Origin of the sequence: Thermomonas sp. HDW16, assembly GCF_011302915.1 — a bacterium.
Classification (GTDB): Bacteria; Pseudomonadota; Gammaproteobacteria; order Xanthomonadales; family Xanthomonadaceae; genus Thermomonas.
On sequence record NZ_CP049872.1, the window covers coordinates 229,264 to 285,901 of the forward strand.

At 65.7% G+C, this 56,638-nt stretch carries 49 protein-coding genes and 1 pseudogene (2 of these 50 running past the window's edge); 25 read left to right on the forward strand and 25 right to left on the reverse strand.

Annotation, left to right across the window (positions count from 1 at the left end; translation table 11 throughout):
* Positions 1-438, reverse strand: partial view of a YciI family protein gene (locus tag G7079_RS01000; protein WP_240906209.1) — the 5' portion only. 42 nt of this gene lie to the left of the window's left edge; only the first 438 of its 480 coding nucleotides appear in the window; the start codon lies at positions 436-438; the stop codon falls past the left edge of the window.
* A gap of 14 nt (positions 439-452) precedes the next feature.
* Between G7079_RS01000 and G7079_RS01005 the strand changes: the two genes are divergently transcribed.
* Complete coding sequence (locus G7079_RS01005) at positions 453-1,352, forward strand: dienelactone hydrolase family protein (RefSeq protein ID WP_166054703.1); 900 nt, start codon at positions 453-455, stop codon at positions 1,350-1,352.
* A gap of 32 nt (positions 1,353-1,384) precedes the next feature.
* Here G7079_RS01005 and G7079_RS01010 read toward each other — a convergent pair whose 3' ends face one another.
* The 4 genes from G7079_RS01010 to recC form a co-directional block, all read right to left on the reverse strand.
* Positions 1,385-3,070 carry a reverse transcriptase domain-containing protein gene (locus G7079_RS01010; RefSeq protein WP_166054705.1) on the reverse strand — a complete coding sequence of 562 codons (1,686 nt, stop codon included), beginning with the start codon at positions 3,068-3,070 and terminating at the stop codon, positions 1,385-1,387.
* A gap of 283 nt (positions 3,071-3,353) precedes the next feature.
* Positions 3,354-5,156, reverse strand: a complete 1,803-nt coding sequence (recD, locus tag G7079_RS01015) for an exodeoxyribonuclease V subunit alpha (protein ID WP_166054707.1) — start codon at positions 5,154-5,156, stop codon at positions 3,354-3,356.
* Entirely contained in the window at positions 5,153-8,746 is a 3,594-nt protein-coding gene (gene recB / locus G7079_RS01020; protein WP_166054709.1) for an exodeoxyribonuclease V subunit beta, read from the reverse strand. The genes recD and recB overlap by 4 nt, the downstream gene beginning before the upstream one ends.
* Positions 8,743-12,075 carry an exodeoxyribonuclease V subunit gamma gene (gene recC, locus G7079_RS01025; protein ID WP_166054711.1) on the reverse strand — a complete coding sequence of 1,111 codons (3,333 nt, stop codon included), beginning with the start codon at positions 12,073-12,075 and terminating at the stop codon, positions 8,743-8,745. Before recC ends, recB begins: the two co-directional genes overlap by 4 nt.
* A 215-nt stretch (positions 12,076-12,290) precedes the next feature.
* Here recC and G7079_RS01030 point away from each other — a divergent pair, with 215 nt between their 5' ends.
* The 6 genes from G7079_RS01030 to G7079_RS01055 are packed head-to-tail and all read left to right on the forward strand — an operon-like array spanning position 12,291 to position 16,392.
* Positions 12,291-13,088 (forward strand): ATP-binding cassette domain-containing protein, encoded by a 798-nt coding sequence (locus tag G7079_RS01030; protein WP_166054713.1) that lies wholly within the window; start codon positions 12,291-12,293, stop codon positions 13,086-13,088.
* Positions 13,088-13,837, forward strand: a complete 750-nt coding sequence (locus G7079_RS01035; RefSeq protein ID WP_166054715.1) for an MlaE family lipid ABC transporter permease subunit — start codon at positions 13,088-13,090, stop codon at positions 13,835-13,837. The genes G7079_RS01030 and G7079_RS01035 overlap by 1 nt, the downstream gene beginning before the upstream one ends.
* A 10-nt stretch (positions 13,838-13,847) precedes the next feature.
* A complete protein-coding gene (gene mlaD, locus G7079_RS01040; RefSeq protein ID WP_166054717.1) occupies positions 13,848-14,384 on the forward strand; it encodes an outer membrane lipid asymmetry maintenance protein MlaD in 537 nt (178 codons plus the stop codon).
* A complete protein-coding gene (locus G7079_RS01045; protein ID WP_166054720.1) occupies positions 14,381-15,037 on the forward strand; it encodes an ABC transporter substrate-binding protein in 657 nt (218 codons plus the stop codon). Before mlaD ends, G7079_RS01045 begins: the two co-directional genes overlap by 4 nt.
* Positions 15,034-15,321 (forward strand): STAS domain-containing protein, encoded by a 288-nt coding sequence (locus G7079_RS01050; RefSeq protein WP_166054722.1) that lies wholly within the window; start codon positions 15,034-15,036, stop codon positions 15,319-15,321. Before G7079_RS01045 ends, G7079_RS01050 begins: the two co-directional genes overlap by 4 nt.
* Positions 15,322-15,327: 6 nt before the next feature.
* A complete protein-coding gene (locus G7079_RS01055) occupies positions 15,328-16,392 on the forward strand; it encodes a VacJ family lipoprotein (RefSeq protein ID WP_166054724.1) in 1,065 nt (354 codons plus the stop codon).
* Positions 16,393-16,398: 6 nt separating this feature from the next.
* On the opposite strand, the gene rmuC is transcribed toward G7079_RS01055, so the two are convergent.
* Genes rmuC through G7079_RS01070 form a run of 3 tightly spaced genes read right to left on the reverse strand, consistent with a single transcriptional unit; the run spans position 16,399 to position 20,539 of the window.
* A complete protein-coding gene (gene rmuC, locus G7079_RS01060) occupies positions 16,399-17,952 on the reverse strand; it encodes a DNA recombination protein RmuC (protein ID WP_166054726.1) in 1,554 nt (517 codons plus the stop codon).
* Positions 17,953-17,992: 40 nt separating this feature from the next.
* Entirely contained in the window at positions 17,993-19,351 is a 1,359-nt protein-coding gene (locus G7079_RS01065) for a patatin-like phospholipase family protein (RefSeq protein WP_166054728.1), read from the reverse strand.
* Positions 19,352-19,354: 3 nt separating this feature from the next.
* A complete protein-coding gene (locus G7079_RS01070) occupies positions 19,355-20,539 on the reverse strand; it encodes a class I SAM-dependent rRNA methyltransferase (RefSeq protein WP_166054730.1) in 1,185 nt (394 codons plus the stop codon).
* 226 nt (positions 20,540-20,765) lie between these two features.
* Here G7079_RS01070 and G7079_RS01075 point away from each other — a divergent pair, with 226 nt between their 5' ends.
* Entirely contained in the window at positions 20,766-21,731 is a 966-nt protein-coding gene (locus G7079_RS01075) for a TerC family protein (protein ID WP_166054733.1), read from the forward strand.
* Positions 21,732-21,762: 31 nt separating this feature from the next.
* Positions 21,763-22,527, forward strand: a complete 765-nt coding sequence (locus G7079_RS01080; protein ID WP_166057787.1) for a rhomboid family intramembrane serine protease — start codon at positions 21,763-21,765, stop codon at positions 22,525-22,527.
* Between the two features lies 1 nt (position 22,528).
* On the opposite strand, the gene G7079_RS01085 is transcribed toward G7079_RS01080, so the two are convergent.
* A complete protein-coding gene (locus G7079_RS01085; protein WP_166054735.1) occupies positions 22,529-23,176 on the reverse strand; it encodes a DUF2238 domain-containing protein in 648 nt (215 codons plus the stop codon).
* A 73-nt stretch (positions 23,177-23,249) separates the two neighbouring features.
* Here G7079_RS01085 and G7079_RS01090 point away from each other — a divergent pair, with 73 nt between their 5' ends.
* The 3 genes from G7079_RS01090 to G7079_RS01100 all read left to right on the forward strand — a co-directional run bounded on the left by G7079_RS01090 (position 23,250) and on the right by G7079_RS01100 (position 27,465).
* Positions 23,250-24,272, forward strand: a complete 1,023-nt coding sequence (locus G7079_RS01090; RefSeq protein ID WP_166054737.1) for a patatin-like phospholipase family protein — start codon at positions 23,250-23,252, stop codon at positions 24,270-24,272.
* 62 nt (positions 24,273-24,334) lie between these two features.
* Positions 24,335-25,225: a phenylalanine 4-monooxygenase gene (phhA, locus tag G7079_RS01095; RefSeq protein ID WP_166054739.1), complete on the forward strand. Its 891-nt coding sequence runs from the start codon at positions 24,335-24,337 to the stop codon at positions 25,223-25,225.
* A 110-nt stretch (positions 25,226-25,335) separates the two neighbouring features.
* The gene (locus G7079_RS01100; protein ID WP_206203227.1) at positions 25,336-27,465 is read left to right on the forward strand and encodes a TonB-dependent receptor; all 2,130 of its coding nucleotides are present in this window, start codon (positions 25,336-25,338) and stop codon (positions 27,463-27,465) included.
* A gap of 7 nt (positions 27,466-27,472) precedes the next feature.
* Here the strand turns inward: G7079_RS01100 and G7079_RS01105 are convergent, their stop codons facing one another.
* Positions 27,473-28,186: a hypothetical protein gene (locus G7079_RS01105; protein WP_166054741.1), complete on the reverse strand. Its 714-nt coding sequence runs from the start codon at positions 28,184-28,186 to the stop codon at positions 27,473-27,475.
* A 154-nt stretch (positions 28,187-28,340) separates the two neighbouring features.
* On the opposite strand from G7079_RS01105, the gene G7079_RS01110 reads away from it, so the two are divergent.
* From G7079_RS01110 to G7079_RS01120, 3 genes are read left to right on the forward strand one after another with little or no spacing between them, the layout of a single operon-like run.
* Positions 28,341-29,435 (forward strand): sensor histidine kinase, encoded by a 1,095-nt coding sequence (locus G7079_RS01110; RefSeq protein WP_240906299.1) that lies wholly within the window; start codon positions 28,341-28,343, stop codon positions 29,433-29,435.
* On the forward strand, positions 29,432-30,073 hold the full coding sequence (locus tag G7079_RS01115) for a response regulator transcription factor (protein WP_166054746.1): 642 nt from the start codon (positions 29,432-29,434) through the stop codon (positions 30,071-30,073). Before G7079_RS01110 ends, G7079_RS01115 begins: the two co-directional genes overlap by 4 nt.
* A 43-nt stretch (positions 30,074-30,116) precedes the next feature.
* Positions 30,117-31,697, forward strand: a complete 1,581-nt coding sequence (locus tag G7079_RS01120) for a TIGR00341 family protein (protein WP_166054748.1) — start codon at positions 30,117-30,119, stop codon at positions 31,695-31,697.
* Between the two features lie 6 nt (positions 31,698-31,703).
* On the opposite strand, the gene G7079_RS01125 is transcribed toward G7079_RS01120, so the two are convergent.
* Entirely contained in the window at positions 31,704-32,237 is a 534-nt protein-coding gene (locus tag G7079_RS01125; RefSeq protein ID WP_166054750.1) for a hypothetical protein, read from the reverse strand.
* A gap of 67 nt (positions 32,238-32,304) precedes the next feature.
* Here G7079_RS01125 and G7079_RS01130 point away from each other — a divergent pair, with 67 nt between their 5' ends.
* Positions 32,305-33,336 carry a class 1 fructose-bisphosphatase gene (locus tag G7079_RS01130; protein WP_166054752.1) on the forward strand — a complete coding sequence of 344 codons (1,032 nt, stop codon included), beginning with the start codon at positions 32,305-32,307 and terminating at the stop codon, positions 33,334-33,336.
* Positions 33,337-33,343: 7 nt separating this feature from the next.
* Here G7079_RS01130 and G7079_RS01135 read toward each other — a convergent pair whose 3' ends face one another.
* Together G7079_RS01135 and G7079_RS01140 are read right to left on the reverse strand one after the other, a co-directional pair.
* Positions 33,344-33,781, reverse strand: coding sequence for a response regulator (locus G7079_RS01135; RefSeq protein WP_166054755.1), 438 nt, complete (start codon positions 33,779-33,781; stop codon positions 33,344-33,346).
* Complete coding sequence (locus G7079_RS01140; RefSeq protein WP_166054757.1) at positions 33,778-34,971, reverse strand: PAS domain S-box protein; 1,194 nt, start codon at positions 34,969-34,971, stop codon at positions 33,778-33,780. Before G7079_RS01140 ends, G7079_RS01135 begins: the two co-directional genes overlap by 4 nt.
* 125 nt (positions 34,972-35,096) lie before the next feature.
* On the opposite strand from G7079_RS01140, the gene G7079_RS01145 reads away from it, so the two are divergent.
* Positions 35,097-36,911: an SLC13 family permease gene (locus G7079_RS01145; RefSeq protein ID WP_166054759.1), complete on the forward strand. Its 1,815-nt coding sequence runs from the start codon at positions 35,097-35,099 to the stop codon at positions 36,909-36,911.
* Positions 36,912-36,928: 17 nt separating this feature from the next.
* Positions 36,929-37,792, forward strand: coding sequence for a pirin family protein (locus tag G7079_RS01150; protein ID WP_166054762.1), 864 nt, complete (start codon positions 36,929-36,931; stop codon positions 37,790-37,792).
* A gap of 7 nt (positions 37,793-37,799) precedes the next feature.
* Here the strand turns inward: G7079_RS01150 and G7079_RS01155 are convergent, their stop codons facing one another.
* Complete coding sequence (locus G7079_RS01155) at positions 37,800-38,906, reverse strand: PA0069 family radical SAM protein (RefSeq protein WP_166054764.1); 1,107 nt, start codon at positions 38,904-38,906, stop codon at positions 37,800-37,802.
* A 68-nt stretch (positions 38,907-38,974) separates the two neighbouring features.
* Between G7079_RS01155 and cls the strand changes: the two genes are divergently transcribed.
* From cls to G7079_RS01170, 3 genes and pseudogenes are all read left to right on the forward strand, one after another.
* Positions 38,975-40,414 (forward strand): cardiolipin synthase, encoded by a 1,440-nt coding sequence (gene cls, locus G7079_RS01160; RefSeq protein WP_166054766.1) that lies wholly within the window; start codon positions 38,975-38,977, stop codon positions 40,412-40,414.
* A 63-nt stretch (positions 40,415-40,477) separates the two neighbouring features.
* A complete protein-coding gene (locus tag G7079_RS01165; protein ID WP_166054768.1) occupies positions 40,478-40,735 on the forward strand; it encodes a hypothetical protein in 258 nt (85 codons plus the stop codon).
* Positions 40,732-41,495, forward strand: a pseudogene (locus G7079_RS01170) (pyridoxine 5'-phosphate synthase). The gene G7079_RS01165 and the pseudogene G7079_RS01170 overlap by 4 nt, the downstream one beginning before the upstream one ends.
* Before the next feature lie 3 nt (positions 41,496-41,498).
* Here the strand turns inward: G7079_RS01170 and G7079_RS01175 are convergent.
* The 11 genes from G7079_RS01175 to dnaA all read right to left on the reverse strand — a co-directional run bounded on the left by G7079_RS01175 (position 41,499) and on the right by dnaA (position 53,282).
* Complete coding sequence (locus tag G7079_RS01175; protein WP_166054770.1) at positions 41,499-41,918, reverse strand: biopolymer transporter ExbD; 420 nt, start codon at positions 41,916-41,918, stop codon at positions 41,499-41,501.
* 159 nt (positions 41,919-42,077) lie between these two features.
* Positions 42,078-42,491 carry a biopolymer transporter ExbD gene (locus tag G7079_RS01180; protein WP_166054772.1) on the reverse strand — a complete coding sequence of 138 codons (414 nt, stop codon included), beginning with the start codon at positions 42,489-42,491 and terminating at the stop codon, positions 42,078-42,080.
* Between the two features lie 11 nt (positions 42,492-42,502).
* Entirely contained in the window at positions 42,503-42,928 is a 426-nt protein-coding gene (locus G7079_RS01185; protein ID WP_166054774.1) for a biopolymer transporter ExbD, read from the reverse strand.
* A gap of 27 nt (positions 42,929-42,955) precedes the next feature.
* On the reverse strand, positions 42,956-43,714 hold the full coding sequence (locus tag G7079_RS01190; protein ID WP_166054776.1) for a MotA/TolQ/ExbB proton channel family protein: 759 nt from the start codon (positions 43,712-43,714) through the stop codon (positions 42,956-42,958).
* A gap of 81 nt (positions 43,715-43,795) precedes the next feature.
* Positions 43,796-44,488, reverse strand: a complete 693-nt coding sequence (locus G7079_RS01195) for an energy transducer TonB (RefSeq protein WP_166054778.1) — start codon at positions 44,486-44,488, stop codon at positions 43,796-43,798.
* A 151-nt stretch (positions 44,489-44,639) separates the two neighbouring features.
* A complete protein-coding gene (locus tag G7079_RS01200; RefSeq protein WP_166054780.1) occupies positions 44,640-45,776 on the reverse strand; it encodes a hypothetical protein in 1,137 nt (378 codons plus the stop codon).
* A 111-nt stretch (positions 45,777-45,887) separates the two neighbouring features.
* Positions 45,888-46,700 (reverse strand): M48 family metallopeptidase, encoded by an 813-nt coding sequence (locus G7079_RS01205; RefSeq protein WP_166054782.1) that lies wholly within the window; start codon positions 46,698-46,700, stop codon positions 45,888-45,890.
* A gap of 90 nt (positions 46,701-46,790) precedes the next feature.
* The gene (gene gyrB, locus G7079_RS01210; RefSeq protein ID WP_166054784.1) at positions 46,791-49,289 is read right to left on the reverse strand and encodes a DNA topoisomerase (ATP-hydrolyzing) subunit B; all 2,499 of its coding nucleotides are present in this window, start codon (positions 49,287-49,289) and stop codon (positions 46,791-46,793) included.
* Between the two features lie 111 nt (positions 49,290-49,400).
* Positions 49,401-50,504, reverse strand: a complete 1,104-nt coding sequence (gene recF / locus G7079_RS01215; protein ID WP_166054786.1) for a DNA replication/repair protein RecF — start codon at positions 50,502-50,504, stop codon at positions 49,401-49,403.
* A 79-nt stretch (positions 50,505-50,583) separates the two neighbouring features.
* A complete protein-coding gene (gene dnaN, locus G7079_RS01220; RefSeq protein WP_166054788.1) occupies positions 50,584-51,684 on the reverse strand; it encodes a DNA polymerase III subunit beta in 1,101 nt (366 codons plus the stop codon).
* Positions 51,685-51,953: 269 nt separating this feature from the next.
* Positions 51,954-53,282, reverse strand: a complete 1,329-nt coding sequence (gene dnaA, locus G7079_RS01225; protein ID WP_166054790.1) for a chromosomal replication initiator protein DnaA — start codon at positions 53,280-53,282, stop codon at positions 51,954-51,956.
* Between the two features lie 225 nt (positions 53,283-53,507).
* Between dnaA and rpmH the strand changes: the two genes are divergently transcribed.
* The 4 genes from rpmH to mnmE form a co-directional block, all read left to right on the forward strand.
* The gene (gene rpmH / locus G7079_RS01230; RefSeq protein WP_139716416.1) at positions 53,508-53,648 is read left to right on the forward strand and encodes a 50S ribosomal protein L34; all 141 of its coding nucleotides are present in this window, start codon (positions 53,508-53,510) and stop codon (positions 53,646-53,648) included.
* Between the two features lie 88 nt (positions 53,649-53,736).
* A complete protein-coding gene (rnpA, locus tag G7079_RS01235) occupies positions 53,737-54,132 on the forward strand; it encodes a ribonuclease P protein component (RefSeq protein ID WP_166057789.1) in 396 nt (131 codons plus the stop codon).
* 37 nt (positions 54,133-54,169) lie between these two features.
* The gene (gene yidC, locus G7079_RS01240) at positions 54,170-55,816 is read left to right on the forward strand and encodes a membrane protein insertase YidC (protein ID WP_166054792.1); all 1,647 of its coding nucleotides are present in this window, start codon (positions 54,170-54,172) and stop codon (positions 55,814-55,816) included.
* A gap of 64 nt (positions 55,817-55,880) precedes the next feature.
* Positions 55,881-56,638 carry the 5' portion of a tRNA uridine-5-carboxymethylaminomethyl(34) synthesis GTPase MnmE gene (gene mnmE, locus G7079_RS01245; RefSeq protein ID WP_166054794.1) on the forward strand. Its footprint extends 583 nt past the window's final position, so 758 of the gene's 1,341 nt are visible here — the first part of the coding sequence; the start codon lies at positions 55,881-55,883; the stop codon falls past the right edge of the window.

Consider the following 56,638-nt stretch of genomic DNA (forward strand, 5'->3'; position numbering starts at 1 on the left):
CCAGCCGCCTTGTTCGCCGATCTGCGCGGCCGGATGCATGGCGGCAATCCGCAACGCCTCGTCCTGGCTGTCCGCCTCGATGATGAACAAGCCACCCACCACTTCCTTCGACTCGGTGTAGGGCCCGTCGGTGATCCGCGTACTCCCGGCGCTCGGGCGCAGCGTTCGCCAGTGCTCCAGGTCACCCAACGAGGCCGACACCAGCAGCTTGCCGGTCGCGCGCATCTTCTCGTCCAGCGCAGGGCATTGGCTCACCAGCGCCTTGACCTCGTCCGGCGGCAGTTCGGCGAATCGTTCGGGGTGAAGTAGGCAAGGCCGAGGTATTTCATGGGCGTTCTCCGGAGGTGTATCCCTGACGACGATGGCGGGCGGTCGATATCGACACGGCGAGTTGTCGTTGACGCCTTTTCCAGAAAGGCGGCAAGGCAGCGCGGGCATTATCATCGCGGCCCATGGATGACATCGCCACGCGCCTTCGGCAGCGCCTCGGGCTCGCGCAGCCCGTCCCCGTGGATGTCCAGCGCGGCGCCATCGAGACCTTCGACGGCTTCGACCGCGAACGGATCGAATACCCGGGCCTCGAAGGCGACCGCATCCCGGCCCTCCTGTTCACGCCGAATGGGCGCGATGCGATCGGCGGCGTGGTCGTCTTCCACCAGCACAACGGCGAGTTCCACTTCGGAAAGAGCGAGGTGGCCGGCATCAAAGGCGATCCATTCCAGGCCTTCGCACCGGCACTCGCGCGCAGGGGGTTCGCCGTGCTGGCACCGGATGCGATCACCTTCGAGGACCGACGCGGCGCAGTGCAGGGGACGCAGCCCGACCATTACGACTGGCTGCAGCACTACAACGCCATGAGCTACCGGTTGCTGCAAGGCGACGTGCTGATGCGCAAGTGTCTGGACGACGCCCAACGCGCCCTGAGCGTCCTGCTGCAAACCACCGGGATCAATGAAGCGCGCGTGGGCGTGGCCGGCCACTCATACGGCGGCACCACGGCGCTGTACCACGCTGCCGTCGATGCGCGATGCCGGTTCGCGTGTATCAGCGGCGCCGTTTGCAGTTTCGAGACGCGCCTGCGGGAGGGCACCGGAATCCTGCTGTTTGAAGCCGTGCCCGGGCTTGCGCGCGAGATGGGCATGAATGAGGTGCTGTCCGCCATCGGTCCGCGACCGGCGATGATCGTGTCTGGCACGCAGGACAAGTATTCGCGGGATGCGGACCAGGTGGTGGCGCAGGTCGCGGGCGATTTCATCACCGAACTCCGCGTCGAGCGCGGGCATGCGCTGGAGCAGGAGCGGTTTGATGCGATGGTGGAGTGGATCGTGGGTCGCGCAGGCGATCAGGCGTAACCCTTGAAAAGGGGTCAGAGAACATTTCCCCGTCAGCGTCGCGAAGTTGCACCTTCGTAGACTGAGAGTAGGAAATCGATAACCGGACGAAATACTTCCCAGTCGAAGTCTTCAAAGGGAGGGGCGCGCTCACAAACAAGGTCGCAGAATTGGCTCTTACTCAGCGCGACACTTTCTGCACTCGTCATGGAAAACACGTCACTGTCCACGATGAGCGTGGCTTGCTTTGGATGAATACGATATAGAGACTCTGTTCGATGACGCCCGTTTGTAGAGTCAAATTCATCAACTGTGAATATACGACGCCCTTTCGAATCCCTTAGGGCACGAATGTGTGCGGGAATAAAATGCTCGATGCAGAATGCTGCATCGCTCACGTGGGCCGGCTGAGGCAAACAGGCTATCGCCAATGTTGGACTGAGTGGCACATAAGACGCTGCCGTCAAATTTAGATCAGCCATCAGCTTTGAATTGTCACAGTCGAACAGTGCAATGGTGAACACGGGCAGTTGAACGGTGGAAATTTCTTGCACATGCTTTCTTAGGGCAACATCCCCGAAGCCCTCCGATTTGTCGGGCAGATCCGAGAATTCAATTTTTACTCGCCTGTAACGGCTATCGTGCCCAGAGAGCGCCGAGAAAGCTTGCGCAATATATTTTTTGTCTGTCTTACCTTCGGCAACCACTCGAATATGAGCAACCTTTCGCCGTGACTCTAGGACGGAACGCTGTTCTGGGAATGCTCTAGCTAAGGATTCGACGAAATCAGTCTGAAATCGATCGTCAAGGTGCGAAGCGAAAGTAGCCCGGCCACGCACCAGTGCTTCGATTGACTTGACGTCGCTAAGTTTTCGCTTCGAACGGAAATCCTTCGCGATTGAGAGTGCGTTCTCATCCCCATGCACCCTCCTAAGATGCATCAGAACTCTCGTTTGGCGACGCCAAAATCTTGGCATGCGGGGTCTATCATTGACGATGAGACCGGTGACCTGCTGCCTTTCAGACGCATGCCTGACTCGAAACTTCTCTCCGTTTATAACGAATCCGGACTGAACCAACAGTTCCAGAATTTCGTTTCCTGGTGATCGATCCTCAAGCATCAAACCAACCGGGACAATTCGCGCATTGGTTGAGAAAGAAATATCGTCTGCGTACCGAGAAACAGACAACTTGTTCTTTCGTGCAAATTCAGCAAGCCTCCTATCAAGCTGCCTGGCGACAACGTTGGAGATGGCCGGTGAGCTTGGGGCTCCCTGTGGCAGCAGTCCCAGATAACAGCAGATCTGCGACAACGGGATTGCAACTGCGTCCGGGAACTCGAAAGGCCGAGATCTGAATACCCCCAGCACGCGCCCATAGTTAATTGAAGGAAAAAAATTCTTCAGGTCTAAACAAACCACCCAGCGCTTGTTTGCATGCAGAGCGGCATGATCGAGGACGCTTAGCCCTTTGACGAAACCCTTGGCCAAGCCGCGAGGGGGTGAGATCGCGGCTACGACCAGAGCAATCTTTCGCTGGAGCCTCGCGAGAAATTTTGATGGTGCGGTGATCTCTCTCGACCCTCCTCGCGCTTTTGGTATCACAAAAGTGCGGTAGCTTTGATCGAGTTTTTTGTACAGAAGAAATCTAAGTTGCTTGTCTGTAATTCCCAACCAACAAGCAAGCGCTTCCCTTGTTCGCAATGCTAAGAATTCAGCTTCGCGCTCTTCGAGGGGCACTTAATCCATCTTCCTTGATAGAAAGGGCGAGAGGTTCAATCAACTTATCGCAGCATCCAGCGCAACCTGGTGAGCATATACCGCGCACGCAGCGGCGCAATCACAGTGAAAGTCCTTAGAACGACGACGGATACATCGTCAAACAACATAGAACATCGCCCCTCGTCATTCTTACAACAGATGGAAGCGCCTGCGCAACTAAATCGCCTTATGGATCGCACGGAGTCAGACGAAAACAGTGGTTAGAGTCTGGGCGAAACGGGGCCAGGTTCACTTCTAAGGTTCACTTACCCAACCTCCACTCCAACCCCGACACCCTCCCCGCATGCCGCCCCAACGCCGCGGCAATCACCTCGGCATTTCCCGCCACATGCAACGTGGACCGCGCCCGCGTCAGCCCGGTGTACACCAACTCACGACTGAGCACGCGGCTGTCCACGCGCGGCAGCTGCAACCACACCTCGTCGAACTCGCTGCCCTGCGCCTTGTGCACGGTCATCGCGAACGCGGATTCGTGCGCGGGTAGCGCGGCGGGGTGGAAGGCGCGCACGGGTTCGCTGCCGCTGCCGGGGAACCAGGCCAGCGGGGTGCCGGCATCGTCCGCCAGACAAATGCCGACGTCGCCGTTGAACAGGCCGTGGCGGTAGCTGTTTTCGGTGATCAGCAGCAGGCGGCCGGGGAACCATGCGGGCGGGGTGCCGATCCGGCGGCCGGACAGCGCGGCTTCGATGCGGGCGTTGAGGCCGCGCGCGCCCTGTGGGCCTTCGCGCAATGCAGTGAGCAGGCGCAGGCGGTTGGCGTGTTGCAGCGCTTGCGCGGGATCGGTGTGGGTGGCCAGCGCGCGCCAGTGCGTCAGCAGGTCGGGGCGGGCTTGCAGTGGATCGTCCACGTTCTCGTGGAAGTGCACGTTGGCGAGTTCACCGCTGCGCAACAAGGCCAGCGTGGTGGCGGCATCGCCGTTGCGCACGGCATCGGCCAGTGGCGTCAGTTGCAGCGCGTCGCTTTGCCGCCAGCCGCGTTGCAGGTGGACGCGGTGGCCGTGCAGGCCGCCGGTATCGGCATCGATCAAGGTCTCGCCCAACACGTCGCGCAAGGCCTCGGCATCGACTGCTGATAGCGCATCGCCCGCGCCTGCCGACGCCAGGATCGCGGCCAGCACGTCGCCGGCTTCGACCGAGGGCAATTGATCCGGATCGCCCAATAAGATGAGTTGCGCGCCCTCGCCCACCGCTTCGGTGAGTTTGCACATCAGCGGCAGGTCGACCATCGAGGCCTCGTCCACCACCACGATATCGAACGGCAGCGGGTTGCCCGCGTGGTGGCGGAAGCGCGGCGAGTCCGGAAGGGTGCCGAGCAGGCGATGCAGGGTGCTGGCCTGCGTGGGCAATGCGGCCATCTGCGCGGCGGCGCGGCGCAGGCTTTCGGCCATGCGGTCGGCGGCGCGGCCGGTGGGCGCGGCCAGCGCGATGCGCGGCGTGGCGTGGCCGGTGTGGTGCGCCTGTGCAACGCGCAGGGCGAGCAAACGGGCAATGGTGGTGGTCTTGCCGGTGCCGGGGCCGCCGGTGACCAGCAGCAGCGCGCGGCGCAGGGCGAGTGCGGCGGCGCGGGCCTGGTGGTCGTCTGCGCGCGCGTCCGGGAACAGCGTGGCGAACAACGGCGCGATGGCGGCGATGTCGCCTTCGATCGGCTGCGAGGCGATGCGTTGCAGCTGCAATGCGAGCCGGCGTTCGTATTCACGATACCGGCGCAGGTAGAGCAGGCCCGTCCCTTCAGAAGGTCGTTCGAGGACGAGCGGTGCGGCTTCGGCTTCCTCGCTGGGCGACCGCGGGGTGGCGACGAAGCGCGATGCGGCCAGTTGTTGCAGCCATGTTTCGGCATCGGGCCAGGCGATCTCGGCATCGATCAGTTGCCGTGGCGATGCGGGATCGAAGCCGGCATGGCCTTGTGCGACGGCGAGCGAGGCCAGTGCAGCGGCGGCCAAGACTTCGTCCGGCGTGGAGGGATCGAGGCGGCGCAAGGTGTTCGCCAACGCATCGTCCAGTGTGCGCAACACTTTCGCTTCGCGCAGGGCGTGCAGCAGGCTCATGCCGCAGCTCCTTCGGCATCACCGTGGCCGAACAGTACATCCAATGCACCCACCAGTTCCGGCGTGAAGCGTTGCGCGTGGATACCGGGTGAATCGTTGCGGCTGGCGTCCAGACCACGACAGAACAGGTAGCGGATGCCGCCGAAATCGCGGGCGTAGTCGTATGCGCTGCCCAGGCGGAAGCGCAGCCAGCGATGCAGGGCCAGGGTGTAGATCAACGCCTGCAGGTCGTATTCGCTGTGCGCCATCGCGCGTTGCAGGCTGGCGGCGTCATAGGCGGGCAGGCGATTGGATTTGTAGTCGAGTACGTACCACCGGCCAGCGTGCCGGTAGGTGAGATCGATCAGGCCGGTCATCAGGCCTTCCAGTTTCTGGCGCAGGCCGAAGCCGTGGCGCTCGCGCACCACATCGTGTTTGTGCAGCAGTTGCAGCAGCGCATCCACTTGCGTGGGCCGCAGCGAGAACTGGAATTCGATTTCCGCGCGGCGTTCGCTGGCCGGCACATCGCACAGGCGCACGGCTTCCGGCAGTTCGACGGTCAGCGTCTGCCCAATGAGTTGCGTGGTCAGCGCGATGCCGTCGTCCAGCAGCTCCGCGCCGTAGCCTTCCTTGCCGAGCGCGTTGGCGATGACCGTCGCTTCCTCGTTCGGTGCGGCATCGCCCGGTTTCCATTCATGCCATGCGGCGAAGTCCGCGTTTTCCAGCGCGGCGTGCAGGGCTACGCCGTAGCGATTGCCGGCGAAGCGCGGATCGAATTCGGTGTCGATGGGCGCGTCTTCGCCGAGTTCGGGTTCGTCGTTGCCGCCGCTCGCCGGCAGGGTGGCGGCGCTGGCGGTTTCCGTGGCGGTCTCGGTGCCGGCATCGGCCTTGGCCAACTGGCTGAAGCTGTACACCCACCAGTCGTGCGTGAGCCGGCGGTTGACGTTGCGCGCGGGCGGGATGGCGGCATCGGATTCGGCGGGCAGGCGCGGCAGTGATGGCGGCGTGTTGTCGTCGAACACGATGCCGGCAGCAGCGAGTGCTTCGGCATCGCCCAGCATCGCGTGCAGCGGGGTCTTGTCGTGTGCGAAGAACAGGCCGCTGGCGAGCCACAGCGCATGTTCGGCGCGGGTCAGGCCGACGTAGAGCAGTCGCGCGTCTTCGGCACGTTGTTCGGCCTGCCATGCGGTCTTGGCGACCTCCCAATCATCCGCTGCACCCAGTTTCCACTGCAGGCGGCGGCCATCTTCTGCGTCGTGCACCACGCAGCTGCGACCGGGCGAAGCCTCGTTGCGGCCGATGCCGACAAAGGGCAGGAAAACCAGCGGATATTCCAGGCCCTTGCTCTTGTGCAGGGTGACGATCTGCACGCGACGCGCATCGGATTCCAGCCGCAGCAGTTGCGTTTCATCGTTGCTGTCGGCGCTGGCGATGTGTTGGCCCAGCCAGTCCACCAGCCCGTGCAGGCCAAGCGCATTCGCCTGCGCTTCCTGCAACAGTTCGGCCAGCTGCAGGTAATTGCTCATGCGGCGTTCGCCATCGAGCAGGCCGAGCAGGCGTTCGGCGTTGACCGCCGCGAGATCGCTCACCAGTGCGAGCGGGCCGCCGCGCAGCAGGCGTTCGCGCCAGGCCATCGCGCGTTGCTGCCAATCGCGGTGGGCGTCGGCATCGGTCTCCAATCGGTCGATGCCGAGCGCATCGACGCCGACCAATACGGTGGACAACGCCGCGCGCAGGCGGCCGTCATCGCCGCTGTGCAAGAGCGCCAGCAGCAGCGCGTGCAGGTCACGCGCTTCACCGGTGGCGAACAGGCTCTGCTTGCCGGCAGCGACGGCGGCGATGCCGACCAGCGCCAATGCCTGCTGGATCATCGTCGCCTCGCGATGCGAACGCACCAGCACGGCGATATCGCCGGGTTGCACCGGCTTGCCATCGATCTGCGCGTTGCCGGCGCGTGCATCGGACAGCACGGCGTGGATGGCGGCCACGCAGGCCTGCGTGGCGAGTTCGCGCGCACGCCCGGCGCTCCATGGCTTCAGCTTGCCCTTGTCGTCCGCTTTCGGCGCGGGTGCCTGCCACACGGTGGCCGCGGGTGCGGACACGCCATTGCGCTGGAAATCGGCATCGGCGCACTTGCCGCCGGCATCGACTTCTCGGAACTCGATGCGTTGGTCGATGAAGGCCGCATCGCCGGCCTGCTTGTACAGCGCCGCGATGGCCGTGAGCACAGCGGGCCGCGAACGGAAGTTGTGCGACAGCGGCGGTGCTCGTTCGGCGATGCCGGCGGCATGCAGATAGGTGTGCACATCGCCGCCACGGAAGCCGTAGATCGCCTGCTTGGGATCGCCGATCAGGAACAACGCGGGATCATCGCTGCCGCTGCCGAACACGCGGTCGAAGATCGCCCATTGGCGCGCATCGGTGTCCTGGAATTCGTCGACCAGCGCGACGCGGTATTGCTCGCGCAGGCGCTGCGCCAACACATCGCCCTCCGCGCCTTCCAGCGCATCGGCCACGCCATCGATCAGGTCGTCATAGGTTTGCAGGCGACGTTGCTGCTTGAGCACGGCCAGGCGATGGCGCGCGTCATCGCGGATACGATGCAGCAGGGCCGCGCGACGCAGGCGGGCGTACTCGTCCTGCGCGTGCACCGCTTCGATATACGCGTCGATCTGCGCGCTCATCGGCGAATTCGGCAGCTGCGCGTCCTTGCCCTTGTTGGCCTTGGCTTGCATCGCAGTGGCAGTGAGCCTGGCGATGCGTTCGTCCAACGGGGTGGCGAAGTCGCCGGCCTCGCTCCATGTGCTCAACTGCTGCCAGAGCGCATTGATCCATGCTGGGCGATAGCTGTTGCCGTTGAGCACCTTGCCTTGCACCGCCGCCAACAGATCGCCAAAGAAGACGTCGCCGTGTTCTTGGTAAACATCCGCCAGTGCAGCGCCTGCTGCGAGCAATGCCGGTTTTGGATCGGGCGGCAACGGCGCGTCTGCCGGCAGCAACAGCGGCTCGCGCAGCAGCACGCGCAGGTCATCGGCCAGCGCTTCGTGGTTGGGCCATAACGCGCCGAGGTCTTCTGCCGCAGTCGCATCCTGCGCATGGCTGCGCCACAGGTCGGCGGCGAGCTCGGCACGCAGGTCGTCATCATTCGCCAACAGTTCCGGCGCATCGAAACCGTGACCGGATTCCAGCGCGTGTTCGCGCAGCACACGCGCGCAGAAGCCGTGGATCGTGAAGATTGCGGCCAGGTCGATCTCCAGCGTGGCCTGTCGCAGGCGGCGACGCAGGGCGTCATCGCTTTCGTCGCTGCGTTGGCGATGCGTCTGCAGCAACTGCCGAGTGAGCACGGCTTCCGCGCTTTCGTTTTCGATGACCGGCGCATCGAGCAGGTCGAGCGTCAATTGCAGGCGCTCGCGGATGCGCTTGCGTAGTTCCTGCGTTGCCGCTTCGGTAAACGTGACGGCGAGGATCTGGCCGATGCGTAGCCCGCGTTCGACCACCAGGCGCGTGACCAGCGTGGCCAAGGTGTAGGTCTTGCCGGTGCCGGCGCTGGCTTCGATCAGGCGGATGCCGTGCAGCGGCAGGTCGAGATACGGATCGCGGGGCGCACTCATGCGGCGTCCTCTGCGTCTTCCGGCAAAGCGTCGGCATTAAGGATTGGCGGCGGTAGCGCTTCGCCCTGCGTCAGGGCGCCATAGATCACGAAAGCGAGTTCGGCGAAGGCCTCCATCGCGGCCGCATCCGCGAACGGATCGCGCCCGCGCAGTGCAAGCCGCAACGCCTCGCTATCGCCTTCGGCCCATTGTCGTTCGCCGCCACGCCAGCGATTGGCGGCATTGCGCAGGCCGCGCTCGGCATCGACCGCAGAAAACAGTTCCCATGCGCTGTACGGCGCGAAGGGCAATGGCTGCTGCAGGCCATCGCGGCGTAGTGCGATCAGCGCATGCAGCGCGTCGATGGCGGACTCGCGCGAGAGCGGCGGACGTACATGCGGGCCGATGCCATCGTCCGCGCTCTCATGGAATTCAACGAAGGGAAGGTCGATGCCGGCAGCGGTGGCCAGTAACCAATCCAGTCCGTTGCGAATCGAGGACGGGCCATTCGGTTTGCCGAAGCGCAGGCGCGCGATGCCGTGCGGCAACACATCGCCGATGCGACCATGCAGGCGCATGCCGGCGATATCGACTTCGAGTGGCAGCGATGTCACTTCGGCATCGCCACGCCAATCTGCATAGGCCTGCGCGTACGGTGCGACCTCCTGCATCACTTGCTTGAGCGCGCGTTCGCCGAGCGGGCCGGAGGGCAGCAGGCCGCGTGTGCGCAACGTGGGCTGCAGCGCATCGGCATCATGGCCTGCGAGCACGCCATCGAATACCGCGCGCTGCAGCGCGATGCGTTCCAGCCCGGCGCCCGCTGCCTGCAAGGGTTCAATGTCTTCTGCTGCGGCTTCCACTTCCGGCAAACGCAGGCCCAGGCGCTGGCGCAGGAACTGTTCGGCCGGTGCCATGAGGAAACGGCGCAGTGCATCGAGCGAGAGTTCGGTCTCGACTTCGATGGGCGGCGCCAACGCGTTCGCCGCATCCATCCACGGCATGAGTGCGTTGCGCGCGCCGGACAGACGACCGGCGGCGGGATGCCAATCGCGGCGATAGCTGAAACGACGCGCATCGCCCGCACCGAACGCGGCCGGCGAGAACGGTTGCAAGGAATGCCGCAGCACCAGCGCTTTCGCCGCTTCCTCAGGCGCGGCGTGATACGCGCCTGCGGCAGCGAGCAGCTCACTCACCAATGCGGAGGGTTCGCGCGTGCTGCCATCGCGCGGATCTGCGCCCAGCCAACTGAGATAGAACACGTCCTGCGCGGCGCTGAACAATTGCAGGAACAGGTAGCGGTCGTCCTCACGGGTCGAACGGTCGCCGTGGCGGCGTTTGTCGCTGCCGAGTTCGGCGGTGAGACGATTCAGGCCGGCGGCGGGATCGCGACGCGGGAAGTCGCCATCGTTCATGCCCAGCAGGCAGATCACGCGGAACGGCAACAGGCGCATCGGCACCATCCGCGCGAAGCTGACGCCACCGGTGAGCAACGGCGCGCGGGTGTCGGCTTCGGTGAGCTTGGCGGTGAAATGCGCGCGCACCACGTCGGCAGGCACCGGCGCATCGAAGCCGGCTTTCTCCGCCTGTTTCGCAAAGTCATCGATGAGCGTGCGCAGCCGATCCAGCGCGCGTTGCGTGCTGCTGGCCGAAGGCGGTGTCGGCAGCAACGCGTCGAGCAAGCCGATCAATCGTTCGCGCCATTGCGCGGGCGGCATCGCTTCGCCGAGCGCACGCTGGTAGCGCGCGAGCACGCGCAGCAGGCGCATGAGTGCATCCAGCGCGGACAGCGCGCCGCCTTCCAGTTCGCTCCAGGGCGCGACGCCGGCGATCTCGTCATCGCTGCCGCTGGCATGGCCCAGCAACAGGCGATCCAGCGCGAACTGCCAGGTGTAGGCATCGTCACGCGGTGCGCCGCTGCGTGCGCGATGCGCGGCATCGATGCCCCAGCGCGCGCCTGCCGCGTGCAGCCAGATCTGCAGGCGTTCGAAATCGGCGGCATCGAGATTCGCGGCTTCGGCCAGCGGCGGACTGGCGAGCAGATCCAGCATTTCCGCCAACCCGAAGCGCGAGACCGGCAACGCCAACAGGCGCAGGAACACATCCGCCAGAGGCTCGCCCGCCAATGGGCTGGCATCGGCCATCGCGTACGGGATCGCGTCCTGTGCATTGCCGCCGAACACGGCATCGAGGTACGGCACGTAGGGATCGATATCGGGCGCGAGCACCGCGATATCGCGCGGCTGCAGCGGCGGATCGAAACGCGGATCTTCGAGCAGGGCGCGCAGGCGGTCGTGCAGCACCTGCAGTTCGCGCAGGCGGGTGTGGCTGGCGTGGAACTGCAGGCTGGGATCGTCGGCATCAATGTTAGCGCGCTTGCTGCCGGACGGCTCGACACGACGATGGAACAGATCGGCCTGCATGCGTTGCAGCAGGCCATCGCCCTCGCCTTCCGCCGGATCGGCATAGGCGGCGATTTCGCCGGAAGGATGCACGACCTCGTAACTGCCGAGCAGGGCCATGAAGTCCTTGCCGGCCGCGCCCCAGTCGCGCAGCAGCGGATTTTCCTTCGCCTCGTCGCCGAAGGGATCCGCGCCTTCGCGCAGGCGCGCACCGAGCGATTGCAGATCGCCCCAGTATTTCGCGCTGGGCGTGGGCAGGTAGAAATGCAGGGTGCCGACGCGCGACTGCGTGGCCAGCACGCGCAGCACGTCCGGCGAGACATTCAAGGTGCCGAATGCGAACAAGCGCTTCGGCAAACCGAGCGGCAGCGCACCGCCGGCATCGAATCGCGTCAGGTACCGCTGGATACGGCGCACGCGGTGATCGCGGCCGCCGGCGACGGCGCGCCACAGGATGGCTTGCGGGTCATCGCGATCCGCGCCGTCTTCCCAGCGCAGCAGCCAGTCGCGACGCCAGGCCTGGTATTTGTTGAAGACGTTGGCCAGCTCACTAGCCAGCGACCAGGCCTTGAGCGGATCGTCGCCGGACAGATAAGCGGCCAGCTGGGCCATCGCCGGCTTCGCCATCAAGACCGGATCATTCAATGCCGCGTACAGCCGCCAGTGCAGGCTGTCGGCATCGAGATCATCGTTCGATGGACCGAGGTTCGCGTCCAGCGCGCGCGACACGAATTCGCCGGGGGTGAGGAATTCCAGGTTGGCGGCGATGCCGTGCCGCCGTGCCAGGGTGGCCTGCAACCAGCGGCGCATCGCCACCTGCGGGATCAGCACGATGTCCGGTTCCAGCGGCGATTGCCCGGGCACCGGCTTGCGCAGTTCGTCCGCCAGCAATTCCGCCAGCACGTCGAGTGCATTGGAGTGGTAGAGGCGGAAGTCGGGCGCGGCAGTCATCGGCCAGCACATTGTGCAGGAGGCGGTCGCGCCGGCTGCGACGCGCTGCCAGCGCACTCGATTCTGCGTGTATCGGCCACGCAGCGTTCCGCGATTGGCCGTCAGACGGGGCATCTATCGTGTACTATCTAGTTCAATATTAAAATTTGGTTCAGCCTTGCCCGGTAACGCTAGTGCGTTCCGTTGTCCTTCTGCATCGCGCACCCCTCGAACGCATGTCTTCTACCCCCGCCTCCACCGTGCAACTGCAGGCGGCCCGCCTGGATCGTGGCGGGCGCACGATCCTGTCTGCGCTGGATTTGACGGTACCCGCCGGCAGCATCACCGCCGTGCTGGGGCCTTCCGGTAGCGGCAAGTCCACTCTGCTGGCCGCGTTGACCGGCGAGCTGGTGCCGGCAGCGGGCAGCATCGAACTGTTCGGCGCGCCGATCCCGCACGGCAGCCGCGCGTTGCTGGAGATGCGCAAGAGCATGGGCGTGCTGCTGCAGGGCAATGGCCTGCTGACCGACCTCAGCGTGGCCGAGAACGTGGCGCTGCCGCTGCGCGCGCACACCAAGCTGCCGGAGCCGGTGCTGCAGGCGCTGGTGCGGATGAAGCTGCACGCGGTGGGCCTGCTGGCCGCCGCCGATGCCTGGCCGCGCGAACTCTCCGGTGGCATGGCCCGGCGCGTGGCGCTGGCCCGCGCGCTGGCGCTGGACCCGCCGCTGATGCTGTACGACGAACCGCTGACCGGCCTGGACCCCATCGCCTCCGGGGTGATCATGAGCCTGATCCAGCGGCTCAACCGCACCCTGGGCCTGACCAGCATCATCGTCAGCCACCATGTGCGCGAGACCCTGCCGATCTGCGACCAAGCGCTGGTGATCGCCGATGGCCGGCTGGTCTTCGCCGGCACGCCCGCCGAGCTTGAAGCCACGACCGATCCGCTGGTGCGGCAGTTCCTTGACGGCCAGCCGGATGGACCGATCCCGTTCGATGCGCCGCAGCGTGCCTACGGGCAGGAGACCGCCTGATGGCCTTCGCCGAAACCTTCCGTTCGATCGGCCGTGGCGGCCTATTCGGGCTGACCATGCTGCGCGGCTCCACGCCGACCCGCGACTTCCTGGCCGAACTCGTTCGCGAAATTTACAAGATCGGCGCACGTTCGCTGCCGATCATTGCTGTTGGCGGCGCTTTCGTCGGACTTGTGCTGACCCTGCAGGGCTACCGCACGTTGACCACGTATGGCGCAGTGGACGCGCTGTCCACCTTGCTGGGCCTGTCGCTGTACCGCGAACTGGCACCGGTGCTGACCGCATTGCTGTTCATCGGCCGCGCCGGCAGCTCGATCGCGGCGGAGTTGGGCCTGATGCGCGCCACCGACCAGATCAAGGCGCTGGAGCTGATGGCCATCGACCCCATCGCCAAGGCAGTGGCGCCGCGCTTCTGGGCGGCGGTGCTGACCGTGCCGCTGCTGACCGGGGTGTTCTGCTCGCTGGCGATCGCCGCCGGCTGGTTCGAGGCGGTGCAGGTACTCGGCATCGACAACGGTTCGTTCTGGTCCGGGCTGCGCAACAGCGTGGATTTCTGGGACGACTTTGGCGTATCGCTGCTGAAGTCCGGCGTGTTCGGTGGTACCGCGGCGCTGGTGGCGGCTTACGTGGGCTTCCACGCCGAGCCGACCATCGAAGGTACCTCGGTGGCGACCACCCGCGCGGTGGTGAACGCCTCGCTATTGGTGCTGATGTTCAATTTCATCCTTTCCGCCCTGCTGTTCCTGTGAGTAACTGACCATGGCCATTCGTGGACCACGACTCGAATTCGCCGTTGGCGCCTTCCTGGTGCTGACCCTGGCGTCCCTGCTGGTGCTGGCGCTGGCCTCCACCAACCGCCAGTTCGGCCTGGGCGGCGGGCAATACCCGCTCATCGCCAAGTTCACCCAGGTCGGCCAGCTGCGCGCGCAGGCGCCGGTGCGGATCGGCGGGGTGGCGGTGGGCCAGGTGAGCAAGATCGAACTGGATCCCAAGACCTTCCAGTCGGTGGTCACCCTGTCCATCGACAGCCGCTACAAAGACCTGTCCGCCGACACCTCGGCCGGCATCTTCACCAGCGGCCTGCTGGGCGAGAGCTACATCGGCCTGTCGCCGGGCGGCGATCCGGAAGCGCTCAAGCCTGGCGATGAAATCGCCTACACCCAACCTGCGGTCGACCTGATGCAGCTGGTCGGCAAATACATGTTCAGCGGTGGTGGCTCCGCCGACGCCAAGGCCACCGCCCCGGCCGCCGGCGAAGAGCCCGCACCACCCGCTTCCCCAGGAGAAACCCCATGACATCCCGCGTAACTACCGCCGTGCTGGCGGCCCTGTTCGCCACCGCCACGCCGATGCTTGCCCATGCGCAGGCGGCCGCAACGACAACCGCCGCGCAGGCGTCGGCCAGCAACGCAGTGAACCAGAGCGCCACCCGCGTGCTGTCCGCGCTGGAAGCCCGTCGCGCCGAGTTCAAGGCCAACCCGGCCGCACTCAACGCCTTCATCAAGGCGGAATTCACCCGCAGCTTCGATTCCAACTACGCCGCCCGCCTGGTGCTGGGCACCTATGGTCGCGGTGCCTCCGACGCCGACGTGGCCGACTTCGCCGCGGCCATGACGGATAGCCTGATCGCCCGCTACGGCGCCTCGTTGCTGGACTTCAACAGCAAGCTTCAGGTGAAGGTGAAATCCGAAACGCCATTGCCGGGCGGCCGCGGCGTGCGCGTCGGCACGATGATGCTGCGCCAGGGCAACCAGCCGATTCCGGTGGACTACCTGCTGCGCCAGGTCGGCGGTCAATGGAAGGTGTTCGACGTGATGATCGAGGGCATCTCCTACGTGCAGTCGTTCAAGAACCAGTTCGCCGCCCCGCTCAGCCAGAAGTCGATCCGCGCCGTCGCCGCCGATGTGCGTACAGGTCGCCTGAAAGCCAACGGCAATCAGCCGAAATGACTCCCGTGCGCCTGCAGCGCTCAGGTGCCCACCTGCGCCTGAGCGGCACCCTGGATCGCGCTGCAGCCAGCGTGCTGTGGCCGCAGGCCGCCACTGCACTGGAAAGCGCCACGGTGCTGGATCTGCAGGCGGTGGACGCCGTCGACAGCGCCGGGCTGGCGCTGCTGGTGGCGCTGGCCGAACGCATGCAAGATCCGCAAGTAGATGGCAGCCCACGCGGGCTGGACGAACTGCGGGCCGCGTACCGGCTGACGCCCACGCTGTCTTTCGACGACAACCGGTAATCCCCCATGAGCCCGACCCGACCCCTCCTGTCGCTGCTGCTGTGCATATTGCTTGGCGCCTGTGCCACAGCGGGCAACGGCAAGGGTACGCCGCCCGCGATACCGACCGCCATCGCGGGCGAAACGCCCGCGGCCGCCCCGGAAACGGTGGCGGCGACCGCCGAAAATGCCGGCAACACTGCCGATGCGGTCGTGAACACGACACCCGCCGAACCCGCCGCCGCCCAGGCCGAATCTCCGGCGGTACTGGCACAGGAAGCGACCGCCGCCGAAGACGATTTCGCCGCGATCTATGGCGTGTCCGGCACCGACGGCGCCGCGAATGGCGAAGTCGCGACCACGTCGACGGTTCGCGATCCGTGGGAGAAATACAACCGCCAGGTGCACGGCTTCAACCAGGCGATCGATCGCGCCCTCGCGAAGCCGGTGGCCCGCGCCTACGTGGCGGTGGTGCCGCAACCGATTCGCACCGGCATCGGCAATGTGCTCGACAACCTCGGCCAGCCAGTCACCTTCGTCAACAACCTGCTGCAAGGCGATCCACGCGGCGCGGCCAACACGCTAGGGCGCTTCCTGCTCAACAGCACGGTCGGCATCGTCGGCATTTTCGACGTGGCCAGCAGGGCCAAGATGCCCGAGCGCAACGAGGATTTCGGCCAAACCCTGGCGGTGTGGGGCTGGAAGCAGTCGCGCTACGTGGAGCTGCCCTTCCTCGGCCCGCGCACCGTACGCGACGTGCTTGGCCTAGGCGGCGATTACAAGCTGTGGCCGGTGGGTTACATCGAGCGCGACCGTTCGCGCATCGTCGTGGAAGGCCTGCAGCTGGTGGATTCGCGGGCGCAGCTGCTGCCGATCGAAAATATCGGCGAAGGCGCGGTGGACGAATACACCCTGTTCCGCGATGTCTGGCTGCAACGCCGCAACTACCAGATCAAGCACAGCGGCCGGCGTTCCTCGCAAACCGACGATGCACCCGTGCCGCAAAGCGACCTGCCGTCATACCTGATGGAAGACAACGACGTGACACCGGAGACTTCCGGACAGCCCGGCATGCCGCCTGCCGACGGCTGAGGCGGGTCAGGCGTCGCCCTGCTCCAGGCCCAATGCGGGCGCGCGGGCAGGCTCCCCATCGCGCAAAGCATCGACACTGCCTTGCAGTTCTTCAGGCAACGTCTTCTTTCCCTTCGCGCCGAGGTCCACGAGGCGCTGCGCGCGCGGGATCAGCGCCTGCTTGGAATTGCTCAATTTATGGCGCGCATCGTTGAAAGCCGACGTGGCGTCTTCGAGCTGCCGGCCTACGTTGTCGAAATCGGCCAGGAAGTTGACCAGTGAGTCCAGGACGAGGCCACCCGTCTTGGCGATTTCCTGCGCTTCGCGCTGAATCTTGTCTCGTGTCCATAGCCGCTCCACGACGCGCAGCAACGCCATCAGCGTATTGGGCGAAGCAAACACGATCTTCTGTTCGAAGGCATAGGTCTGCAACGCAGCATCCGCGCCCAGCGCCGCTGACAGCGCACCCTCGATCGGCACGAATGCAACGGTAACTTCGAGCGCGCCGTCGCCGATCAGCTTCGGATAGTGCTTATCGCTCAGTTCCTTGACGTGCTGGCGCAGGGCCACCGAATGCCGGCGCAATGCGTCCTGCTGTTCCTCGGGCGTACCGGCATTCATGGCCTCCTGCCATGCGATCAAGTTCACCTTGCTGTCGACCACGATGCGCCGCTCGTGGGGCAGGTTGACCACGATGTCCGGAAGGAAGCGCTTGCCATCCTCCGTGGTGGCGGATTTCTGCCGCTGGTAGTGCGAGCCTTCGACCAGTCCTGAGCCTTGCAGGACGTTCTCGAGCATCAGCTCGCCCCAGTCGCCGCGAATCTTGGCATTGCCCTTGAGCGCACGCGTGAGTTCGTTAGCGCGAGACGCCATGTCCTGGTTGAGCGTCTTCAGTTCATCGATCTTGCCGGTCAGCGCAGCCCGTTCCTTGGCCTCTTCGCCATAGAGCATATCGACACGGGTACGGAATCCGGAAAGTTGCTCCGAGAAGGGCTTGAGCAGCATCTCGATGTCGCTTTTCGACTGCAGTGCGGCCTTCTGCGTCCGCTCGTCGAACGTCTTGCCCGCCAATTCCGCGAAAACGCCAGACAAGCGCTCCTGGGCATTCGCCAGGAAATCCCTCATCCCGGCATTGGCACGCTCACTGTGGCTGAGATTCGCCGCCGCATCCGCGTGAGCCCGACGGAGCCCGTCAAGCTCCTGTCGCAAGAGCGCAAGATCGGCATTGGACTTGTCGTTACGCGATTCGGACTGCTGCAACAGGCTTGTGCGGGCTGCCAACTGCGCACGCACCTCGCCTGCAGCATGCCGTTCCTCATGCAGCATGTTCTTCAGATCGACAAGTTCGGCCTCGCCTCGTTCCAGACCAATGACACGCTCGCCGAGTCTTGCCGCCTCGGCGGAATTCACACGTGCGTTATCGCGCTCCGCCTGCAATTGCGATGTGAGGCTATCGCGCTCGTCGCGTAATGCCTGCTCCATCCGGTTATCCGACTTGCGCAGCAGCACGGCCAGCAACAGGCCGATCGCCACCAGCACGGCGATCAGCAGGACGATCAGAAGCAACGTGGTCGAATCCATGCCGCCAGTGTAGCCGCCGGCGCCGCGCCGGCTGCGACATTCAGTGCGACGACGTGGCGCCGATGTCGCGCAGCAATGCCTGGTACTCGGGGTTGGCGCGCAACAGCGCGCGGCCGGCGGCGATCAATGCGTCGACATCGTCCGCGGGCAGGGTGAAATCGGTGGGGATCGCGTTCAGCCGCGCGCGCAACGTCGGATCGGCGACATCGCTCAGTGCCACCGTGATCAGGCGCGCTCGCACCGTATGCCCGGCACCGTTCAATTCCTTCGTCCAGCCCTGCATGCGCTGCTGCACCTGTTCGATGGTGGCCGTGTTGTAGCGATGCAGCTGCACATCGGTGGTGGCATCGATCATCCGTCGCAACGAGGGCGAACGCGCACTGACCCCGATTCCGCTGCTGGCATCCGTGGACGCATCCACCGACAGGATCACCAGCTCGGGTGATGGCGCACGACCGATGCGTTGCAGGAACTTGCGCGGGCCGCCGGCCGAATCCACCGCTTCCAGCATCGCGCGCAGGCCCAGGTTGTCGGTCAGGCCGCCATCCGCCAGGTGCACGTAACGCCGCGACTGCTTGTTGGCGTAGGCCCGCCAGCCCTCGGCTTCCTGCCGCAGCTGCGGTGAGGCGGCAACGGCGGCTTCGTCGAACGTGGCGCGCGGCGTGCAGCCGGAATAATTTTCCAGCACCACCGGCTGGAACAGCACCGGCACCGCCGACGAGGCTGCCACCGCATGTGAGAGCGGATAGCTCAGCAGATCCGAGCACAGCTGGTCGAAGTATTCCTGCAGGAAGGCGAAGCGGATGCCGCCTTCCAGGTCGGTGGCGTTGATGATGACCAAGGGGCCCGGCCGCGCCTGCAAATCGGCATAGCGCGCGCCGTGGAAGATGTAGTGGTCGAACAGGCGGGCGGCTTCGTCGGAACGGGTCTGGCGGCTGAACCAGCGCAACGGGCTGAGCAGGCGATGGGCCAGGTCGCCGCCGATGTCGCGGCGCAGGAAGGCCTGTTCGAAACCGGGGAAGGTGGCTTCGCCATGCAGGCCGTAATACGCGGCGATGAAGCTACCGCCGGAGACCGCGCTGATCGCGTCCACTTCGTCCAGCAGCCGTTTCGGCCCGGTGTTGCCCGCCAGCCGGGTGTCGCGCAACTCCAGCATCACGCCATAGGACAGGGCGGCAGCACGCGCGCCGCCGCCGGAGAACGCCAGGCTCAGGGTGATCTGCTCGTAGCCCTGCGCGTCAGGCGCGCGATCCAGGCCATAGCTCGCGCGCGCGGCATCCGCCGCCGTCTGCGGACGGTTGGCGATCTGTCCGTAGGAGGCACAACCCGAGAACAGCGGCAGCAGCGCGCCGAGCACGATGGCGGCGGTACTGCGGGACGCGCTTGCGGACTTGCCCATGGGTCAATCCAGTACGCGACAGAACACCGCCTTCAAATACCGTGATTCCTGCACTTGCGCCAGCCACGGGTGATCCGGGCCGGCGCCTGAGACCTTCAGCACCTGGACGGTGCGGCCGGCGTAGTACGCGGCACGACGCAGCATGTCGGTGAATTGTTCCTCACTGACCAGGCCGGTGCAGCTGAAGGTGGCGAACAGCCCGCCCGGCTTGACCACGCCCAGCGCCAGCTTGTTCATGTCCAGGTATTTCTTCAGCGCGGTGATCACCTGCTCGCGGTCGCGGGTCATCTTCGCCGGGTCCAGGATCACCACGTCGAACTGTTCGCCGTTGTTCGCCGCATCGCGCAGCCACGGGAAGATGTCGGCCTGGATGAAGCGTGGTTTCCTGCCACCGATCAGCGTGTTGTTGAGGCGTGCATTCTCTTTCGCGATGTCGAGCACCGCGGCATCGATGTCGATGCCGACCACTTCGGACGCGCCGCGCGCTGCGGCATACACGCCAAAGCCGCCTGTGTTGCAGCACAGGTCGAGCACGCGCTTGCCTTCGCAAAGCCGCGACAGCCATTCGCGATTCTCGCGCTGGTCGGCGAAGAAACCGGTCTTGTGCGCACCGGCCGGATCCGCCCGGAAACGGATGCCGTGCTCGGTGACCGTGGCCGGCTGCGTGCCCAGGGTGTCCTTGTAGTCGAAGCTTTCCTGCTTCTGCACGTGTTCGTCGGCGAAGCTGTGGAAGCGGCAACCGGGGAAGTGTTCGCGCAGCGCGTTGAAGATCCATTCGCGATGGCGGTACATGCCGGCGCTGAAGAATTCGACCACGATCAGGTCGTCGTAGCGATCCACCACCAGGCCGCTGAGGCCATCGCCTTCGCTGTGCACCACGCGCCAGGCGTTCGACACGTCATCAAGCTTGAGGAATTCGCGGCGCAGGCGCACCGCCTCGCCGATCTTGCGCGCGAACCAGCCGGCATCGACCTCGACGTCCGGGTCGTTCTCCAGCATGCGCAGGGCGATCCGCGAATGGCCGTTGTAGAAGCCACGGCCGATCCACACCCCGTCCACGCCAACCACGTCCACGATGCTGCCCGGCTTGGGCCGCTGTGCGGGTTTTTCGACCAGGCGCTGGAAGATCCACGGGTGGGTGGAGTTCCAGGCGTTCTTGAGGCGGACGACGGGCAGGGGTTCGGCCATGAGGTTCGGGACACAGACAACGGAATCGGGTATTGTCGCCCAAGAAGGGGAGTAACTCCGCGCACGGCCGTCGTCATTACGGGTAGCTGTCGATCCGACATCCACCCCGGCGCCGTGGCAGGCCAACCGCCTGTGAGTGAGACCTTCGCCGAACGGCGAAGCGCGCTCCCTTTCCATGTGCCCTGCATGGACGCCTCCGCCGGTTCCCACGGTGGAGTGTTGCTGCATGGATACGATCGGTTCTCCCGTTCTCTGGCTGGCCTTCGGCGCGGTCGTGGTGGTCGCCTTGCTCGCCGACCTGGTGCTGATGCGCCACGGCGGCCCGCACAAGGTGACGTTCAAGGAAGCCGCGTGGTGGAGCGTGGGCTGGGTGATCCTGGCGCTGGCCTTCAACGCCTGGCTGTGGTGGTACACCGGCCATCAGTTCGGCGCCGAGGCCGGCGACCGCATCGGCATGGAGTTCCTGACCGGCTACCTGGTCGAAAAAGCGCTGGCGGTCGACAACATCTTCGTGTTCCTGATGATCTTCGGCTACTTCGCGGTGCCGGAGGAGCAGCGCCAGCGGGTGCTGGTACTCGGCATCATCGGCGCCATCCTGCTGCGCGCGATCCTGATCTTCGCCGGTGCGCTGCTGCTGTCGAAGTTCCACTGGATCCTCTACGTGTTCGGCGCGTTCCTGCTGTTCACCGGCATCAAGATGGCGCGCTCGGCCGGGCAGGAACCCGACCTGGAGGCCAACCCCGCGCTGCGCTGGATGCGCGGCCACCTGAAGCTCACCGACGGCTATCGCGGCAACGCGTTCAGCGTGGTGGTCGACGGCGCGCGCTGGTACACGCCGCTGTTCGTGGTGGTGGCGCTGATCGGCATCACCGACGTGATCTTCGCGGTGGATTCGATCCCGGCGATCTTCGCCATCACCGACGACCCATTCATCGTGCTGACCAGCAACGTGTTCGCGGTGCTGGGCCTGCGCGCGATGTTCTTCCTGCTACAGGGCATGGCCGACCGCTTCCACCTGCTGCCCTACGGGCTGGCGCTGGTGCTGGTGTTCATCGGTGCAAAGATGCTGCTGATCGACGTCTACAAGATCCCGATCCTGCTCTCGCTGGGCGTGGTCGCGGCGATCATCGGCACCACCATCGTGCTCAGCCTGAAGCTGCCGCCACGCGGCCATGGCGGCAAAACCCCTTGAAGCCGGCAACGGCGATGCCCACGTCAGGTTGATGTCCACGCCACGTCCCGTCGATGCGCAACGCCAGCAGGATCGCCTGCGCTTGCGCCGTGCGCTCAACGCCAGCCTGGGCTTCGTGCTGCTGCTGGCGGTGTGCTTCGCCGCCCAGCAGACCTTCGACTGGACCTTCCTCACGGTCACCCCGTGGTCGGCGGAAGGACTGCTGGGCCTGCTGACCGCGCCGCTGCTGCACGGCTCGGTGGAGCACATCGCGGCGAACAGCATCGCCCTGCTGTTGCTGGGCACGCTGGCCGGCACCGTGTATCCCAAGGCCACGCTGCGCGCATTGCCGCTGCTGTGGCTGGGTTCCGGATTGGGCGCCTGGCTGCTGGGCCAGCCGGGCTCGCATCATCTGGGCGCCAGCGGCGTGACCCATGGCCTGATGTTCCTGGTGTTCGTGCTGGGCCTGCTGCGCCGCGACCGCGCGTCGATCGCCGCCGGAATGATCGCCTTCCTGTTCTATGGCGGCATGTTGATGACCATCCTCCCGCGCGAAGCCGGCGTCTCCTGGGAATCGCACCTGGGCGGCGCGCTGGCTGGCGTGCTGTCCGCATTCCTGTTCCGCCGCAGCGATCCGATGCCGCCACGCCAGAAGTACAGTTGGGAACTCGAGGAAGAACAGGCGCAACAGCAGGCCGCGCTGGAACGCGACATGTACGAGCCGCGCGCGTCGCAGGATGTGCCCGTGTTGTGGACGCGCGAGGATGACGATGCGGAGCGCAGGCGCGTGCTGCCATTCCGCCGCCCCGGCGAGTGAGCTATTTGCCGGCCAGCACCGCAGGCCCCAACTCGCGGTCGTGCCAGTGCGACAGCAACAGCAGCGAAGCCGCCGCGCCGCACAGGCACAGGAACATGTCCCATTGCGTGTCCCACTGGTCGCCCTGGGTGGCGAGGAACGCGTCGGCATCGGCACCGTAGACCAGCGCCGACCACCATTCGATCAATTCGAAGAACGCCGAAAAACTCAGGCAGGCGGCCAGCACCAGGTAGACCAGCCAGCCGCCGCGACGCAACGGTGTGCAGCGCAACAGTAGTTCACGCGCAAGGATCGCCGGCACGAAGCCCTGCATCCAGTGGCCCACGCGATCCCACGGGTTGCGCTCGGTGCCCAGCCATTCCTGCAGCCAGAAGCCGAGCGGCGTCTTCGCATAGGTGTAGGCACCGCCGTGGATCAACACCAGCGCATGCAGGGCTAGCAGCCAGCACAGCAGGCGGGTCAGCGGGAAGCGCGGCCATTTCCATGCGATCAGTGCCAACCCCACCATCGCCCACACCGTTTCCAGCAACCAGGTCAGGCGATCCTGCGCAATCCAGAACGACACTGCGAGTGCGATCGTCACGCCGCCGGCCAACAGCCAGCGTTCACTGCGGGAGGGCGGTTGGGCGATGCCGGGCAAGGTCGTCATGCCTGCATGCTAGCGCGTGCATTCGGGCGCTGTTGCGGGAGGGCGCATTAAGCTGCGGCTCCCTGTTCCGTCGATGCCCCCGATGCGCGCCACCACTTTTCCGCTTGTTCTTGCCGCCGCCCTCCTCGCCGGCTGTGCCAGCACGCCCGAAGTGAAGGCGCCCGTGAGCGTGGCGGTCAGTTCGCCGGCACCGGTCAAGGTCGGCATCGCGCTGGGGGGTGGCGCGGCCAAGGGCTTCGCCCATATCGGCGTGATCAAGATGCTGGAAGCCAACGGCATCAAGCCCGTCGTCGTCTCCGGCACCAGCGCCGGCAGCGTGGTCGGCGCGCTGTACGCCAGCGGTATGGATGCCTATGCGATGCAGGAAAAGGCGTTCGCGCTGGACGAATCGAAGATCCGCGACGTCAGCCTGTTTTCCGGAGGCGTGGTGAAGGGCCAGAAGTTGCAGGACTACGTCAACGAGCTGGTCGGCGGCCGCAGCATCGAGAAAATGCAAAAACCATTCGCCGCAGTCGCCACGCGCCTGGAAGACGGCGAACGCACCGTGTTCGTGCGCGGCAACACCGGGCAGGCGGTGCGTGCGTCCAGTTCGATCCCTGGGGTGTTCGAAGCCGTCGCCATCGGCAAGGCGCATTACGTCGATGGCGGCGTAGTCAGCCCGGTGCCGGTGGACGCCGCGCGCGAGTTGGGCGCGGATTTCGTCATCGCGGTGGACATCAGCAGCAAGGCCGATGGCATCGCCTCGTCCACCAGCATGCTGGGCAACATCAACCAGAGCATCCGCATCATGGGCGGCAAGCTAGGCGCGCTGGAATTGCAGCGGGCGGACATCGTGATCCGGCCCAAGGTGAACGACATCGGCCCGGCCGATTTCGAGCAGAAGAACCGCGCGATCCTCGAAGGCGAACGCGCCGCGCAAGCCGCGTTGCCGCAGATCAAGGCGAAGATCGCCGCGCTGCAGGCGCAACGCACGGCGAAGGTCCGGCAGCAAGCGGATGCCGAAGTCGAACGCCAGCGCGAAGCCGAACGCAAGGCGCGCTGCGCCAAGCAGCAGGGCTGGATGGACAAGCTCACCCGCGATCCGGATTGCCGTTAAGGCTGAGTCCTGCGTTTGCGCGAGATCAAGGCAGGCCACGGCCGCGGGCGTAAACTACGGGCATGAACGCAAAGCCTGCACGCCTCGAAAACATCGTCACCGACAAGGGCAAGGTGCCGGTCTACGCCACCGGCGTCGTCGACCAGCCATGGAACGACTACAGCGACGAAGACCATGCGGTGTGGAAGGCGCTGTACCAGCGCCAGCGCGATTTGCTGATCGGCCGCGCCGCCGACGAATTTCTGCAGGCGCAGGACGCGATGGGCATGAGCCCGGATGTCATCCCACGTTTCGTGGAACTGAATGCGGTGCTGGAAGCCGCCACCGGCTGGATCATCGTCGGCGTGGAAGGCCTGTTGCCGGAACTGGATTTCTTCGATCACCTGGCCAACCGGCGCTTCCCGGTCAGTTGGTGGATCCGCCGCCCGGATCAACTGGACTACATCGAGGAACCCGACCTGTTCCACGACCTGTTCGGCCACGTGCCCCTGCTGATGATCCCGGCCTTCGCGGATTACATGGAGGCCTACGGCAAGGGCGGGGTGAAGGCGCACGGCATTGGCGCGGATGCGCTGCAGAACCTCACCCGCCTGTACTGGTACACGGTGGAATTCGGCCTGATCCAGCAGAAAGACGGCCTGCGCATCTACGGCAGCGGCATCGTCTCCAGCAAGGGCGAATCGATCCACTGCCTGGAAAGCAACGCACCGAACCGCATCGGTTTCGACCTGGAACGGATCATGCGCACCCGCTACCGCATCGACAGCTACCAGAAGACCTATTTCGTCATCGACAGCTTCGAGCAGTTGATGGAAGCGACCGGTCCGGACTTCACCCCGATCTACGCGCGGCTGGCGCAGCAGGATTCGATCCCCGCCGGCACCGTGCTGGAGACCGACGTCGTGTTCAATCGCGGCAGCGGCGAAGGCTGGGCGACGGACGGCGACATCTAGGCGGCCTTCTCTTCCGGCAGACCCGGCGCGCGAAGGGTGGCCGCGGCGCCCCCGCTTCGCCACGCCAGCGTCATCTGTTCGCCATCGCCGAACTGGATGATCATGCGGCGATGCCGACACGCCCGCCGCACCGCACCGCTTCGCTCTGGCTGTCGCTTGCCTGCTGCCTCTCCATTCCCGCCCAAGCCGGCGAGCCGATCAAAACCCTGCAGAAAGTGGAAGTCACCGCGCGGGTGCAGGGCGCCGATCCGTTCGAGCTGCCGGCCTCGCTGGACATCCTGGTCCTGGACGGCGACGACACCCGCAGCGCCGGCGACATCTCCGCGCAGCTGGCCAGCGTGCCCGGCGTGCTGGCGCGCGATCGTCGCAACCTGGCGCAGGACACCCAGCTGTCGATCCGCGGCTTCGGTGCCCGTGCGACCTTCGGCGTGCGCGGACTGCGCCTGCTGGCCGATGGCATCCCGGCCACCATGCCGGACGGGCAGGGCCAGCTTTCGCATTTCTCGCTGGCCGGTGCCGAGCGCATGGAGATCCTGCGCGGGCCGTTCTCCACGCTGTACGGCAATTCCTCCGGTGGCGTGGTGCAGCTGTTCAGCGCGGAGGGCGAGGCGCCGGATTCGCTGCGCCTGTCGGCCACCGGCGGCAGCAACGACCTGCAGCTGCTGGACGCGCGCTGGCTGGGGCGCAAGGCCGATTTCACCTATGCGATGACCGCCTCGCGCTTCGCCACCGATGGCGACCGCGAACATAGCCGCGCGCATCGCGACGTGCTCAACGGCAAGTTCGGCTGGCGGCCGGGCGATGGCCGCGAACTGGACCTGATGATCAACACGCTGGACCTGCCCGATGCGCAGGACCCGCTGGGCCTGAACGCGGCGCAGCTGCGCGCCGATCCGCACCAGGCCACGCCGCAGGCGCTGCAGTACAACACCCGCAAATCGGTCAGCCAGCGCCAGCTGGGACTGGTCTGGCGGCAGGCGCTGGGCGAATCGAACACGCTGCGGCTGATGGGCTACGGCGGCAACCGCGACGTCGAGCAATACCTGTCGGTGCCGATCGGCGCGCAGGCCAACCCGCTCAGCGGCGGCGGGGTGATCGACCTCGGCAATCGCTACGGCGGGGTGGATGCGCGCTGGACCTGGAATGGCAGTCTGGCTGGCCGCGAACTGGAACTCACCCTGGGCGCGAATGCCGACCGCCAACGCCAGCATCGGCTGGGCTACCAGAACTACGTGGGCAGCACGCTGGGCGTGCGCGGTGCGCTGCGTCGCGACGAGCGCAACACGGTCAGCAACAACGACCAATATGCGCAGGCCTGGTGGCGCTTTGCCCCGCGCTGGTCGCTGCTGGCCGGCCTGCGCCACAGCAGTGTCGAATTCCGCTCGCGCGATGCCTACATCACCGCCCGCAATCCCGACGACAGCGGCCACGTGCGCCACTCACGCACCACCCCGGTGGCGGGCCTGACCTTCGCCCCCAGCGAGCAGCTGCGCCTGCATGCCTCGTATGGCACCGGCTTTGAAACCCCGACCTTCAACGAACTGGCCTACCGCGCCGACGGCGGCGCTGGTCTGGCGCTGGGCCTGAAGCCGGCCTACAGCCGCAACATGGAGCTGGGCGCGAAATGGCGCAACACGCGCGGCGCGAGCATCGAAGGCGCGCTGTTTCGCGCCAATACCGACAACGAACTGGCAGTGGCCAGCAACGTCGGCGGCCGCAGCACCTATCGCAATGCCGGACGTGCGCGGCGGCAGGGCGCGGAATTGTCCGGCTTGCTGCCACTGGGCACCGACTGGACCGTGCAGCTGGCCGCCACCTGGCTGGATGCGCGCTTTCGCGACGGTTTCCTGATCTGCACCGGCGCCGGCTGCACCGTGCCGAGCACCCCGGTCGCCGCCGGCGCACGCATTCCCGGCACCCTGCGCCAGCAGGGCTTCCTGCGCTTGCAGTGGCAGCCCGGCGAGTGGACGCTGGCGGCCGAAGGCGTCGGCAGCAGCCCCACCACGGTCAACGACACCGCCAGCGAGCAAGCCGCCGGCTACGGCCTGCTGCACCTTGAAACGGCGCGGCGCTGGAACCTGTCGCGCGGTGCGTTGCGCGCCAGCCTGCGCATCGAAAACGTGTTTGATCGCAACTACGTGGGCTCGGTGATCGTCAACGAAGGCAACGGCCGCTATTACGAACCCGGTCCCAGCCGCAGCGTACAGCTGGGCCTGCGCTGGGACTGGGCCGCGCAGTAACGCCTCCTCATCCACGCGCCATTGCCGTCTGCGTGCGTGCACGCACCGGCGTGCTCAAGTATTTGCGGCTGAGGTAAGCACCGGCCAGCACAGCCACGCCCAGCGGCGCCAGCCAGGCGATGTTCTGGAACAGCGGGCCCTGCAGCATCGGCAACAAACGCGGCAGGCCGATCGACAGGAAGGCGATGTGGGTGGCCACGCCATTGCCCAGCATCGCGTTCAGATGCTGGCGCATCCACCAGCGCGTTTCGGTCGGCGGCTGCGCGGCGAAGCGGCGCATGCGCACGAAGCCGAGGATGCCGATCAGCGAAAAACTCACGATGATCAGCTGCATCTGCTGGGCGATGAACAGTCCGACCAGCGCGATGCCGATGCCCGCCGCAAGGTTCAGCCACATCAGCGCGCGATACACCGGGCCGGTGTAGCGCGCCCAATCGCGCTTGTCGCGGATCGCGCGCCAACTCAGCCACACCCCGGTGACGGTGATCGCGATCAGGTACAGCAGGAAGCCGCCGATTACCGGCTTGCCGTAGGCGAACACGATCATCAGGCTCATCGGCAAGGCGAATGCCAGCAGCGCCGCCATCGCCAACAGATACCACTTGCCTGCGAGCACATGCAGCGGGCTGCCCTTGCGTACCAACCCGGCGGTCCAGAAGGTCAACAACGCGAGCGTGCCGAAACCAGCATGGGCGATGGCGAGCAACGAATAGGCGGTCATGGCAGGCTCCGAAGACACCGATGTGGCGGTGCGATCAGTGTCGATATCGACCCATTCCAGCTCAGGTGCCACGGGTCATCGCCGCGAGGTGCCGGAAGTCACTTTCTGCGACCGCGCCATTGCCGATGCCGTCCATGCACCGCAGCATGGCGGCATGCGCGAAACCCTGGCCCGCCTGCTGCATCCGCTCAACCTGGCCGGCATCGCCACTTGGCTGGCGGTGGCGATGGTGGTGCGTCCGGGCGATATGCCGCCGTGGCGCAACGATGTCCTGCTGCTTGCCTGGCTGCTCGCCTTCCTCGGTGCCAGTGCGATCTGCGAGCGCTACAAGGCCTGGCGCGTGGCCTGTTTCGCGATCGAAGCCACCACCACCCTGGCCTTGGTCTGGCTGGCCGACAACCGCAGCACCACCCCGGTGCTACTGGTGGTGCTGGTGGCGCAGATGGCGATGGTCTATCCGCTGCGCGTGGTGCTGCCGTTCGCGCTTGCCGTCAACGTGGCGATCTATCTGCTGCTGGGCCACGAGAGCGGCGACAACAATCTGGCGCTGATGCTGAGCTACGGCGGCTTCCAGCTGTTCGCCGCGCTCACCTCGCATTACGCACGCAGCGCCGAAGAAGCGCGCGACCGGCTGGCCCAGGTCAATGCCGACCTGCTGGCCACCCGCGCCCTGCTGGCCGACAGCGCGCGCGATGGCGAACGCCTGCGGGTCGCCCGCGAACTGCATGACGTGGCCGGCCACAAGCTCACCGCGCTGCGCCTCAACCTGCGCGCGCTGCAGGCGGCATCGCCATCGCCGCAGCTGCAACTGGCCGAACAACTGTCCGCCGAATTGCTGGGCGATATCCGCGGCGTGGTGCATGCGCTGCGCGACCCGCACGGACTCGACATCGACACCGCCTTGCGCGTGCTGGCTGCACCGTATCCGCGTCCGACGCTGCAGCTGTCGATCGATGACGACGTGGTGATTGAAGACCCGGCGCTGGCGGACACCGTGCTGCGCACCGTGCAGGAAGCGCTGACCAATGCCGCCCGCCACGGCCAGGCAAAGCTGCTCGCCGTACGCCTGCATCGCGACCACGGCCGGCTACGGGTGGAGATCGAAGACGATGGCCGCGCGCAGTTCCCGCTGCGCGAGGGCCATGGCCTGACCGGCATGCGCGAACGCATCGTCGCCATGCACGGGCGGTTACATGTTTCGCAGGCCACACGCGGTGGCCTGCGTATCGAAGCGAGCCTGCCGGCATGAGCGAGGCGCCGATCCGCGTCGCACTGGCCGACGACCAGGCGCTGGTGCGCGCCGGCTTGCGCGCGCTGCTGCAACAACAGGGCATCGAGATCGTGTTCGAGGCCGACGACGGGCAAGCCCTGCTCGATGCGCTGCAGGCCACGCCGGTCGACATCGTGCTCAGCGACATCCGCATGCCGGGCATGGACGGGATCGCCGCGCTGGAAGCCTTGCGCGCGCGCGGCGATGCCACGCCGGTGCTGCTGCTGACCACCTTCGACGATGCCGATCTGTTGCTGCGCGCCAGCGAAGCCGGTGCGCAAGGCTTCCTGCTCAAGGATGCCGCGCCGGAGGACCTGCGCGAGGCGATCGCCCGCGTCGCCGCTGGCGAGACCCTGCTGCAACCGGTCAGCACCGATGCGGTGCGCGCGCGCTACCGCTATCACGCCGACGATGCACCGCCGCGCGACACCTTCGGCAAGCGCGAAGTGGCGATCCTGCGCCTGATCGCCGGCGGCTATTCCAACAAGGAGATCGCGCGCAGCCTGTTCCTGGCCGAAGGCACGGTGAAGAACTACGTGTCCGAGATCCTGGACAAACTGGGCACCCGCGACCGCACCCGCGCGGTGCTCAAGGCGATTACCCTGCGGATCATCTAAGACGGCGCGAGCGCCTGCACACCGTCACCGGTATCCTGCGCCGATGAACTCCCGCTTCGATTTTCCCTCGCTGCCCGCGTTGTGGCGCTGGGCACGGCAGTGGCGCCAGAACCAACTGGTGGAAACCTGCGACCGCGTGGACGTACTCGACCATGTCCACGACGCCGGCCACCTGGCGCCGCGCTACGCCTTCATGATCGTGATGTCCTGCGGCATCGCCACCCTGGGCCTGCTGCAGAACTCGGCGGCGGTGATCATCGGCGCGATGCTGATCTCCCCGTTGATGGGGCCAATCATCGGCCTGGGCATGGGCCTGGCCACCTTCGATTTGCGCAGCATCCGCGAGTCCCTGCTCACCTTGCTGGTCGGCATCGGCCTGGCGCTGACCATTTCGATCCTGATCGTGTGGATGTCGCCGCTGAAGGCCGCCACCAGCGAGATCCTGGCGCGCACCGAACCGACCTTCTTCGACCTGCTGGTGGCGGTGTTCTCCGGCCTGGCCGGTGCCTACGCCACGGTCACCCGCAAGGGTGAGGCGATCGTCGGCGTGGCGATCGCCACCGCCTTGATGCCGCCGCTGGCCGTGGTCGGTTACGGCATCGCGGTGCTGAACTGGAACATCGCCGGCGGTGCCGCCTTCCTGTTCATGACCAACCTGCTGGCGATCGCGTTGTCGGTCACCATCGTCGCCCGCCTGTACGGCTTCGGCGGTTCCGACAGCCCCAAGCAGACCGCGTGGCAGGCCGGCCTGATCATCGTCAGCTTCCTGCTGCTGTCGATCCCGCTGGGACTGGCGTTGAAGCGCATCGCGCTGCAATCGCAGACCGAACTCATCGTGCGCTCGACCCTGGACGCGAAGGCGCAGGAATTCGCAGGGCGCGTCAACGGGCTGCGGGTGGATTCCAGCGGCGATGGCGTGGCGGTGGAAGCGGTGGTGCTGATGCCGAAGCACGTCGCCGGGATCGACGCGCAACTGCAACTGCTGCTCGGCGAGAAGCTGGGCCGGCCGGTCACGGTGCGCGTGCAGGAAGTGCTGACCGCGGACGATGCCAGCTTCGCCCAGCAACAGGGCACGCTGGCCGAACTGCGGCGCAGCGTGACCGCGCTGCAGGATGCGGAAAGCGTGCGCGGCGCCCAACAGCGCGCGATCGCCGATGAACGCGCCGGCCTGCAAGCCAGCCTGCTGCCCTATCTCGGCCGCATGCAACGCAGTGCGGATGGCAGCTATTGGGAACTGTGGGTGGCCCCGGACACGCATATGTCGCTGGCGCGTGCCGCGCGCATCGAGACCGAAGTCAACGCCGCGCGCAAGCAAGGAGCGCCGACACTACGGGTGTACCCGCCATTGCAGGCGCTGCCTGCGATCGCGCTGGGCACCACCACGGCCGATGCCCCCGGCCCGGACGCCGCCAGCGCGAATACGCTGGCCACCCAAGCATGGGCGCTGCAGCGCTGGCGAGCGAGCGCGGTGGACGCCCAGCTGTCCACACGCGACGACGCCCAAGCCGAAGCGTGGACGGCGGCCTTGCGTTCGGCGCTGTCGTTGCGCGGGATCGCGTTGGGCGATATCGAACGCAGCCGTACCGGCGAAGCGCGCCTGCAGCTTGCTTTGCCCACCCAGTAAACCGGCTCAGGGTTTCGCGGGCCAGCCTTCGGGCACGTCCACGTAACCGCCACTCAAATCGATGCCGGCTTTGTCTTCGCCGGCGGCGACCTCGACTTCGATCAATTCGTCCGGCGGGCATGGCGCGCGGATGCAGCGGATCTGCGTCGCATGCGCGATCAATTGCAGTTCACTGCCCTGCGCCCAACCCATCAGGAAGTAGCGGCCCGGCGCAACGCCAAGGCGGTACTCGGTTGCGCCAGCGGGCGAGTCGATGCAGGTGGGCGCGCCACCATCCAGCGGATGCGCGCAGATGCGCAGTGCGGGTAGTGGTCGGTTGCCGTCGCGGATCGCGCCACGCAGGCTGGCACTGGAGGAGGTGGCTTCCGGCGCTTTCGCTGTTTCTGCAGGGGTCGCGGCTGCGGCCGCAGTGGGTGCCGGGGGGGTGGGCGTGGCGGAACCGGTCGATGGTGGGGCGTCCGGCACCGGTGCCGTGCTTGCCGGGGCGCAGGCGGACAGCGGCAGCGCCGCGAACAACAGGATGGGCAACATCCGCGACATGGGTTCTCCTTCGAGCGACGGGCTTCGGCGACAATAACGCCTCCTTTCGCCGCCTGCCTGACTGCTTATGTCGTCCACGACCATTTCGCTGACCCGCTTCCTGATCGAGGAGCAGCGCGCCGGCCGCATCAATCCCGACCTGCGCCTGCTGGTCGAAGTCGTCGCCCGTGCCTGCAAGCGCATCTCGATCGCGGTCGGCAAGGGCGCGCTGGGCGGCGTGCTCGGCGATGCGCTGAGCGCCGGCGAGGCCAGCATCAACGTGCAGGGCGAGGCGCAGAAGAAGCTTGACGTGCTCAGCAACGAAATCCTGATGGAAGCCAATGCCTGGGGCGGCCACCTGGCCGGGTTGGCCTCGGAGGAGATGGATACCTCGCACCCGATCCCGGACAAATACCCGCGCGGCAACTACCTGTTGCTGTTCGATCCCCTGGACGGCAGCTCCAACATCGACGTCAACATCTCGGTCGGCACCATCTTCTCGGTGCTGCGTTGCCCGGACGGCGTGACCAATCCGGGCGACGAACATTTCCTGCAGCCCGGCAGCGCCCAGGTCGCGGCCGGTTACTGCACCTACGGGCCCAGCACGATGCTGGTGCTGACCGTGGGCCACGGCACCCATGCCTTCACCCTGGACCGCGAAGTCGGTTCATTCGTGCTGACCACGCGTGGCATGAAGATTCCGGAAGAAACTAGGGAATTCGCGGTCAACGTGTCCAACCAGCGTTTCTGGGAAGCGCCGATGCAGGCCTATGTCGGCGACATGCTGGCCGGCAAGGAAGGCCCGCGCGGCAAGGACTTCAACATGCGCTGGGTGGCCAGCATGGTCGCCGACGTGCACCGCATCCTCACCCGCGGCGGCATCTTCAGCTATCCGCTGGACAGCAAGTGCGCCCCCAAGGGCGGCAAGCTGCGGCTGATGTACGAAGCCAACCCGATGAGCCTGCTGGTCGAACAGGCCGGCGGCGCGGCCAGCACCGGCCGCATGCGCATGCTGGACGTACAGCCCACCGGCCTGCATATGCGGGTGCCGGTGTTCATGGGCAGCAAGGCGGAAGTCGAAACCGCGGTGCGCTACCACGCCGAACACGACGCGCCCTGAGCCAGACTCAGGGCGTGGTTGGCGGCTGGTTCAGCGCCAGCCAGTACAGGCCGATCTGCCGCACCACCTCGACAAAGCGTTCGTACTCGACCGGCTTCTGGATGTAGCTGTTGGCGCCGAGTGCGTACACCTTGTCGACATCGAAGGGCTCGGCGCTGGTGGTCAGCACCACCACCGGCAGGGTGCTGGTGGCAGGCGCGGCGCGAATGGCCTGCAGCACTTCGCGGCCATCGAGCTTGGGCAGGTTGAGGTCCAACAGCACCAGCGCCGGCAGTTCATCGGGCGTGCAGGCCTGCAGGAAAGCCACCGCTTCGGCACCATCACTGACCACCCGCAACCGGTAGTCGGCACCGGTATCGGCGAAGGCGATGCGGGTCAGCTCCGCATCGTCCGGGTTGTCCTCGACCAGCAGGAGTTCCTTGCTGAAGCCGATCTTCTCGTTCATGCCGCCCGCGCCCCCATCGCGCCATCGTCTGGTTGTGTTCCATCGCCCGCACGCGGCAGGTCGCGCAGTTCCACGTGGAAGCTCGCACCGGCATCCGGCACCGCCTCCGCGCGGATCCCGCCGTGATGCCGGCCGACGATCTGCTGGGCGATGGTCAGGCCAATGCCATCGCCCGCGCCCTGTTCGCCGCTGTGCAAGCGTTGGAACGGTTCGAACAGTTTGCCGGCATACGCCATGTCGAAACCGATGCCATGGTCACGAACCACGAAATGCAGGCCATGGTCGTCGCGCACACCCTCGACCTCCACCGCCACGATTTCGCGACTGGCGGAGAACTGCCAGGCATTGCGCAGCAATTGCGTGAGCAGGATCTTCAGCAAGCGCTCGTCGCCGATCACTTCCAGCCCTGGCTGAACATGGATTCGCGTCGCTCGATCCGGCTGCATGTCGTGCAGCTCGGCGGCCGCCCATTCCGCCAGCAGGCTGACATCCACCGGTCCCGGCCGCAATTGCGCGCGACCGATCCGCGCCAGTTCCAGCAAGCTTTCGATCAGCGAACCCATGCGCGCACTCGCGCTGCGGATGCGCGCCAGCTGTTCGCGGCCCGGCGCATCCAACGCATCCCCGGCATTCCGTTCCAGTTGCATGGCGAAACCGTCGATCGTCCGTAACGGTGCGCGCAGGTCATGCGAGACCCCGTGCGCGAAGACTTCCAGTCGTCGTTGCGCCGCTTCCAGCGCGGCGGTACGTTCGCGCACCCGTTCTTCAAGATGCTCGTTGAGATCGCGCAACTCACGTTCCGCCGTGCGCTGTGCGGTCACGTCCCGGAACTGGGAGATGAAATAGCGCGGTGCGCCCGTCGCATCGCGCATCAGTGCGGCGTTCAACAGCACGTCGATCGCATGCCCATCGCGATGCAGGTAGCGTTTCTCCGCATCCACCGAAGGCTGTGCCCCCGACATCAGGTCCCGGCGCAATTGCTCGCTCAATGGCAGGTCGACTGGATGGCTGATGTCGTGCACCAGCAGGCCGACAAGCTCGTTTCCGTCGCGACCCAACATTCGGCACAAGGCCGGGTTGACGTCGACGAATCGCCCTTCCAGCGACACGATGGCCATGCCGATCCCTGCCGAGGCCATGGCCAGGCGGAAACGCGCTTCGTCTTGGTCGTCGGCCTGGTGCGGGGGCATCGGCTGCTCGTCCTCGTTGACGCAATCTAAACATTCGCGCCGTCAAGCGCATGTGCACATCGTCGTATTCATCCGCGCATGCATGTGTCCACACCTATACACGTGAGCGGGCACAATGCGGGGACATGGTCACCAATCCACTCCTGTTCTCGCAACTCGCCTTCGGCCTGATCCTGATCGGCGGCCTGTACCTGTTCATCACCGAGAAGCTGCGGGTCGACGTCACCGCCATGCTGATCCTGCTGGCATTGGTGCTGACCGGCGTGCTGGACAGCAAGCAGGCGCTGTCCGGCTTCGCCAGCGAACCGGCGATCATCGTCGCCGCGGTGTTCGTGATCTCCGGCGGCCTGGCCGCCACCGGGGTCAGCGAGCATATCGGCGCCTGGATCGGCCGCGCCGGCGGCGGCAGCGAATGGCGCACGATCGCGGTGGTGATGCCAGTGGTGGCGCTGCTGGCCGCCTTCACCCACCACGTGATGGTCACTGCGATGATGCTGCCGCTGTTGCTGCGGCATGCGCGCGACCGCCAGATGCCCGCATCGCGTTTGTTGATGCCGATGTCGCTGGCGGCCTCACTGGGTACCACCTTGACCCTGGTCAGCGCACCCGCCTTCCTGCTGGCCAACGACCAGCTGAAACGCGCCGGCACGGAAGGCCTGGGCATCTTCTCGATCACCCCGATCGGCATCGCGCTGGTGGTGGTCGGCACCGTGTACATGCTGCTGACCCGCTGGATCCTGCCCAAGCGCAGCGGCGAGGGCGGCGATGACGATTACCTGCGCCTCGGCCGCTACCGCACCGAGCTGCTGGTGGTGCCAGGCGGGCAATGGGCCACGCGCACCCTGGCCGACATGCAGAAGGCGATGGGCAAGTCGGTCTCCGTGCACGGCTGGCTGCGCGACGGCCAGCGCCGCGACGACCTGACTCCGGCCAGTCCACTGCTGGCCGGCGACATCCTGCTGGTCGAGGCCGGTGCCGACGAACTGATGTCGCTGCACGACGATCCGGGCCTGGATCTCAACGCCATCGCCCGCTATGGCGACAGTCTGGACGGCGAGGGCAAGCTGCAGCTGGTGCAGACGGTGGTGGCGCCCGGCTCGGAATTCCTCGGCCGCACCATTCGCGAACTGGATTTCTCCAAGCAGTTCCATGCGGTGATCGTGGGCCTGTGGCGACGCACCGGCCCGGTGGCCGAACGCCTGTCCGATGCCCGCCTGCGCGAAGGCGACCTGCTGGTGCTGTGGGGCCGCTCCAACCGTTTCGCCGAACTGGCCACCCACCACGGCTTCCTGCTGCTGGCGCCGTTCGCCGGCGAGGCCAAGCGCCGCCTGCGCGCGCCGCTGGCGCTGGCGATCCTGGGCGCCACCATCCTCGCCGCCGCCACCGAATGGCTGCCGGCGCCACTGGCCTTCCTGCTCGGCGCGGTGGCGATGGTCGTCACCCGCTGCGTGGACATCAACCAGGCGTATCGCGAGATCGACGTGCGCATCTTCGTGATGATCGCCGGCGTCATTCCGCTTGGCATCGCGATGGAGCAGACCGGCACCGCCGACCTGCTGGCGCAAGGCATGTCGCACGTGATCGCCGGCTGGCCGGTGCTGGCGATGCTGCTGGTGATGTTCTCGGTGGCCGCGCTGCTCACCCAGATCATGAGCGATGCCGCCACCACCGCCCTGCTCGGGCCGATCGCGATCGCGCTGGCCCAGCTGCTCGACTTGCCGCCCACTCCGTTCGTGGTGTGCACCGCGCTGGGTGCCGTGGTCGCCTTCCTGACCCCGATCGGCCACCACGGCAACCTGCTGATCCTCGGCCCCGGTCAATACCGCTTCGGCGACTTCCTGCGCGTCGGCCTGCCATTGACCGTGCTGATCGCCCTGGTCAGCGCGTGGATGGCGCGCTGGCTGTGGCTGGGCGGCCCGCTGCTGCCGCATTTCGGATGAACTGAAAGGAGTTTGCGATGACGATCTTGGTCAGCCCACGCGTCCACGATCTCGGCGGTTTCCAGGTGCGGCGCGCCGTACCCAGCCTGCAGGCGCGCAGCGTCGGCCCGTTCGTGTTCGTCGACCACATGGGCCCGGCGTTGTTCGAACCCGGCCGCGGCATCGATGTCCGCCCGCATCCGCATATCGGCCTGGCCACGGTGACCTATCTATGGGCGGGGGCGATGCGGCATCGCGACACCCTGGGCAGCCTGCAGGACATCCTGCCCGGCGACGTCAACTGGATGACCGCCGGCCGCGGCATCGCCCATTCGGAACGCACCCCGCCCGAGCCGCGCGCGCATGGCTTCGCCATCCACGGCATGCAGACCTGGGTGGCGCTGCCGAAGTCCGACGAGGAAACCGCGCCATCCTTCCACCACCACCCGGCATCGACGCTACCCGCGCGCGACCACGCCGGCGCGCAACTGCGGGTGATCGCCGGACGCGGTTTCGGCATGGAATCGCCGGTGAAGGTGTTCGCCGATACGTTCAACGTGGCGGTCGATCTTGCGCCCGATGCCGAACTCGTGATCGAAGCCGAAGCCGAGGAACGCGCGCTGTACGTGCTGGAAGGCGAGGCGCAACTGGACGGCAGCGATATCCCGGAGAAACACCTGCTGGTGCTGGATCGAGGCGCGCGCCATGTGCTGCGCGCGAAAACGCCGCTGAAGGCGATGCTGTTCGGCGGTGAACCGCTGGACGGCCCGCGCCACCTGTGGTGGAACTTCGTGTCGTCCTCGAAGGAACGCATCGAACAGGCCAAGGCCGATTGGGACAGCGGCGCGTTCGGCCTGATTCCCGAGGACGATCAGGAACGGATTCCGCTACCGGATCGCTGAGCGCATTTCAGAACAATTCACCCTGTGGGGTGATCTTGCGTGGCGCCACGAACATATCCGTGCGCAATGGCGGCAACGACCCGAAACCGAGCCGGTTGCGAGTCTTGCCGAAACGCATCGCGATCAGCTCGGCGAACGGCCCCTGACCGCGCATGCGGCTACCGAACGCGCTGTCGTAATCCTTGCCGCCGCGCATCTGCCGGATCAGGCTCATCACGTGTTCGGCGCGCTCGGGATAGTGCAGGCGCAGCCATTCGCGCCAGACTTCCTTCAATTCATGCGGCAAGCGGAGCAGCACATAGCCAGCCGCGCGCGCACCGGCCTCGAATGCGGCTTCGAGGATATGTTCCAGGTGCTTGTCGGTGATCATCGGGATCACCGGTGCGACCAGCACACCAACCGGTACGCCCGCATCACGCAAGGCCGCGATCATCTTCAACCGCGTATGCGGCGCGGCGGCGCGCGGTTCCAGTTTCGATGACAACACGTTGTCCAGCGTGGTCACCGACACGAACGCACTGACCAACCCGTGTTGTGCCAATTGCGCCAACAGATCGATGTCGCGGGTGATCGCGCTGCCCTTGGTCACGATGCTGAGCGGATGCTTCGTTTCCAGCAACACTTCAAGGCAGGCGCGACTGATGCCGTGGTCGCGTTCGATCGGCTGCCAGCCATCGGTATTGATGCCGAGTGCGATCGGTGCCGGCACGTAACCGGGCTTCGCCAGCTCAGCGCGCAGCAACTCGGCGGCATTGGTCTTCGCGAACAGCTTCGTCTCGAAATCGAGGCCGGGCGAAAGATCGAGATAGGCGTGCGACGGCCGCGCGAAGCAATACACGCAGCCATGTTCGCAACCGCGATACGGATTGACCGATTGGCTGAAGCCGATATCCGGCGACTGGTTGCGGCTGATGATGCTGCGCGCGCGTTCGATGCTGACCGTGGTCCGCGGTTTCGGCGCCTCGGCCAGGTCTTCGTAAACCGAACCCCAGCCATCGTCCTCGCCGCGGAATTCGCGCTTCTCGAAACGTCCGGCCACGCGCGAAGCCGCACCGCGGCCCTTGGTCGGCCGCTCGGCCTTGCGCGCATCTACGGGTGGTTCGTCACGCGACATTTCCATCGCGGCACCCTACCCTGTCGTGGTCGCAACGCGCGCGACAACGCCCGTCCAATGGAGACCGAATGCACCCGTTGCTGCAGCTCTGGGAAGCCCTGTGGGCGATTCCGTACATCGGCCTATACCTGGGCCTGGGCTGGTTGGCGTACCTGCTGGGGCTGGGCATCTACATCGTGCTGCAGAAACGCGAGCCGGCGGCGACGATCAGCTGGCTGGTCAGCCTGGCCGCCCTGCCCTACATCGGCTTCCTGATCTACCACGTGTTCGGCCCGCAGAAGATCCGCCGCCACCGCCTGCGCCGCGCACGCACGCGGGTCGGGATGAAGGGCGAGATGCCGGTAGGCGGCGACGACGCGGTGGAGCTGGCCTTGCTTGGACAGGCGACCACCGGCCTGCCGCCGACCACGGCGACGCGCGTCGAACTGCTGGTCGATGGCGCGGCCACCTACGATGCCTTGATCGCGGCGATCCGCACCGCGCGCCACCACGTGCATCTCGAGTACTACATCTACACGCCGGATCGCAGCGGTACTGCGCTGCGCGATGCCTTGATCGAGCGAGCGCGCGCAGGCGTGAAGGTGCGACTGCTGCTGGACGCGGTCGGAAGCTCCAAATGCAATGACGCCTTCTTCGCCGAATTGCTGGCCGCCGGCGGCGAACTGGCCTGGTTCCATCCGATGCGTTTCGGCCAGGTATGGAAGCGGCCGTGGTTGAACCTGCGTACCCACCGCAAGATCGTGGTGGTCGATGGCCGCATCGGGTTCGCCGGCGGCATCAACATCACCGACGAGGAGAACGAACGCCTGCGCGCGGACGCTTACCGCGACCTGCATGTGCAGGTGGATGGCGATGCCGTGCGCGCGCTGCAGCTGGTCTTCGTCGAGGACTGGGCGTATGCCACCGGCAACCGCGATTTCATCGGCGACGTTGCCAGGGCGATGCCGCCACCTGAGCGCGGGCCGATCCCGACGCAGGTCATCACCTCCGGCCCGGATTCGGACTGGGAGGCGATCCACCGCCTGCATGTGGGCGCGATCCACGCGGCCAAGCGCCGGGTCTGGCTGGTCACGCCGTACTTCGTGCCCGGGGAGGCTGCGATGATGGCGCTGACTTCCGCTGCGCTCGGTGGCCTGGACGTGCGCCTGCTGGTGCCCAAGCAGAGCGACAGCAAGTTGGTCACCTTCGCCGCCCGCTCCTACTTCGATACCCTGCTCGCGGCCGGGGTCAAGGTCTACGAATATGGCCCGCGCATGCTGCACACCAAGGCCCTGCTGGTCGACGACGATCTCGCCCTGATCGGCAGCGCCAACTTCGACCATCGCAGCTTCCGCCTCAATTTCGAGATCTGCCTGCTGTTCCGCGATGCCGACGTGGCCGCCGACCTCGCGAAACTGATCGAGCGCGAATTCGCGAACGCGCCGCGCGCTCGCGACGACCGCGACCGCTCCTTCTGGCGCGCGCGCCTGCCGGAGGCGTTCGCACGGCTGCTGTCGCCCTTGCTCTGACGCATTCCTCGCCGCTTGCCAGCGGCGTACACTTTCCGCCATTCCCCGCCCGGAGCCGCCTGCATGCATTGGCTGTACCTCCTGCTCGCTCTCGCCGCGATGGCCGTCGCCATCAAGACCACCTCCAGCGGCCTGATGTTGCTGTGCATGCTGGCCTCCCTGGTGTTGCTGGTGCTGTGGCTGGCCGGCCTGTATTCGGCGCGCATGGCCGGCCGCAGCCGCGATCCCAGTGCGATGATCGATCCCGCCGAGCTTCGCCGACTGCGCGAACAAGCCGAGGCGCGCAAAGCGGCGAACAATCCGGAATCGCCCGCACCTTGAGCACCGCGCTCAGCGTCAACCTCAACAAGATCGCCGTGCTGCGCAATTCCCGCGGCGGTGGCGAGCCCGATGTCCTGCGCGCGGGCATCACCTGCCTGGACGCGGGCGCGCACGGCCTGACCGTGCATCCGCGCCCCGATGCACGCCACATCCGCGAGGACGATGTGCGTGCCTTGGCGGGCTTGTGCCGGCAGCGCGGCGTTGAGTTGAACATCGAAGGCAATCCGTTCGCCCCCCCCGCCCGGGTTATCCGGGACTACTTGCTCTTTGCGAAAGCACCCGCCCGGCGCAGGTCACCCTGGTGCCGGATGGCGATGGCCAACTGACATCCGACCACGGCTTCGATTTCAGCCGCGATGGCGGTGCGTTGCGCCCGCTGATCGCCGCCTTCAAGGCGCTCGATTGCCGGGTCAGCGTCTTCGTCGATGTCGGCGATCCGGATGTGGCGATCGCGGCCGGTTGTGGTGCTGATCGGGTCGAGCTCTATACCGGCCCGTTCGCCGAGGCCTATGCCGCTGGCGATGCCACGCAGGCACTGCAGGCCGCCGCTGCTACCGCGCGCCTGGCCCAATCGGCGGGTTTGGCGGTGAATGCCGGCCACGACCTCAACCAAGCCAACCTCGCGGCCTTCCTGGCTACGGTTCCGGACGTGCGCGAAGTCTCGATCGGGCACGCGCTGATCGGCGAAGCCCTGTACGCCGGCCTCGAGTCCACGGTGTGCGCTTACCGCCGCATCGTCGATGCCGCGGTAAGCGGCTGACGATCAGCGCCTGATCGCGATATCGCGGTAACCGGCCTCGCGCGCCGCGGCCAGCGCGAACGCGAATGCGCGATATTCCGCCTCGCCATTGCTGTCCAGCGAGAGAACGGCATCCGGTGCCTGCGCACGCTGCGCACGAAGCTCCGCGGCCAAGGTCGGCAGTTCAACCCGCACACCGTCCAGCAGCGCACTGCCATCGGCCTGCACTTGCAGCTGGACGGGTTCCGGTTTGGGATCCGCGCTGGGCGGAGCGACGCCTGGCAGGCTCAATGCAAGTGTGTCGCTGCGGATCGGCATGGTGACCATGAAGATCACCAGCAGCACCAGCATCACGTCGACCAGCGGGGTGATGTTGATGCCGGCCATCGCGCCTTGCGCGGGGCGGGTTGCGGTCGAAGCCGAAGCGAAGACGGACGCAGTCATGCGAACCTCCTTGCCGCGGGCGGAATGCCCGATTCCAAACTGCGCCGATCGCGCGCAATGGTCAAGTGCCCGCGTCTTTCGGATACAAAAAAACGCCGCCCTTGCGGGGCGGCGTCGTCATCCACGACGGGCTCCTTAGCGGAGCCTGAGTTGTCTTGTTCAGTTCTGCACGAAGCCGATCTTCACCATCTCAGCGTTCTTGGCGGCGGTGAGCACCTTGGCCAAGATGCCGTATTCGGCGGCTTCGTTGGTGTCGATCTGCAGTTCCGGCTGGTTGGTCGGATCGCGATCGACTTCGTTGCGCATCATCTGCTGCAGCGCGCTCACCGGAGTGGGCGTGTTGTTCCAGAACACCTGACCGGCGGCGTCGATGCGCAGTTCGATCGGATCCGGCGGTTCCTTCGGATTCTCCGGTGGCTTGTCCGTCTTCTGCGGCAGGTCGACATCGACCGGCACCGACTGGATCGGCATCGTCACCATGAAGATGATGAGCAGCACCAGCATCACGTCAACGAGCGGCGTGACATTGATGTCGGCCATCGCGCCACCGCCGGAATTGCTTGAAAATGCCATGGCGGTTCTCCTTACTGGCCTTTCTTCGGCGGCGTGGTCACGAAGCCGACCTTGGCGATGCCCTGGGCCTGCGCGATCTTCACCACGTCGTTGACCAGGCGATACGGCGTGGTCTTGTCTGCGCGGATATTCACCGGCGGCTGCGGGCTCTTCTGTGCCTCGACCGACAGCTCGCTTTCCAGCAGCTGCCGGGTCGCCGGCTCGTCGTTCCAGAACAAGGCGCCCGATTCGGTCACCGCGATGGTGACCGGCGGGATCTTCTTGTTCTCTTCCTTCTTGTCGACCACCGCTTCCGGCAGCTGCACCTTGACCCGGTGGTTCATCAGCGGGGTGGTGATCATGAAGATGATCAGCAGCACCAACATCACGTCCACGAGGGGCGTGACGTTGATCTCGGCCATGGGGCCGCCGCTGTCGTTACCGGAACTGAAGGCCATGGTGATGCTCCGTCAGGCTCGCTTCGATCAACGCTTGCCGGCGACTTCGCCGACGCGCGAGCCGGTGGCGAAGAAGTCGTGCAGGTCGTGCGCGAAGGTGTCGAACTGATTGTTGGTGACGCGGTTCAGGCGCACGAAGAAGTTGTACGCCAGCACCGCCGGGATCGCCGTGAACAGACCGATCGCGGTCATGATCAGGGCCTCGCCCACCGGACCTGCCACCGCGGAGATCGAGGCATCGCCGGACGCGCCGATCTTGATCAGGGCGCGATAGATGCCCCACACGGTGCCGAGCAGGCCGACGAACGGCGCGGTCGAACCGACAGTGGCGAGCACGGTCAAGCCATCTTCAAGACGCGAAGACTCGCGGGTCACCGCCTGGCGCAGGGCGCGGTCGACGAACTCAGAACGGTTCAGCGACTCGGCCAGACGCGAACCGTCATGGCGCTGGTGGTGGGCGGCGGCCTGGGCGGCGTCGAGGGCGATCTTGGAGAACGGCTCGGACTTCGGCTGTTCTTCCATGAAGCGGATCGCGTCCTGCGCGTTCGGGGTTTCCCAGAACGTGCCGGTCACCCGATCCGCGCGGCCGCGCAGGCGGCTGTTCTTCACCGCATTGATGATGATCCAGTACCAGGACATCAGCGACATCACCATCAGGGTGATGAAAACAACCCAACCGACGAAGTCGAGCTGGGTGATCAGATGGTCAAAGCCCATCTGCTGCAGCGCGGCGGCGTTGTTGCCTCCGGCGGCGGCAGGGGCGGCAGCAGTCGTTTCCTGCAACATACGCTTACCTTTGGGTGTCGTGGATGGAGTTTAGAAGTGGAACAAAATGAACGGATGGAACAGATATAACAAACGCAGCAATTAGTTCAGCTTGAAATCGACCGGGACGCGTACACGGCTGGCAACCTTTCGACCATCGCGCACTTCGGGGTTGAACCGCCAGCGCTTGGCGGCGGTGACCGCGGCACGATCCAGATTCCGATTCCCGCTGGACTTCTCAACCTCGACATCAAGGACAGCACCATTCGCGTCGATACTCACGATTAGGACTGTGGTGCCCTGAACGCCGCGGCGCTGCTCTTCTGGTGGATACCTAGGTGGATTCATCGCGCGCGAAGACGGGTCAACGCCCGAGCTGATGTCCGCGATCTGTGCCGGCGGGGCCGGCGGAGTCGGCGGTGGGGCGACGGTGTCGACCGCACGAGGCGTATCCAATACGACCGGCGGATCATCCGGCGGCGGCGGCACCGGGCTGGGCCTTGGCGGCGACAAGGTCTTCGGCGGGGTCAGCGGCTTGGGCTGATCCGGCGGCGGTGGCGGCGGCGGCGGCGGCGGCGGCGGCGGCTCGATGAAGGTGACGCTGACCACGTCATCTTCCTCGACGTCCTGCGCCGGCGGCGAAATCGGCGCCAGCAGCAGCAGCAAGGCTGCCACGTGAATGGCGATGGCGAAGCTGAGACCCACGATGCGCGGCCAGCTCAATCCGCCTTCGCGGTTTTCTTCGCTCTTCTCGATTTGGGCGAGATCTTGGATCTGGGCGGGGTCTAGCGTCATGCGCAAGGCTCTGGTGTGGGAAGCCCCGGACGCGCTGCGCCGGGGCGACAACATGTGGCCCGGGGGCCGCAGGAACCACCTAGTCTATACCAATCCCCTGCGCTTGTTCCAAGCGGTGGATTCGTGCAGACCCGAAAGTGGGGTGCAGTTCTCAACGGGCAAGGATCCTCTTGGCGTCTTCGGGCTTCTTGACACCCTTGTCCAATGCTTTCTGGGCAGCGGCCTTCGCTTCTGCCTTCTTGCCGCTGTATTCAAGCACCTTCGCCAGGTTGAGGTAGGCCTCGCCATCGGCTGCCATCGGCGCGGCTTTGCCATACAGCTCGGTCGCCAATGCGATCTTGTCGTCGACATAGGCGTTTTGCGCCAGTACCTGATAGTCGCGCGCCAGATCGGGCCCGGCCTGCAGGATCCCTTTGCTCAGGCCCTCCTCGATCACCTTCTTCGCATCGTCCCAACGCTGTGCGTTTATGTAACCCACATACAGCGCACGTAGTTCGCGGCTTTCGCTCAACATGCCGCGCTTGTATGCGTCCTCCAGCAGCACGTTGGCTTGATCGGGCTTGTCGGCACCCTGCAGCGCAGCGACCGCGTTCATCAAGGTGCGCTTATCGGCCGGGTTCTTGGCGACCAGATCTTGGTAGATCGCAGCCGCTTCTTCATTGCGACCAAGGTTCGCGAGGACACTCGCGCGGAATCCGGCATGTTTCGGATCAACGGACTTGGTCTCGGCCAGGAAGCGATCCATGGTAGCCAGCGCTTCAGCGTATTTTTCGTTGCCGTACTGGATCACCGCCAGGTTGTACATCGTGTTGTAGTGACTGTCGTTGTCCAAACCGTTTGCATCGACCGCTTTCTTGAAGTAGTCAGCGGCCTTGGCCTGGTCGTCCATGTCGGCGGCGGCAGCACCCGCCATCGAGTAAGCGAAAGATTTGTCATAGGCACCAGCCGTCGGCATTGCCGCGATCTGTTCGGCCTTCGCAATCACGCCAGCCATGTCCTGTTTTTCGTAAAGCTCCTGCATCGCCTGCAGGTCCTTGACGGTCTTGCCGTTCGCCTTGGCCTCGGGAGAGACGCGGGTCGCATTCGGGTAAATCGCCGGCTTCTGCTCAGCTTGCTTCGCCTCCTCCTTCTTGCCCTTGCCAAGCTCGGCCATTCGCTTGGCACGCTGTTCGCGCATGGAGGGCGAGGTATTCTCCTGCTCCGCCTGAACGGCAGGTGCGAGCGTGGCGAGTGCCAACGCAGTGGTCAGGGCGACGACAAATGGCGGACATTGGGCAAAGCGGGTCATGGGTCACCTCGAAGCGATGTCATTGGTTCCGCCATCATGCGGCGGGGGTCGCACCGTAGCAGAAAGCAGATCGTTTGAACCGTGCCGAAATCATGCCGGCAACTCATTCAGTCACTGGCAATGTGGGGTGTGACCGGCCTTGCGTGCCGCCTGCATCGTCGGCAGCAGGCCGTCGGCGCGGGCCTGCAGCTCGCGCAGGCGTGAGGCCGGATCCGGATGGGTGGACAGCCATTGCGGCGGCCGCGAGCCGCTGGCGGCAGCCATGTTCTGCCACAAGGCCACGGCGCCGCGCGGGTCGAATCCGGCCTTGGCCATCAACTGCTGGCCGACGACGTCCGCTTCGCCTTCTTGGACGCGGGAATTGGGTAGCAGCAGACCTGCCTGGGCGGCGATGCTGCCGCCCTGAGCCACCGCACTGCCGACCCCTTCGCCGTAGCGGGCGCCAGCGAGCGACGACAGCACCTGCAAGGCGCCCGACGCCCCCATCTGGCGGGTGATGCGTTCGTTGTGGTGGTGCGCGATCACGTGCCCGATTTCATGCGAAATCACCCCAGCCAACTCGTCCTGGTTTCTGGCGACTTTGAAGATGCCGGTGTACACGCCGACCTTGCCACCCGGCAGTGCGAAAGCGTTGGTTTCCGGATTCTCGAACAGGGCGACCTCCCAGTTCAGTCGTTGCCAGTCGGGCGGCAATTGGCGAACCAGGCTGGTCACCACGCAACGTACGTACGCGGTCTGTCGACCATCCTTTGATTGCGGGGTCTGCTGCTTGGCCTGGGCAAAGGCCTGCTCGCCGAGTTGCGCCAATTGTGCTTCGGAGACGCCGCCCACGACCTGCGTGCGCCCGGTCGGTGACGTGGTGGTGGCGCAGGCAGAGACGGCGGTGGCGATCGCCATGCTGAGCAACAGGGCCTTGGCTTTCATCGTGGCGATCCTTCGGGGAATGACGCCCATATGTAATGTGCCAAACCTGAAGATCGCGTCAAGCTGCGCTGCGGCAGCCGTGCTCTTGGTTCACACGTCGAGGTTGGCCACCTTGAGCGCATTGTCCTCGATGAACTCGCGGCGCGGCTCCACCACATCGCCCATCAGGGTGCTGAAGATCGCGTCGGCGGCGACCGCGTCCTCGATCCGCACTTGTAGCAGGCGGCGGGTATCCGGATTCACCGTGGTATCCCACAGCTGCTCCGGGTTCATTTCGCCGAGGCCCTTGAAGCGCTGGATCTGGCGGCCCTTCTTGGCCTCCTCCAGCAACCAGGCCTGCGCATCGGCGAAGCTGACCACCGGCGCGGCGCGATTGCCGCGCTGGATCTGCGCGCCATCGCGAATCAGCCCGTGCAGCACCGCGGCGGCTTCGCGCAGCGGCTTTAATTCGCCGTGCTCGAAACTGGACAGCGGCAGCACCTGGGTCAGTTCCTCGCCCATGTGCAGGCGGGTGATCAACAACGCCGACGGGCGCGATTCGTTCGCCGGCTGCAGGGTGAGCGTGTAGCGCGGCTTGCCGAGGCCGGTGCGGTTGAGCTTGGCGGCCAGCGCCTCGAGTTCGTGCGCTTCGTCAGTGTGTTCGGCCAACGATGCCGCATCCAGTGGAGTGAAGTCGATCAGCGACTCCAGCACGATCGGGTCGAAGCGGTGCGCATTGCGGGCGATCGCGCCGCGCGCATTGGCGAACGCCAGCAGCAACTGCTCCAGCGCCGCACCTTCGATACCCGGTTCGCCGGCGGCGGGAATCAGCTGCGCGCCATCGACCGCGTTGTTGGCGAGGTAGGCGTCCAGCGCCGCATCGTCCTTCAGGTACAGCTCGTTCTTGCCCTGCTTGATCTTGTACAGCGGCGGCAGGCCGATGTAGATGTGGCCGCGCTCGATCAGCTCCGGCATCTGCCGGTAGAAGAAGGTCAGCAGCAGGGTGCGGATGTGCGAACCGTCGACGTCGGCGTCGGTCATCAGGATGATGCGGTGGTAGCGCAGCTTGTCCGGGTTGTACTCGTCCTTGCCGATGCCGGTGCCCAGCGCAGTGATCAGCGTACCGACTTCGGCGCTGGCCAGCATGCGGTCGAAACGCGCGCGTTCGACATTGAGAATCTTGCCCTTCAGCGGCAGGATCGCCTGGGTCTTGCGGTTGCGGCCCTGCTTGGCCGAGCCACCCGCCGAATCGCCCTCGACGATGAACAGTTCCGACAGCGCCGGGTCTTTTTCCTGGCAGTCGGCCAGCTTGCCGGGCAGGCCGGCGATATCCAGTGCGCCCTTGCGGCGGGTCAGGTCGCGGGCCTTGCGCGCGGCTTCGCGGGCGCGGGCGGCATCGACGATCTTGCCGGCGATCGCCCTCGCCTCGTTCGGATTTTCCTGCAGGAATTCCTCGAGCTTGGCGCCGAACACCGCCTCGACCACCGGACGCACCGGTTCGGTGACCAGTTTTTCCTTGGTCTGCGAGGAAAAGCCCGGATCCGGCACCTTCACCGACAGCACCGCGATCATGCCTTCGCGCATGTCGTCGCCCGACAGCGAGATCTTGGCCTGCTTGGCGATGCCGCTCTGCTCGATGTAGCGGGTCAGGGTGCGGGTCAGCGCCGCACGGAAGCCGGTCAGGTGGGTACCGCCGTCTTTCTGCGGGATGTTGTTGGTGAAGCAGTACATCGTTTCCTGGTAGGAATCGCTCCACTGGACGGCACAATCGACGACGATGTCATCCTGTTCGCCGGAGATCGAGATCACATTGGGGTGCAGCGGGGTCTTTAGCTGGGCCAGGTGCTCGACGAAGCTGCGGATGCCGCCTTCGTACTGGAACAGGTCGTGCCGCCCTTCCAGGCGCTCGTCGATCAATTCGATCTTGACGCCCGAATTGAGGAACGAGAGCTCGCGCAGGCGACGTGCCAAGATGTCGTAGTGGAATTCGACGTTGTCGTTGAACGCCACCGCCGACGGCCAGAAGCGCACTTCGGTACCGCGCTTGTCGGACGCCTCGAGTTGCTTGAGCGGATACACCGGCTCGCCGTGGCGATATTCCTGCTGGTAGTGGTGGCCATCGCGCCAGATGTCGAGGAGGAGTTTCTCCGACAGTGCATTGACCACCGACACGCCCACGCCGTGCAGGCCGCCGGAGACCTTGTAGCTGTTGTCGTCGAACTTGCCGCCGGCGTGCAGCACTGTCATCACCACCTCGGCGGCGGAGACGTCGCGCCCCTGCTTCTCGCTTTCCTTGGCGTGGCGCCCGACCGGGATGCCGCGACCGTTGTCCCACACCGAAACCGACCCGTCGTCATGGATGGTGACGCGCACAGCATCGGCATGGCCGGCCAACGCCTCGTCCACGCCGTTGTCGACGACCTCGAACACCATGTGGTGCAGGCCGGAGCCGTCGTTGACGTTGCCGATATACATGCCCGGACGCTTGCGGACGGCCTCCAGGCCTTCCAGCGCGGTGATGCTGTTGGCGTCGTAGGTCCCGTTGTTCGCCGGGGTTTTGGAAACGGTGGTTTCGGGCGCTTGGCCCGTGGTGGACTCGTGCTGCGACATCGGCGCGTTAGGCTCCCGCGGCGTGCAGGCGGTAGTCATGCACGCCGAGACACATTAGCTATAGGAACCCACAGTATAGCAATCGCCGCCCAGCAGCGCCTGTCTGGCCGTTCATCCAGCCGGCGTGACTGCCCCATGTTCCACGTGGAACATGGCAACAGGCAGATCAAGCTCCCGCAACACCAGCGGTGCCTCGGTGCCGGTCACGAAAACCTGCGCACCACTGGCATGCAAGGCTTGCAACACCCGGCGCTGATGGTGGCGATCGAGTTCCGAGGCCAGATCGTCCAGCTGCAGCACCGGCCAATGGCCATCCTGCATGGCGAGATACGAGGCCTGCGCCAACAACAACGCCAGCGCGGCCAGCTTGGCCTGGCCGCGCGACAGGCCGTCGCGCCCTGGCAGATCCCGCAGCTGCAGACGCAAATCGGCCCGATGCGGCCCCACCGAGGTGTGGCCCTGCACCAAATCCCGATCCCGTGCCAGCAGCAGCGCATCGACCAGCGACACCTCCTGCCGCTTCCAGCCGGGATTTAGCCCCAGCTGCCCTGCGCCCGCTGCTGGCAACAACGCCTCGATCATCGCATCCAGATGCGGTTGCAAGCGCGCCACATGGGCTTCACGTTGCGTCGTCAACGCCTCGCCGGCCTGGGCCAGCTCATGCTCCCAGGCATCCAGCTGGGAAACCGCGCGGCGTTGGCGCAGCAGGGCATTGCGTTGTTTCAACGCACGGGCGTGCCGACGCCACTGCAGCAGGAAGTCGCCGCCACGGTCGGCACGTTCCACGTGGAACAACCCCCAGTCGAGGTAACGACGACGGCCTTCACTCGGGCCATCGATCAAGGCGTGACTGCCGGGTTCAAAACTGACCACCGCCAGCGCCTCGCAGAGTTCGCCCAGATGGGCCACCGACGCACCATCCAGCCGCGCCTCCCAATTGCCGCCGGAATGGCGAAGACCGGCGCGATGTTGCGTCTTCGTCGCCCCCGCCGACCATTCGGCATAGACGCTGAGCGCTGGATCATCGTGTCGAATCAGGCCGTCTCGCACACGTCCGCGGAAGCTGCGGCCGTGTGCGAGCAGATGTAGCGCTTCCAGCAAGCTGGTCTTGCCGCTGCCGTTGTCGCCGGTGATCAGGTTGAAGCCCGGTTGCGGCCGTAGTTCGACATCGGCGAAACGCCGGAACGATTGCAATTGGAGGCGACGGATCAGCATTCAGGGGTTTCGGCCATAAAACGGCAACGCCCGGCCGAAGCCGGGCGCTGTGGATGTTCCACGTGGAACACGCCTGCGGTCACAGGCGCAGCGGCATCACCACGTGGCGAGCGTGCTGGTTGTCGGCACCGCGTACCAGAGCGGAGGAATTGGCATCGCGCAGCTGCATCACCACGAACTCATCGCGCAGGGCGGACAGGGCATCCAGCAGGTAATTGACGTTGAAGCCGATCGCCAGCGCATCCACATGAGTATCGGCTTCGACTTCTTCCTGCGCCTCTTCCTGTTCCGGATTGTGCGCGCTGATCTTCAGCTGACCCGGCGAGACCTCGACGCGCACGCCGCGGTACTTCTCGTTGGACAGGATCGAGGCACGCTGCAAGGCGGCACGCAGGACTTCGCGGTCGATCTTGACCTCGCGGTCGGCACCGATCGGGATCACCGCTTCGTAATCCGGGAACTTGCCGTCGATCAGCTTGCTGGTGAAGGTGACATCGTCGCGCTTGACCCGGATGTGATTGCGGCCCAGTTCCAGTTCCAGGATGCGGTCGCCGCCTTCCAGCAGGCGCTGCAGTTCCTGCACCCCCTTGCGCGGGACGATGATCTGGCGCTTGCTGCCACTGCCGCCATCCAGTGCGGCTTCACACAGGGCCAGACGATGGCCGTCGGTTGCCACGCAGCGCAGGGTCGCATCGCGCAGGTCGAACAACAGGCCATTGAGGTAATAGCGCACGTCCTGCTGGGCCATGGCGAACGCGGTGCGCTCGATCAGTTCCTTCAACGCGGCTTCGGGTACCGACACGCGTTCGGTGGCTTCGACTTCATCCACCGAGGGGAAATCGTTGGCCGGCAGGCTGGCCAGGCTGAAGCGGCTACGGCCGGCCTGCACGGTGACCTTGTCGCCGGATTGGCTGACGGTGACCTTGCTGCCATCGGGCAGGGCACGCACGATTTCGAACAACTTGCGTGCCGGGATGGTGATCTCGCCGTCTTGGGCATCATCGACTGCGGTGCGCGCCACCATTTCGACTTCAAGATCGGTGCCGGTCAGCGACAGCTGTCCGTCGCGCACCTTGGCCAGCAGGTTGGCAAGCACCGGCAGAGTTTGCCGGCGTTCGACCACGTTGACCACTTGCGCCAGCGGCTTCAGCAGGACTTCGCGTTGCAGGGAGAACCGCATGTTGACCCCTAAGTTTCCGATGCGTGGAGGCCGGTCTGGGCGTGCTGTCCGGCTCTTGAAGAAATGGATAAATCTAAAAAGCAGGTAGAGATAGTAGAGCTAAAAGTACGGGAAAACAAAGATAAGTATTTGTTTTACAAGATTTTTTTTGGAATAAAACCGGGTGGACAAACACCCTGCGACTTGCGGATAACGTGTGGATAACTGCGGTGTCCGGGGTTGGCTTCGTGGTTATCCACAACTTGTCCCGGACTTGTCACGACGTTTGTTTACTCGCTGAGCTTGCGGATCAGTTTTTCCCAGTCCTCGTGCAGCTTGCCGTCGCTTTCCATCAGGTGACGAATCTGCCGGCAAGCGTGCAGGACGGTGGTGTGGTCGCGGCCATCGAACGCATCGCCGATTTCCGGCAGGCTGTGTTCGGTCAATTCCTTGGCCAAGGCCATCGCCATCTGCCGCGGGCGCGCCAGCGAACGGGTTCGCTTCTTCCCCAACATCTCCCTCAGTTGCAGGCCGTAGTAGTCTGCCACGACCTTCTGGATATTGGCGATGCTGATCGCCTGCTGCTGTGCGCGCAGCAGGTCGCGCAAGGTTTCCTGGGCGAATTCCACGGTCAGCGCGCGGCCCGCGAAGCCGGCTTCGGCCACCAGTTTGTTGATCGCGCCTTCCAGCTCGCGCACGTTGCTGCGCATCTTCTTGGCGATCAGTTGAGCGACTTCCGCCGGCACTTCGGTGCCGCGTTCGCGGGCCTTGGCCAGCACGATCTGCGCGCGGGTCTCGAAATCCGGCGGATCGATCGCCACCGACAGGCCCCAACCCAAGCGTGATTTCAGCCGCGGCTCCAGGCCTTCGACCTCACGCGGGTAGCGATCGCAGGTGAGGATGATCTGCTGGCGGCCGTCGAACAGCGCGTTGAAGGTGTGGAAGAACTCTTCTTGGGTGCGGTCCTTGCCGGCGAAAAACTGGATGTCATCGATCAGCAAGGCGTCGATGCCGACGAACTGGCGCTTGAACGCCTCCATGCCGCCGCTGGTCTTGTCATAGAGCGCCTTGGTGAAGGCATTCATGAACTGCTCGGAACGCAGGTACATGACCTTGGCCGCTGGGTTGGCCGCCCGCATCTGGTTGCCGGCGGCGAACATCAGGTGGGTCTTGCCAAGGCCGGTGCCGCCGTACAGCAGCAGTGGGTTGTGGGCGCGGTCGCCGGGCTTGAGCGCGGCCTGCCAGGCGGCGGCGCGCCCCAATTGGTTGCTGCGGCCTTCGACGAAATTGTCGAAGGTGTAATGAGTATCGACATTGCCCTGGAATGGTTCGACCGGCGTTGCCGCCACACGCGCGCCGACGATGGTGCTGGCGACGGGTTCGATCCGGCGCAGGGTGCCGATGTCCAGGCTAACCTCGGCCTCGCCGTAATGCGCGGCCAGCTCGCGAATGCGCGGCAGGTAGTGGCTGCGGACTTCCTCCATCACGAAGGCATTCGGCGCGTACAGCACCAGCTGGCGGTCACGGCGGTCGGCTTGCAGCGGTTTCAGCCAGGTGCGCACGTCCTCCAGCGGCAGTTCGGCTTCGAGGCGTTGCAGGCAGCGGGGCCAGACATCCATGGCGGGCGAATACTCTTGGGGAAGCGCGGTCGACGGCACCACCGGCGCCGACCGGCCGCCTGTGGATAACATCGGGGAAGCGGCAGCGTATCACCGCCCATCGCAGGCGGCCACGTGCACGTGCACTCGACGAGGCCTTGGTTTTATTGCAGTGCAGCGCTTGACCGGCGAACAGGTCGCAGCTAAGCTTCCGAATCTTTTCCGCCGAAATAACGCAGACCCGCCATGGCGACCAAGCGCACTTACCAACCCAGCAACCTGAAGCGCAAGCGCGACCACGGCTTCCGTGCCCGCATGGCGACCGCCGACGGCCGCAAGATCCTCGCGCGTCGTCGTGCGAAGGGCCGCAGCCGCCTGACCGTCTGACCCGCGTCCGGCCCTGGCGCCGGATCTGCGCGTGAGCTCCAAGTCGCAAGCCTCGATACCGACATCCACGCAGGATGTCGGTTTTGTCGTGTCCGCCGATTTTCCGGCGACTGCGCGCGTGCGTGCGAAAGTCGAATTCGACCGCGTGTTCGAGGCAGGCAAGCGCACCGCGGAACCCTTGTTGGCGCTGCACCGCCTGGACGATGGCGCGCCGCCGCGACTGGGCTTGGCGGTGTCGCGCAAAGTCGATCCGCATGCGGTCGGCCGCAACCGGATCAAGCGCGTGCTGCGCGATGCATTCCGTAAACTGCGCTCCCGGCTTGGGCCTGGTGCCTACGTAATCGTGGCCCGCCCCGCGGCGGCGCAGGCAGACAATCTGGCCCTGCGCGCGGCCTTCCTGCGCGTGCTGCAGCGCGCCGGCGCGTTGCCCCCACTGGCTGCGGCCGGCACAATGCCGCCCGCACACCTCTCCCATTCCCCCTGATGCGCCGCGCCCCGCGCCGGCCGAGCCTGCCTGTCCGATGACCCAGACCCGTACTTTCCTGTTGTTCGCCTGGTTGATGGTGGCGGCCCTGTTGTGGATGGAGTGGAACAAAGAGAAGCAGCCGCAGCCCGCACCTGCGGTGGCGACGGCCCAGTCCGCGGTGCCCTCGGCGAACGCTGCAGGCGCAGTTCCCTCCGCAAGCGTGCCGGGCGGTGCCGCAGCGCCGGCGCTCTCCGCCACGCCGGCGGCGGCACCGAGCATCACTCTGAAGAACGATCTGCTGAGCCTGCAGCTGGATGGCCGCAGCGTCACCGGCGCGCAGCTGCTGCACTATCCGCAGACCCGTGCGGCCGGCAGCCCGCCGGTGGTGCTGTTCGATGCCGACCCGATGCATTTCTTCGCCGCCCGCAGCGGCTGGACGGCGTTGAACGGTGGTGTCGAGCCGGTCTTCCAGCCCGAGGATGGTGTGCACGAGGCGGTGCTTGCCGATGGTGCGAAGGAGGTGAGCGCACGCTTCATCGCCACGACCGCACAGGGCCTGCAGATTCGCCGCACCTACAGCCTGCCGCGCGGCAGCTATGCGCTCAATGTGCGCGATGAACTCGCCAATACCGGCAGTGCGCCGTGGTCTGGTCTGGTCTATCGCCAGCTGCTGCGCAACCCGCCGGTGGCAAAACGCGGCATGACCAATCCGGAAGCGTTCAGCCTGAGTGGCGCGGCCTGGTGGAGCCCGGAAGACAAGTACAAGAAGCGCAAGTACCCGAATTTCGTCGACGATGGTCCGCTCGACCAGCAGGTCACCGGCGGCTGGGTCGCGCTGTCGCAGCATTATTTCCTGACCGCTTGGGTGCCGCAGAAGGACCAGGGCGCGCTGTTCTCGCTGGGCGTGAATGGCGCAGTTCACTCGATCGAGGCGCGTGGCCCGCAGATCGCGCTGGCTCCGGGTCAGCGTTTCAGCAGCGATGCCACCCTGTGGGTCGGCCCGAAGCTGGCCGACCAGCTGGAGAAGGTCGCGCCCGGGCTGGAGCGGGCGATGGACTACGGTCTTTTCACCGTGCTCTCGCAACCGATCCACTGGCTGCTGACCCAACTGCACAAGTTCACCCACAACTGGGGCTGGGCGATCGTGCTGCTGGTGGTGCTGATCAAGCTGGCGCTGTATCCGCTGTCCGCCGCGCAATACAAGTCGATGGCGAAGATGCGCAAGTTCCAGCCGCGCATCGAGCAGCTCAAGGAACGCTACGGCGACGACAAGCAGAAGTTCCAGATGGCGATGCTGGAGCTGTACAAGAAGGAAAAGATCAACCCGGCCGGCGGCTGCCTGCCGATCCTGATCCAGATGCCGGTGTTCCTGGCGCTGTATTACGTGCTGCTGGAGGCAGTGGAATTGCGCCAGGCGCCGTGGATCCTGGGCTGGGTGAACGACCTGACCGCGCAGGATCCGTTCTTCATTCTGCCCATCGTCAACGGTGCGGTCATGTTCCTGACCCAGCGGATGACGCCGATGGTCGGCATGGATCCGATGCAGAAGAAGATGATGCAGATGATGCCGCTGGTGATGGCGGTGATGTTCGCCTTCTTCCCGGCCGGCCTGGTGCTGTACTGGGTGACCAACGGCACGCTGGGCATGCTGCAGCAGTGGTGGAACACCAAACGCTACGCGGAAGTGCCTGCCAAGGCGTGATCCGCCCGCAAGCCTGACGAAGCCCGCCGCAAGGCGGGCTTCGTGTATCTGAGATCATGCACGCATGAGCGAGGCCGTTACCGACACCATCGTCGCCATCGCCACCGCCTCCGGAACGGGCGGCGTCGGCATCGTGCGCCTGTCCGGGCCGCAGGCGAAATCGATCGCCGAAAGTGTCATCGGACAATCGCTGAAACCGCGCATAGCGCAGTACGCGCGCTTCGTCGATGCGGCCGGCGAGACCATCGATGACGGCATCGTCCTGTATTTCGCCGCGCCCGCGAGCTTCACCGGCGAGGACGTGGTCGAACTGCAGGCGCACGGCAGCCCGGTCGTGCTGCAGCAGCTGGTCGCGCGCTGCATTGGGTTGGGTGCGCGGCAGGCGCGTGCCGGCGAATTCAGCGAACGCGCCTTCCTCAACGGCAAACTCGACCTGGTGCAGGCCGAAGCCATCGCCGACCTGATCGCCGCCGCCGATGCGCAGGCGGCGCGTGCGGCGCGGCGTTCGCTGGATGGCGCGTTCTCGCAACGCGTCGATGCCTTGATGGACAGCGTGCTGGCGATCCGCATCCACGTGGAAGCCGCCATCGATTTCGCCGACGAGTCGCTGGACACGCTGGGCGGCGCCGCACTGCGTCGCAAACTCGATGCCGCCATCGAACAGTTGTCGCAGTTGCAGCGCGAGGCCGAACGTGGCCGCAAGCTGCGCGACGGCCTGCACGTGGTGCTGCTGGGCCCGCCCAATGCCGGCAAGAGTTCATTGCTCAACGCGCTGGCCGGCAGCGAGCGCGCCATCGTCACCGACATCGCCGGCACCACCCG

Bases quoted from the DNA above. Each gene is read 5' to 3' on its own strand.
- G7079_RS01005 (WP_166054703.1), top strand. From the start codon at position 453: ATGGATGACATCGCCACGCGCCTTCGGCAGCGCCTCGGGCTCGCGCAG.
- recD (WP_166054707.1), bottom strand. From the start codon at position 5,156: ATGAGCCTGCTGCACGCCCTGCGCGAAGCGAAAGTGTTGCGCACACTG.
- recB (WP_166054709.1), bottom strand. From the start codon at position 8,746: ATGAGTGCGCCCCGCGATCCGTATCTCGACCTGCCGCTGCACGGCATC.
- recC (WP_166054711.1), bottom strand. From the start codon at position 12,075: ATGACTGCCGCGCCCGACTTCCGCCTCTACCACTCCAATGCACTCGAC.
- G7079_RS01030 (WP_166054713.1), top strand. From the start codon at position 12,291: ATGTCTTCTACCCCCGCCTCCACCGTGCAACTGCAGGCGGCCCGCCTG.
- G7079_RS01035 (WP_166054715.1), top strand. From the start codon at position 13,088: ATGGCCTTCGCCGAAACCTTCCGTTCGATCGGCCGTGGCGGCCTATTC.
- mlaD (WP_166054717.1), top strand. From the start codon at position 13,848: ATGGCCATTCGTGGACCACGACTCGAATTCGCCGTTGGCGCCTTCCTG.
- G7079_RS01045 (WP_166054720.1), top strand. From the start codon at position 14,381: ATGACATCCCGCGTAACTACCGCCGTGCTGGCGGCCCTGTTCGCCACC.
- G7079_RS01050 (WP_166054722.1), top strand. From the start codon at position 15,034: ATGACTCCCGTGCGCCTGCAGCGCTCAGGTGCCCACCTGCGCCTGAGC.
- G7079_RS01055 (WP_166054724.1), top strand. From the start codon at position 15,328: ATGAGCCCGACCCGACCCCTCCTGTCGCTGCTGCTGTGCATATTGCTT.
- rmuC (WP_166054726.1), bottom strand. From the start codon at position 17,952: ATGGATTCGACCACGTTGCTTCTGATCGTCCTGCTGATCGCCGTGCTG.
- G7079_RS01065 (WP_166054728.1), bottom strand. From the start codon at position 19,351: ATGGGCAAGTCCGCAAGCGCGTCCCGCAGTACCGCCGCCATCGTGCTC.
- G7079_RS01070 (WP_166054730.1), bottom strand. From the start codon at position 20,539: ATGGCCGAACCCCTGCCCGTCGTCCGCCTCAAGAACGCCTGGAACTCC.
- G7079_RS01075 (WP_166054733.1), top strand. From the start codon at position 20,766: ATGGATACGATCGGTTCTCCCGTTCTCTGGCTGGCCTTCGGCGCGGTC.
- G7079_RS01080 (WP_166057787.1), top strand. From the start codon at position 21,763: ATGTCCACGCCACGTCCCGTCGATGCGCAACGCCAGCAGGATCGCCTG.
- G7079_RS01085 (WP_166054735.1), bottom strand. From the start codon at position 23,176: ATGACGACCTTGCCCGGCATCGCCCAACCGCCCTCCCGCAGTGAACGC.
- G7079_RS01090 (WP_166054737.1), top strand. From the start codon at position 23,250: ATGCCCCCGATGCGCGCCACCACTTTTCCGCTTGTTCTTGCCGCCGCC.
- phhA (WP_166054739.1), top strand. From the start codon at position 24,335: ATGAACGCAAAGCCTGCACGCCTCGAAAACATCGTCACCGACAAGGGC.
- G7079_RS01100 (WP_206203227.1), top strand. From the start codon at position 25,336: ATGCCGACACGCCCGCCGCACCGCACCGCTTCGCTCTGGCTGTCGCTT.
- G7079_RS01105 (WP_166054741.1), bottom strand. From the start codon at position 28,186: ATGACCGCCTATTCGTTGCTCGCCATCGCCCATGCTGGTTTCGGCACG.
- G7079_RS01110 (WP_240906299.1), top strand. From the start codon at position 28,341: ATGCGCGAAACCCTGGCCCGCCTGCTGCATCCGCTCAACCTGGCCGGC.
- G7079_RS01115 (WP_166054746.1), top strand. From the start codon at position 29,432: ATGAGCGAGGCGCCGATCCGCGTCGCACTGGCCGACGACCAGGCGCTG.
- G7079_RS01120 (WP_166054748.1), top strand. From the start codon at position 30,117: ATGAACTCCCGCTTCGATTTTCCCTCGCTGCCCGCGTTGTGGCGCTGG.
- G7079_RS01125 (WP_166054750.1), bottom strand. From the start codon at position 32,237: ATGTCGCGGATGTTGCCCATCCTGTTGTTCGCGGCGCTGCCGCTGTCC.
- G7079_RS01130 (WP_166054752.1), top strand. From the start codon at position 32,305: ATGTCGTCCACGACCATTTCGCTGACCCGCTTCCTGATCGAGGAGCAG.
- G7079_RS01135 (WP_166054755.1), bottom strand. From the start codon at position 33,781: ATGAACGAGAAGATCGGCTTCAGCAAGGAACTCCTGCTGGTCGAGGAC.
- G7079_RS01140 (WP_166054757.1), bottom strand. From the start codon at position 34,971: ATGCCCCCGCACCAGGCCGACGACCAAGACGAAGCGCGTTTCCGCCTG.
- G7079_RS01145 (WP_166054759.1), top strand. From the start codon at position 35,097: ATGGTCACCAATCCACTCCTGTTCTCGCAACTCGCCTTCGGCCTGATC.
- G7079_RS01150 (WP_166054762.1), top strand. From the start codon at position 36,929: ATGACGATCTTGGTCAGCCCACGCGTCCACGATCTCGGCGGTTTCCAG.
- G7079_RS01155 (WP_166054764.1), bottom strand. From the start codon at position 38,906: ATGTCGCGTGACGAACCACCCGTAGATGCGCGCAAGGCCGAGCGGCCG.
- cls (WP_166054766.1), top strand. From the start codon at position 38,975: ATGCACCCGTTGCTGCAGCTCTGGGAAGCCCTGTGGGCGATTCCGTAC.
- G7079_RS01165 (WP_166054768.1), top strand. From the start codon at position 40,478: ATGCATTGGCTGTACCTCCTGCTCGCTCTCGCCGCGATGGCCGTCGCC.
- G7079_RS01175 (WP_166054770.1), bottom strand. From the start codon at position 41,918: ATGACTGCGTCCGTCTTCGCTTCGGCTTCGACCGCAACCCGCCCCGCG.
- G7079_RS01180 (WP_166054772.1), bottom strand. From the start codon at position 42,491: ATGGCATTTTCAAGCAATTCCGGCGGTGGCGCGATGGCCGACATCAAT.
- G7079_RS01185 (WP_166054774.1), bottom strand. From the start codon at position 42,928: ATGGCCTTCAGTTCCGGTAACGACAGCGGCGGCCCCATGGCCGAGATC.
- G7079_RS01190 (WP_166054776.1), bottom strand. From the start codon at position 43,714: ATGTTGCAGGAAACGACTGCTGCCGCCCCTGCCGCCGCCGGAGGCAAC.
- G7079_RS01195 (WP_166054778.1), bottom strand. From the start codon at position 44,488: ATGACGCTAGACCCCGCCCAGATCCAAGATCTCGCCCAAATCGAGAAG.
- G7079_RS01200 (WP_166054780.1), bottom strand. From the start codon at position 45,776: ATGACCCGCTTTGCCCAATGTCCGCCATTTGTCGTCGCCCTGACCACT.
- G7079_RS01205 (WP_166054782.1), bottom strand. From the start codon at position 46,700: ATGAAAGCCAAGGCCCTGTTGCTCAGCATGGCGATCGCCACCGCCGTC.
- gyrB (WP_166054784.1), bottom strand. From the start codon at position 49,289: ATGTCGCAGCACGAGTCCACCACGGGCCAAGCGCCCGAAACCACCGTT.
- recF (WP_166054786.1), bottom strand. From the start codon at position 50,504: ATGCTGATCCGTCGCCTCCAATTGCAATCGTTCCGGCGTTTCGCCGAT.
- dnaN (WP_166054788.1), bottom strand. From the start codon at position 51,684: ATGCGGTTCTCCCTGCAACGCGAAGTCCTGCTGAAGCCGCTGGCGCAA.
- dnaA (WP_166054790.1), bottom strand. From the start codon at position 53,282: ATGGATGTCTGGCCCCGCTGCCTGCAACGCCTCGAAGCCGAACTGCCG.
- rpmH (WP_139716416.1), top strand. From the start codon at position 53,508: ATGGCGACCAAGCGCACTTACCAACCCAGCAACCTGAAGCGCAAGCGC.
- yidC (WP_166054792.1), top strand. From the start codon at position 54,170: ATGACCCAGACCCGTACTTTCCTGTTGTTCGCCTGGTTGATGGTGGCG.